Annotated in this window: 45 protein-coding genes (2 of these 45 running past the window's edge); 31 read left to right on the forward strand and 14 right to left on the reverse strand. The window is 75.2% G+C overall.

The window, feature by feature from the left end; translation table 11 throughout:
* Together R3E88_15240 and R3E88_15245 are read left to right on the forward strand one after the other, a co-directional pair.
* Positions 1–1136: the 3' portion of a sulfotransferase gene (locus R3E88_15240; GenBank protein ID MEZ4217838.1), read on the forward strand. It extends 169 nt beyond the left edge of the window; only the last 1136 of its 1305 coding nucleotides appear in the window; the start codon falls outside the window, past its left edge; the stop codon is at positions 1134–1136.
* Positions 1137–1138: 2 nt separating this feature from the next.
* Positions 1139–2461: a DUF1214 domain-containing protein gene (locus tag R3E88_15245; protein ID MEZ4217839.1), complete on the forward strand. Its 1323-nt coding sequence runs from the start codon at positions 1139–1141 to the stop codon at positions 2459–2461.
* On the opposite strand, the gene R3E88_15250 is transcribed toward R3E88_15245, so the two are convergent.
* Entirely contained in the window at positions 2458–2658 is a 201-nt protein-coding gene (locus R3E88_15250; GenBank protein MEZ4217840.1) for a hypothetical protein, read from the reverse strand. The genes R3E88_15245 and R3E88_15250 overlap by 4 nt on opposite strands.
* Positions 2659–2866: 208 nt before the next feature.
* On the opposite strand from R3E88_15250, the gene R3E88_15255 reads away from it, so the two are divergent.
* The 6 genes from R3E88_15255 to R3E88_15280 all read left to right on the forward strand — a co-directional run bounded on the left by R3E88_15255 (position 2867) and on the right by R3E88_15280 (position 10588).
* Positions 2867–3445, forward strand: coding sequence for a sigma-70 family RNA polymerase sigma factor (locus tag R3E88_15255; protein MEZ4217841.1), 579 nt, complete (start codon positions 2867–2869; stop codon positions 3443–3445).
* A gap of 346 nt (positions 3446–3791) precedes the next feature.
* Entirely contained in the window at positions 3792–4136 is a 345-nt protein-coding gene (locus R3E88_15260) for a hypothetical protein (GenBank protein ID MEZ4217842.1), read from the forward strand.
* A complete protein-coding gene (locus tag R3E88_15265; GenBank protein MEZ4217843.1) occupies positions 4133–5083 on the forward strand; it encodes a DUF4097 family beta strand repeat-containing protein in 951 nt (316 codons plus the stop codon). Before R3E88_15260 ends, R3E88_15265 begins: the two co-directional genes overlap by 4 nt.
* Positions 5084–5349: 266 nt before the next feature.
* Positions 5350–6039: a helix-turn-helix domain-containing protein gene (locus R3E88_15270; GenBank protein MEZ4217844.1), complete on the forward strand. Its 690-nt coding sequence runs from the start codon at positions 5350–5352 to the stop codon at positions 6037–6039.
* Positions 6036–7403 carry an efflux RND transporter periplasmic adaptor subunit gene (locus tag R3E88_15275; protein ID MEZ4217845.1) on the forward strand — a complete coding sequence of 456 codons (1368 nt, stop codon included), beginning with the start codon at positions 6036–6038 and terminating at the stop codon, positions 7401–7403. The genes R3E88_15270 and R3E88_15275 overlap by 4 nt, the downstream gene beginning before the upstream one ends.
* A gap of 5 nt (positions 7404–7408) precedes the next feature.
* Positions 7409–10588 (forward strand): efflux RND transporter permease subunit, encoded by a 3180-nt coding sequence (locus R3E88_15280; GenBank protein ID MEZ4217846.1) that lies wholly within the window; start codon positions 7409–7411, stop codon positions 10586–10588.
* A 15-nt stretch (positions 10589–10603) separates the two neighbouring features.
* On the opposite strand, the gene R3E88_15285 is transcribed toward R3E88_15280, so the two are convergent.
* Positions 10604–11461 (reverse strand): SDR family NAD(P)-dependent oxidoreductase, encoded by an 858-nt coding sequence (locus R3E88_15285; protein MEZ4217847.1) that lies wholly within the window; start codon positions 11459–11461, stop codon positions 10604–10606.
* Positions 11462–11563: 102 nt separating this feature from the next.
* On the opposite strand from R3E88_15285, the gene R3E88_15290 reads away from it, so the two are divergent.
* Positions 11564–12427: an LLM class flavin-dependent oxidoreductase gene (locus tag R3E88_15290; GenBank protein ID MEZ4217848.1), complete on the forward strand. Its 864-nt coding sequence runs from the start codon at positions 11564–11566 to the stop codon at positions 12425–12427.
* 11 nt (positions 12428–12438) lie between these two features.
* Here the strand turns inward: R3E88_15290 and R3E88_15295 are convergent, their stop codons facing one another.
* On the reverse strand, positions 12439–13224 hold the full coding sequence (locus tag R3E88_15295; protein MEZ4217849.1) for an SDR family NAD(P)-dependent oxidoreductase: 786 nt from the start codon (positions 13222–13224) through the stop codon (positions 12439–12441).
* Between the two features lie 11 nt (positions 13225–13235).
* Positions 13236–14036 carry an SDR family oxidoreductase gene (locus R3E88_15300; protein ID MEZ4217850.1) on the reverse strand — a complete coding sequence of 267 codons (801 nt, stop codon included), beginning with the start codon at positions 14034–14036 and terminating at the stop codon, positions 13236–13238.
* A gap of 84 nt (positions 14037–14120) precedes the next feature.
* On the opposite strand from R3E88_15300, the gene R3E88_15305 reads away from it, so the two are divergent.
* On the forward strand, positions 14121–14561 hold the full coding sequence (locus R3E88_15305) for a VOC family protein (GenBank protein ID MEZ4217851.1): 441 nt from the start codon (positions 14121–14123) through the stop codon (positions 14559–14561).
* 20 nt (positions 14562–14581) lie between these two features.
* On the opposite strand, the gene R3E88_15310 is transcribed toward R3E88_15305, so the two are convergent.
* Positions 14582–15412, reverse strand: coding sequence for an SDR family NAD(P)-dependent oxidoreductase (locus tag R3E88_15310; protein ID MEZ4217852.1), 831 nt, complete (start codon positions 15410–15412; stop codon positions 14582–14584).
* Positions 15413–15499: 87 nt separating this feature from the next.
* Here R3E88_15310 and R3E88_15315 point away from each other — a divergent pair, with 87 nt between their 5' ends.
* Both R3E88_15315 and R3E88_15320 read left to right on the forward strand, forming a co-directional pair.
* Positions 15500–16630 (forward strand): nitronate monooxygenase family protein, encoded by a 1131-nt coding sequence (locus R3E88_15315; GenBank protein MEZ4217853.1) that lies wholly within the window; start codon positions 15500–15502, stop codon positions 16628–16630.
* 185 nt (positions 16631–16815) lie between these two features.
* Positions 16816–17505 (forward strand): hypothetical protein, encoded by a 690-nt coding sequence (locus R3E88_15320; GenBank protein ID MEZ4217854.1) that lies wholly within the window; start codon positions 16816–16818, stop codon positions 17503–17505.
* Positions 17506–17529: 24 nt separating this feature from the next.
* Here the strand turns inward: R3E88_15320 and R3E88_15325 are convergent, their stop codons facing one another.
* Positions 17530–18834, reverse strand: a complete 1305-nt coding sequence (locus tag R3E88_15325; GenBank protein MEZ4217855.1) for an amidohydrolase family protein — start codon at positions 18832–18834, stop codon at positions 17530–17532.
* Positions 18835–19032: 198 nt separating this feature from the next.
* On the opposite strand from R3E88_15325, the gene R3E88_15330 reads away from it, so the two are divergent.
* The 3 genes from R3E88_15330 to R3E88_15340 all read left to right on the forward strand — a co-directional run bounded on the left by R3E88_15330 (position 19033) and on the right by R3E88_15340 (position 22323).
* On the forward strand, positions 19033–20493 hold the full coding sequence (locus R3E88_15330; GenBank protein MEZ4217856.1) for an FAD-dependent oxidoreductase: 1461 nt from the start codon (positions 19033–19035) through the stop codon (positions 20491–20493).
* Between the two features lie 82 nt (positions 20494–20575).
* Positions 20576–21277, forward strand: coding sequence for a glycosyltransferase family 39 protein (locus R3E88_15335; protein ID MEZ4217857.1), 702 nt, complete (start codon positions 20576–20578; stop codon positions 21275–21277).
* Positions 21274–22323, forward strand: a complete 1050-nt coding sequence (locus R3E88_15340) for a tetratricopeptide repeat protein (protein ID MEZ4217858.1) — start codon at positions 21274–21276, stop codon at positions 22321–22323. Before R3E88_15335 ends, R3E88_15340 begins: the two co-directional genes overlap by 4 nt.
* On the opposite strand, the gene R3E88_15345 is transcribed toward R3E88_15340, so the two are convergent.
* The gene (locus tag R3E88_15345) at positions 22310–23248 is read right to left on the reverse strand and encodes a VOC family protein (GenBank protein MEZ4217859.1); all 939 of its coding nucleotides are present in this window, start codon (positions 23246–23248) and stop codon (positions 22310–22312) included. The two genes, R3E88_15340 and R3E88_15345, sit on opposite strands and share 14 nt — an antisense overlap.
* A 202-nt stretch (positions 23249–23450) precedes the next feature.
* On the opposite strand from R3E88_15345, the gene R3E88_15350 reads away from it, so the two are divergent.
* Genes R3E88_15350 through R3E88_15365 form a run of 4 tightly spaced genes read left to right on the forward strand, consistent with a single transcriptional unit; the run spans position 23451 to position 29558 of the window.
* On the forward strand, positions 23451–25103 hold the full coding sequence (locus R3E88_15350) for a carboxyl transferase domain-containing protein (GenBank protein MEZ4217860.1): 1653 nt from the start codon (positions 23451–23453) through the stop codon (positions 25101–25103).
* A 27-nt stretch (positions 25104–25130) separates the two neighbouring features.
* Positions 25131–27254, forward strand: a complete 2124-nt coding sequence (locus R3E88_15355) for a biotin carboxylase N-terminal domain-containing protein (GenBank protein MEZ4217861.1) — start codon at positions 25131–25133, stop codon at positions 27252–27254.
* On the forward strand, positions 27251–28414 hold the full coding sequence (locus R3E88_15360; protein ID MEZ4217862.1) for an acyl-CoA dehydrogenase family protein: 1164 nt from the start codon (positions 27251–27253) through the stop codon (positions 28412–28414). Before R3E88_15355 ends, R3E88_15360 begins: the two co-directional genes overlap by 4 nt.
* Before the next feature lie 34 nt (positions 28415–28448).
* Positions 28449–29558: a phosphotransferase family protein gene (locus R3E88_15365; GenBank protein ID MEZ4217863.1), complete on the forward strand. Its 1110-nt coding sequence runs from the start codon at positions 28449–28451 to the stop codon at positions 29556–29558.
* Here R3E88_15365 and R3E88_15370 read toward each other — a convergent pair.
* A complete protein-coding gene (locus R3E88_15370; protein MEZ4217864.1) occupies positions 29532–31130 on the reverse strand; it encodes a wax ester/triacylglycerol synthase family O-acyltransferase in 1599 nt (532 codons plus the stop codon). The two genes, R3E88_15365 and R3E88_15370, sit on opposite strands and share 27 nt — an antisense overlap.
* A 284-nt stretch (positions 31131–31414) precedes the next feature.
* Here R3E88_15370 and R3E88_15375 point away from each other — a divergent pair, with 284 nt between their 5' ends.
* From R3E88_15375 to R3E88_15385, 3 genes are all read left to right on the forward strand, one after another.
* A complete protein-coding gene (locus R3E88_15375; protein MEZ4217865.1) occupies positions 31415–32617 on the forward strand; it encodes a serine hydrolase domain-containing protein in 1203 nt (400 codons plus the stop codon).
* A 140-nt stretch (positions 32618–32757) separates the two neighbouring features.
* Complete coding sequence (locus R3E88_15380; GenBank protein ID MEZ4217866.1) at positions 32758–35166, forward strand: CoA transferase; 2409 nt, start codon at positions 32758–32760, stop codon at positions 35164–35166.
* Between the two features lie 19 nt (positions 35167–35185).
* Entirely contained in the window at positions 35186–36046 is an 861-nt protein-coding gene (locus R3E88_15385; GenBank protein MEZ4217867.1) for a hypothetical protein, read from the forward strand.
* On the opposite strand, the gene R3E88_15390 is transcribed toward R3E88_15385, so the two are convergent.
* Positions 36043–38067, reverse strand: a complete 2025-nt coding sequence (locus tag R3E88_15390) for a DUF3604 domain-containing protein (protein MEZ4217868.1) — start codon at positions 38065–38067, stop codon at positions 36043–36045. The genes R3E88_15385 and R3E88_15390 overlap by 4 nt on opposite strands.
* On the reverse strand, positions 38064–39806 hold the full coding sequence (locus R3E88_15395; GenBank protein ID MEZ4217869.1) for an amidohydrolase family protein: 1743 nt from the start codon (positions 39804–39806) through the stop codon (positions 38064–38066). Before R3E88_15395 ends, R3E88_15390 begins: the two co-directional genes overlap by 4 nt.
* A gap of 105 nt (positions 39807–39911) precedes the next feature.
* Here R3E88_15395 and R3E88_15400 point away from each other — a divergent pair, with 105 nt between their 5' ends.
* The gene (locus tag R3E88_15400) at positions 39912–41375 is read left to right on the forward strand and encodes a sulfatase (protein MEZ4217870.1); all 1464 of its coding nucleotides are present in this window, start codon (positions 39912–39914) and stop codon (positions 41373–41375) included.
* A gap of 19 nt (positions 41376–41394) precedes the next feature.
* On the opposite strand, the gene R3E88_15405 is transcribed toward R3E88_15400, so the two are convergent.
* Entirely contained in the window at positions 41395–42699 is a 1305-nt protein-coding gene (locus R3E88_15405) for an MFS transporter (GenBank protein MEZ4217871.1), read from the reverse strand.
* 120 nt (positions 42700–42819) lie between these two features.
* On the opposite strand from R3E88_15405, the gene R3E88_15410 reads away from it, so the two are divergent.
* The 5 genes from R3E88_15410 to R3E88_15430 all read left to right on the forward strand — a co-directional run bounded on the left by R3E88_15410 (position 42820) and on the right by R3E88_15430 (position 51676).
* The gene (locus R3E88_15410) at positions 42820–43683 is read left to right on the forward strand and encodes an amidohydrolase family protein (protein MEZ4217872.1); all 864 of its coding nucleotides are present in this window, start codon (positions 42820–42822) and stop codon (positions 43681–43683) included.
* Between the two features lies 1 nt (position 43684).
* A complete protein-coding gene (locus R3E88_15415; GenBank protein ID MEZ4217873.1) occupies positions 43685–46342 on the forward strand; it encodes a fused MFS/spermidine synthase in 2658 nt (885 codons plus the stop codon).
* Positions 46343–46434: 92 nt separating this feature from the next.
* Positions 46435–50103 (forward strand): AAA family ATPase, encoded by a 3669-nt coding sequence (locus R3E88_15420; protein ID MEZ4217874.1) that lies wholly within the window; start codon positions 46435–46437, stop codon positions 50101–50103.
* 34 nt (positions 50104–50137) lie between these two features.
* Complete coding sequence (locus tag R3E88_15425) at positions 50138–51061, forward strand: mechanosensitive ion channel (GenBank protein MEZ4217875.1); 924 nt, start codon at positions 50138–50140, stop codon at positions 51059–51061.
* Between the two features lie 60 nt (positions 51062–51121).
* Complete coding sequence (locus tag R3E88_15430) at positions 51122–51676, forward strand: heme-binding beta-barrel domain-containing protein (protein ID MEZ4217876.1); 555 nt, start codon at positions 51122–51124, stop codon at positions 51674–51676.
* Between the two features lie 2 nt (positions 51677–51678).
* Here the strand turns inward: R3E88_15430 and R3E88_15435 are convergent, their stop codons facing one another.
* On the reverse strand, positions 51679–52185 hold the full coding sequence (locus R3E88_15435) for a hypothetical protein (GenBank protein MEZ4217877.1): 507 nt from the start codon (positions 52183–52185) through the stop codon (positions 51679–51681).
* 167 nt (positions 52186–52352) lie between these two features.
* On the opposite strand from R3E88_15435, the gene R3E88_15440 reads away from it, so the two are divergent.
* On the forward strand, positions 52353–53120 hold the full coding sequence (locus R3E88_15440) for an SDR family oxidoreductase (protein MEZ4217878.1): 768 nt from the start codon (positions 52353–52355) through the stop codon (positions 53118–53120).
* A gap of 16 nt (positions 53121–53136) precedes the next feature.
* Here R3E88_15440 and R3E88_15445 read toward each other — a convergent pair whose 3' ends face one another.
* Positions 53137–54051 (reverse strand): PEP-CTERM sorting domain-containing protein, encoded by a 915-nt coding sequence (locus tag R3E88_15445; GenBank protein MEZ4217879.1) that lies wholly within the window; start codon positions 54049–54051, stop codon positions 53137–53139.
* Between the two features lie 414 nt (positions 54052–54465).
* Positions 54466–55137 carry a PaaI family thioesterase gene (locus R3E88_15450; protein ID MEZ4217880.1) on the reverse strand — a complete coding sequence of 224 codons (672 nt, stop codon included), beginning with the start codon at positions 55135–55137 and terminating at the stop codon, positions 54466–54468.
* Positions 55138–55378: 241 nt separating this feature from the next.
* Between R3E88_15450 and R3E88_15455 the strand changes: the two genes are divergently transcribed.
* Both R3E88_15455 and R3E88_15460 read left to right on the forward strand, forming a co-directional pair.
* Positions 55379–56917, forward strand: a complete 1539-nt coding sequence (locus R3E88_15455) for an aldo/keto reductase (GenBank protein ID MEZ4217881.1) — start codon at positions 55379–55381, stop codon at positions 56915–56917.
* A gap of 82 nt (positions 56918–56999) precedes the next feature.
* Positions 57000–57671: the beginning of a PQQ-dependent sugar dehydrogenase gene (locus tag R3E88_15460; GenBank protein ID MEZ4217882.1), read on the forward strand. 2481 nt of this gene lie beyond the right edge of the window; the window shows 672 of its 3153 coding nt (coding positions 1–672); the start codon lies at positions 57000–57002; the stop codon falls past the right edge of the window.

Genomic DNA, 57671 nt, shown 5'->3' on the forward strand with positions numbered 1-57671 from the left:
TCGCCGAGGCGCGCGCGAACACGGGCCTCGACGACTTCGGCCCCGACGACGGCTGGCGCGAGGGGCTCGAGGTGCTCGCGCAGAGCCTCGACCGCGAAGCCAGGCTCACGCTCGTCGGGCGCCTGCTCGCGCGCGCCGATGTCGTCAACGCGCTCGAGACGCGTCTGCAGGTCGAGGACGCCTATCGTCGCGACCCCTCGATCGACGACGAGGAGGTCGCGGCGCCGCTCTTCATCGTCGGCCTCCCGCGCTCGGGGACGTCGATCCTGCACGAGCTGCTCGCGCAGGATCCGGCGCACCGCGTGCCGCTCTCGTGGGAGGCGCGCCACCCGTGCCCGCCGCCGGAGGAGGCCACCTACGACACCGACCCGCGCATCGAGCGCTGCGAGGCGTACGTCCAGTTCTGGAACGAGCTCGTGCCGGAGTACCGCACGATGCACGAGATGGGCGCGCGCATCCCGTGCGAGTGCATCTGGCTCACGATGCCGACCTTCGTGTGCGAGGAGTGGATCGGCCGCCAGCAGTGCCCGGGCTACGCCGCCTGGTACATGGGCGCCGACCTCCGGCCTGCCTACGCCTATCATCGCCGTCTGCTGAAGCTCCTCCAGCACCGCTTCCGGCGCGAGCGCTGGATGCTGAAGGCGCCGTCGCACATGGCGGCGCTCGACGTGCTGCTCGCCGAGTACCCCGACGCGCGCATCCTGATGACGCACCGCGACCCGCTGAAGAGCATGGGGTCGACCGCGAGCATCCTGTCGGCACTCGCGTGGATGCGCTCCGAAGACGCGGACATCGGCGCCATCCGCGCGGGCTTCGGCGGCGAGGGCATGGCCTACCGCCTCGACGTCGCGATGCGCGCGCGCGAGGCCGCCGACCCGTCGCGCTTCTTCGACGTCCGCTACCAGGACATGCTGTCGGACCCGTTCGGCACGATCGCGCGTGCCTACGCGCACTTCGGCATCCCGTACACGAAGGAGGCCGAGCGCCGGATGCGCGACTACCTCGCCGCGAAGCCGCAGGCGAAGCACGGCGCGCACGCGTACTCGTTCGACGACCTCGGCCTCGACGTCGCCACCGAGCGCGCGCGCTTCGCGGCCTACCAGGAGCGCTTCGGCGTTCCGTCCGAGGTCGCCTAGCCGTGGCGGGGGACGCGGGAGCCCCGGGCGACGAGGGCGGCCGGCGCGCGGGCGCCGCGCTCGGCGGCAAGGCGCTCTCGAAGCAGGTGATGGTCGACGGCGTGAAGCTGCGACCCGAGCGGCGCGGCGACGCCGAGGACGCGCGCCGGCTCGTCGCGGGCGACGCGTGGCGCGACCTGTGCCGCGCGCTCGAGCGCGCGGGCGACGCGCTGCTCGCGGCGGAGAATCCGGCCGACGAACGGACGCGCGCCGAGGGCTTCCGCTACCTGCTCGGCCTCGCGACGGTCGGCATCCGGCAGGGCTTCGAGCTCGCCGACCGCGAGCACCCCGTCTTCGTCCGCATCGAGGACCCGTGGGCGAAGTGGGGCGCGGAGAACGCCGACAACCACTACCTGCACGCGCACGTGCGCAGCGACCGCACCTACCGCATCCGCGGCGAGCGCGGGACGTGCCTCGACTTCCTGATCGAGGTCAAGGAGGGCTTCATGCACCTCGGCGACGTGCGCAACTTCGCGACGCTCGCCGCGCACGACCTCCGCATCGAGCCCGACGGGAGCTTCGAGATCGTCGCGAGCCGCGAGCGCACGGGCGCGGCCGAGGGCTGCGCCAACTGGCTGCCGCTGCACCCCGACGCCGCGCAGATCACGATCCGCGAGTACCTCTACGACTGGTCGCGCGAGGAGCCCGCGCGCTTCACGATCGAGTGCATCGAGGCCGCCGGGTGCGCGCCCGCGCCGCCCGACGCCGCCGCCACGGCGCGCGTGCTCGACGACGTCGGCCACTTCGTCGAGACGACGACGCGTTTCTGGGCCGAGTGGGTGCCCGAGCTGCGCGACGCGCACGTGCCGGGCCGGCTCGCGCCCGCGCGCATGTTCGTCGGCGGCGCCGACGACATCCGCTACGGCAACGACCTCTACCGGCTCGGCGAGGGCGAGGCGCTCGTGATCGAGACGGCCGTGCCGGACGCGCGCTACTGGCACTACCAGCTCTGCAACGAGTGGTTCGTCACGATGGACTACGCGAACCGCCAGACGAGCCTCAACGGCGCGCAGCTGCGCATCGACGGCGATGGGCTCGTGCGCATCGTCGTCGCCCACGAAGACCCGGGCGTGCCGAACTGGCTCGACACCGGCGGCGCGCGCGAGGGGATGATCCAGTACCGCTACGTGTGGACGAAGGACGCGCCGCAGCCGCGCATCGCGACCGTTCCTCTCGGCGAGCTGCGCGCGCACCTGCCCGCGGACACGCCGCACGTCCCGCCCGCCGAGCGACGCACGCGCATCGCGGAGCGCCAGCGCGCGATCGCGCGGCGCATGCGCGTCTAGCGAGCGAGGAGCTCCGGCGCGGGCGCGTGCAGCAGAGGGGCTTCGCAGGTGGCGACGCTCACGGAATCCGCAACGTCGCGCGCAGGGGAGTCGCCGCGGGCCTGCGTCGCGGCGACCGCCGCGAGCAGCGCGAGCCACAGGAGCGGCCCGACCCACACCCGCCCGATCCGTCCGAGCCCGCCGCGCGTCGTCGCCATGCCCGCCTCCTCGCCCCGCCGTCGCGCCCCCGCGCGCCCGCGTCGTCGTCCTCGCATCCGGCGGTTCGACGGGCCGGCGGGCGAGAGGGTTTAGTCGGGTCGATCGCCGCGCGCGGCGCGGCACCGCCCGCGCGGCCGGCTAAACCCTCCGTCGATCCCGCCCGTCCAAGCCGCAGCGAGGACGCGCAGTGAGGAGTGCCCGACCGCCTTGTCCACGGACGGCGAACGCGACGACGAAGGCGAGCTCGTGCGGCGCGCCGCGCGCGGCGACGTCGACGCCTACGAGGCGCTCTACCGCGCGCACGCGGGGCGCGTGTTCGCGCTGTGTCTGCGCATGGCGCGCGATCGCGGCGAGGCGGAGGGGCTCGTGCAGGACGTCTTCGTGCGGGTCTGGGAGCGGCTCGGCTCGTTCCGCGGCGACGCGGCCTTCGCGACCTGGGTGCACCGCGTGGCGGTGAACGTCGCGATCGAGCACCTGCGCGCGCAGGGACGGCTGCGCGACCGCATCGACGCCGAGGCCGACGTCGAGGCCGTCTTCGACGACTCGTTCTTCGCGCGCGCCGGGAGCGACGTCGACCTCGAGCGCGCGATCGCGAAGCTGCCGCCGCGCGCGCGGCTCGTGTTCGTGCTGCACGACGTGGAAGGGCACGGGCACCGCGAGATCGCGTCGCGCATGGGCGTCGCGGTGGGAACGTGCAAGGCGCACCTGCACCGCGCGCGAGGCCTCCTGCGCGCGGCGCTCGGGGGCGAGCCGGCGCCGGTCGCACCGGCGGAGGAGACGGGATGACGAGTCCGTGGAACCGGTGGTGGCACCGCCTGCGCGGCGACGCGGCGGACGCGGCGGACGGACGCGGCGGACGACGCGGCCGGCGCGGCGGACGACGCCCTCCGGGCGCGCGCGCGCGCCTGCCGCGCGCGCTCGAGCCCGAGCGCGATCTCTTCCCGGAGATCGCCGCGCGCCTCGAGGCGGCGCGGCGCGAAGCCGCGCGCGGCGACGGCGCGCGGGCCCGAAGCGCGCGCTTCGCGACGGCGCGCGCGGGGCGCCGCCCGCTCGCGCGACGCGCGCGGGCGGGCTCTCGCGCCCGCTCGTCGCCGCGGCCGCCGCGCTCGCGCTCGTCGTCGCGACCGCGGGCGTGACCGCCTGGGTGATGCGCCCGCCGTCGATGCCGAGCGCGCCCGACGAGATCGCCGCGCTCGCGGCGCGCGTGCGCGCGCGCGACGGCGTCGGCGACGTGCACGCGAGCCTCGTCGCCATCCTCGACGCGCGCCGCGATGCGCTTCCGCCCGACGTCGTCGCCGCGCTCGAGGAGAACCTGCGCAGCTTCGACCGCGCGGTGGCGGAGATCCACGTCGCGCTCGCGCGACACCCCGGCGAGGCGACGCTCGCCTTCCTGCTCGCGGAGACGTACCGGCGCGAGGCCGAGCTGCTCGAGCGCCTCGAGTGGTGGACGGGCGACGCCCGGGAGGAGAGGTCATGACGGCAGCGGTGCGGGTGCGCGTCGCGGCGGCGCTGCGCGTCGCGTGTGCGGTCGCGTGTGCGGTCGCGTGCGCGGCGGGCGCCGCGCGCGCGGACGACGACCGCGGCGAACGCCGCTTCGCGGCGCGGCCCGACGTGTCGGTCGACGTCAGCGCGATCTCGGGGAGCGTCGAGATCCGCGGCTGGGATCGCGACGAGGTGCGCGTGCGCGTGCGCGGCGCGGGCGCCGACGCGATCGAGATCGAGGCCGGCGGCGGCAGCGAGCCCGCCGACTGGGTGGCGGTGCGCGCGCCCGGGCGTCGGGGGCTGTGGCTCGGCGGCGGTGTCGACGTCGACGTGCGGCTCGACGTGCCGCGCGCGAGCGAGGTGCGCGCACGCATCGTGAACGGGCCGATCCGCGCGAAGGACGTCGCCGGCCGGCTCGCGCTGCACGCGGCGAACGGGCGGATCGAGGTCCGCGGCGAGCCGGCGGAGGCGACGCTCGAGACGATGAGCGCGGACATCGAGCTGCGCGGACGGGGAACGCGCGTCGACGCGCGCTCGGTGAGCGGCGCGGTCGAGCTGCGCGGCGTCGCCGACGAGGTGGTGGTGTCGACCGTGAGCGGCTCGATCCGCGTCGACGGCGAGGCGCTCGAGCGCGCCGACCTGCGCAGCATGTCGGGCTCGGTCGAGCTCGCGGGCTCGCTCGCGCCCGACGCGCGCGTCGACCTGCGCAGCTACAGCGGCAGCCTCACGGTCGAGCTCCCGGCGGACGCGTCGGCGCGCTTCGACGTCCAGAGCTTCAGCGGCAGCATCCGCAGCGAGCTCGGCGCGTCGTCGCGGCCGGACGGCGCGCCCGAGCTCGGCCGGCCCGGTGGCGGCCGGCGCGTCGAGCTCGTGGCGGGCGAGGGCGACGCGCGCGTCGCGATCGACACCTTCAGCGGGAGCGTCCGGATCGAGGCGCGCTAGCGCGGCCGCCGCTCGGCGGGCTCGGCGCCCGGCTGGGAGGCCCGCCTGCGGGCCCGCCCGGGGCCCGTCCGTCCGGGCGCGGGTGTCTCGGGGCCGCCGCCCCGTTCGCGCGCGCCGTCCCGCCCGCTTGACGGCGGCGCGAACGCAAAATAGGGTTCAAGCGTTTCGTTTGAAGCGCCCCATTTCGACGAGACGCGCCGCGGGCCTCGCCGTCCCCGGCGCGCGCGTCGTCGCGCGGCCACCCGGCGCGCGTCGCGAGCGAGCCCATGATCGATACGAAGGACCGCATTCTCGATGCGGCCGAGGCCCTCTTCGCGCGCCAGGGCGTCGCCGCGACGTCGCTGCGCAGCGTGACGGCCGAGGCCGGCGTCAATGGCGCCGCCATCCACTACCACTTCGGGTCGAAGACGGCGCTCGTGCAGGCGCTGATCGAGCGTCGCGTGGCGCCGATCAACGACGAGCGACTCGCGCGGCTCGCGGAGCTCGAGGCAGCGGCGGGCGCGGCGCCGGTCGCGGTCGAGGCGCTGCTGCGCGCATTCCTGTCGCCCATGGTGCGCCGCGGCAGCGAGGGCGGTCGGCCCGGCGAGCCGCGGCTCGCCGGCCTCTTCGCCTGGCTCCACGGCGACGACGACTCGCACGCCGCGGCGATCCGCGCGCGCTTCGACGCGGTGAAGCGCCGCTTCGCGAAGGCGCTCGCGCGCGCGACCGGTGGGAGCGACGCCGCGCTCGCGGGCGAGTGGCTCGACGCGGCGATGGGCGCGGCGCTGCCGCTCCTCGCAGCGGTTCGCGCGCAGCGCGCGCGCGACGTCGACGACCGCTTCGAGCGGCTCGTCGCCTTCCTGGTCGGCGCCGTCGAGGCGGCGAGCGCGCGCGAGCGCCGGCGGCGCGCACCCGCGCGCGGGCGCGCGTCCGGCGCCGCGCGGCGCGCGGCGCGCGGCGCGGGGGGGCGGGCATGAGCCGCGCGCCCACGCCGCGCCGCCCGCCCGGCCCGCACGATTCCCGCGACGAGCGCGCGCGCGGCGCAGGCGACGACGCGGCCGCCGCGGGTGCGAGCGCGACCGGCGAGGCCGTCTCGACGGGGCGCATGCTCGGCGGCGTCGCGATCGCGGTCGTCGCGACCGCGCTCGCCGTGTTCGCGCTCGTCTGGGCGCGCCGGAGCCCCGAGCGCGTCGAGCCGCCGGTCGTGCTGCCGCTCGTGCGCACGACGGTCGCCGAGCCCCAGACGCGCCGCATGTTCGTGACGGCCTACGGAAGCGTCGAGCCGCGCACCGAGAGCGACCTCGTCGCCGAGGTGCGCGGTCGCATCGTGCGCGTGTCGCCCTCGCTCGTCGCGGGCGGCTTCTTCGAGGCGGGCGAGGAGCTCCTCGCGCTCGACGCGCGCGAGGCGCGCATCGCCGTCGACCGCGCGCGCGCGCAGGTGAAGCTGCGCGCGAGCGAGTCGAAGCTCGCGGCGGCGGATGCCGAGCGGCGGCGCCAGCTCGCCGAGCGCGGCGCGGCGAGCGCGGCCGACCTCGAGCAGTTCGAGAGCCGTGCGCAGGTGGCGCGCGCGCAGCTCGAGGAGGCGCGCGCGCAGCTCGCGCAGGCGGAGCTCGACCTCGAGCGCACCGTGCTGCGCGCGCCCTTCGAGGGGCGCGTGCGCGAGCGCTTCGTCGACCTCGGACAGTTCGTGAATCCGGGCGCCCGGCTCGCGCGCATCTACGCCGTCGACTACGCGGAGGTGCGGCTCCCGATCTCGACCGACGAGCTCGTGCACCTCGACGTGCCGCTCGGGATCGCGCGCCGCGAGCGCGTCGGCGAGACGCTGCAGCCGGCCGCCGCGGACGCGCCGACCGACGCGGGCGAGAGCGGCGGCGTCGGCTCGCCGGTCGCGCTCCGCGCGCAGCTCGGCGGGCGCGACGTCGAGTGGGAGGCGCGGCTCGTCCGCACGGAGGGAGAGATCGACGCGCGCACGCGCACGCTCCACGTCGTCGCGCGCGTCGACGACCCGTACGGGCTCCACGGCGCGCCGACGCTCCCGCTCCCGGCGGGCCTCTTCGTCGAGGCGCGCATCCGCGGGCGCGAGCGCGAGGACGTGTACGTGCTGCCGACCGCCGCGCTGCGCGACGGCGATCGCGTGTACGTGGTCGAGCGGCGCGGCGAGGACGAGGTGCTGCGCATGCGCGACGTCGAGCTCGCGCGCCGCGGCGCGTCGGAGATCGTCGTCGCTTCCGGGCTCGCGCCGGGCGAGCGCGTCGTCGTGTCGCCGCTGCGCGCGGCGATCGACGGGATGCGGCTGCGCGTGAAGGACGACGCCGCGCCCGCGGAGGGGCCCGCGTCGTGAACGCGATGATCGCGTGGTTCGCGCGCAACCGCGTCGCCGCCAACCTCCTGATGTGGGCGATCCTGATCGCGGGCTGGGTCGCGCTGCCGACCATCAAGCAGACGATCTTCCCCGACTTCCCGGTCAACCTCGTCTCGGTGACGGTCGTGTACCCGGGCGCCTCGCCCGAGGACATGGAGCGGTCCGTCACGCTGCGCATCGAGGAGGAGCTCGAGGGCCTCGAGGGCGTGAAGGAGATGACCTCGTCGGCGAACGAGGGCGCGACGAACGTGCTGATCGAGCTCGAGACCGGCGCGGACATCGCGAAGGCGCTCGACGAGATCCAGACGCGCGTGGACTCGATCGACACGTTCCCGGAAGAGGCCGAGAAGCCGATCGTCCAGGAGATCCTGTTCCGCACGCAGGTCCTCGACATCGCCGTCCACGGCGACGTCGCCGAGCGCAGCCTGAAGGAGCTCGGCCAGCAGGTGCGCGACGAGATCGCCGCGCTGCCCGGCGTCTCGCAGGTCGACCTCGTGGGCACGCGTCCGTACGAGGTGTCGATCGACGTCAGCGAGGCGGCGCTGCAGCGCTACGGCCTGCGCTTCGAGGACGTCGCGCTGGCGGTGCGCCGCTCGTCGCTCGACGTGCCGGGCGGCTCCGTCAAGACGAAGGGCGGCGAGATCCTGCTGCGCACCGACGGCCAGGCCTACTGGGGCGACGAGTTCGCCAGGCTCCCGGTGGTGACGCGCGACGACGGCGCGCGCGTGCTCGTCGGCGACGTCGCGGCCGTGCGCGACGACTTCGAGGAGTCGAGCAAGTACGCGACGCTCGACGGCGAGCGCGCGGTCTTCGTGCAGGTCTACCGCGTGGGCGACCAGCACGCGCTCGACGTGGCGCGCGCGGTGAAGGGCTACCTGGCGACGCTCGAGACGCGCCTGCCCGACGGCGTCTCGGTCACGATCTGGGACGACGACTCGAAGTACCTGTCCGACCGCATCGGGATGATGCTGCGCAACGCGCGCAGCGGCTTCGTGCTCGTGGTCGTCCTGCTCGCGATGTTCCTCAAGCTCCGCGTGGCACTCTGGGTCGCCGTCGGCGTCCCCGTCTCGGTCGCGGGCGGCGTGGCGCTGATGCCGGCGCTCGGCATCGACATCAACATCCTGTCCGTCTTCGCGTTCATCATGGCGCTCGGCATCCTCGTCGACGACGCGATCGTGACGGGCGAGAACATCTACTCGCACATGGAGCGCGAGCCCGGCGACCCGATGGGGGCGGCCATCCGCGGCACCCAGGAGGTCGCGGTGCCCGTCGTGTTCGGCGTGCTCACGACGATCGCGGCCTTCGCGCCGTTCGCGCTCGTCGAGGGGCACTCGAAGATCATGGCCGTCTCGATCGGCGGCGTGATGATGGCGTCGCTCGTGTTCTCGCTGATCGAGTCGAAGTTCGTGCTGCCCGCGCACCTCGGCCACAGCCGCAACCTCGACCGGCCGCCGCGCAACCCCGTCTCGATCCGCTGGGCGGCGTTCCAGCGCGCCGTCGCGCGCGGGCTCGCGTGGTTCGTCGAGGACGTGTACGGCCCCGCGGTGCGTCGCTGCATCGCCTGGCGCTACGTCACCGTCGCCGCGTCGTTCGGCGTCTTCGCGTTCGCCATCGCGCTGGTCGCCACCGGGGCGGTGAAGTCCGTGATGATGCCGACGATGGAGCGCGACAGCGTGTCGGCGCGGCTGCGCATGCCGCTCGGCACGCCGATCGCCGAGACCGAGAGCGCGATGGCGCAGATCGAGGCGGCCGCGCGCGTGCTCGTCGACGAGCTCGACGCGGGGCGGCCCGACGACGAGCCGCCGCGCTTCGAGCACAGCGTGACGATGATCGGCACGCAGCGGTCGTTCGGCGCGGACGAGCGCCGCTCGGCGACCGGCCAGTCGCACCTCGCGGAGATGACGCTGCGCCTGTCGCCGAGCGAGTCGCGGAGCGTGCGCTCGCCCGAGATCGCCGACCGCTGGCGCGATCTCACCGGCGCGATCCCGGGCGTCGAGGAGCTCGTCTTCACCGGCCGCTTCAAGCACTTCGGCGAGCCGATCGACGTCGAGCTGCGTTCGGAGGACACGGACGTGCTGCGCGCGGCGAGCGCGGAGCTGCAGGAGCGGCTCGCGCACTACCCGGGCATCACGGACATCCGCGACTCGTACGTCGAGGGCAAGCAGGAGCTCGTGCTCGCGATCCGTCCGGCGGCCGAGGCGCTCGGGCTCACGCTCGAGGACCTCGGCCGGCAGGTGCGCCAGGCGTTCTACGGCGCCGAGGCGCAGCGCATCCAGCGCGGCCGCGACGAGGTCAAGGTGATGGTGCGGTATCCGGAGGAGGGGCGTCGCTCGCTCGCCGACGTGGAGCGCATGCGCATCCGGCTCCCGGACGGCACCGCGGTCCCGTTCGCGTCGGTCGCGCGCGCCGAGCTGCGCCGCGGGCCGGCCTCGATCTTCCGCGTCGACCGGCAGCGCCGCATCCGCGTGACGGCCGACGTCGACGAGACGCTCGCCAACGCGCAGGAGATGGCGACCGAGATCGAGACGAAGCTCGTGCCGCCGCTGCTCGCCGAGTTCCCGGGCGTCTCGTGGTCGTTCCGCGGCGAGCAGGAGGAGAGCCGCGAGGCGAACTCGGGGCTCGCGCGCGGCTTCGTCGTCGGCCTCACCGCGATCTTCATCCTGCTCGCGACGCCGCTGCGTTCCTACACGCAGGGGCTCGTGATCATGCTCGCGATCCCGTTCGGCTACGTCGGCGCGGTCGTCGGCCACCTCGTCTTCCAGCAGGAGATGAGCTTCCTGTCGATGACGGGCGTGCTCGCGTGCGCGGGCGTCGTCGTGAACGACAGCCTCGTGCTGATCACGTTCATGAACCGGCTGCGCGAGGAGGGCATGACGGCGCTCGAGGCCGCGGCGCGGGCGGGGCAGTCGCGCTTCCGCGCCATCCTGCTCACCTCGCTCACGACCTTCGCGGGCCTGATCCCGATCATGGCCGATCGCACGTCGCAAGCGCAGTTCGTGAAGCCGATGGCGCTGTCGCTCGGCTTCGGCGTGCTCGTCGCCACCGTGTTCACGCTGCTGATGATCCCGGCGGCGGTGATGATCGTCGAGGACGTGACGGCGCTCGCGTCGCGCGGGCGCGAGGCGCTCGCGCGCCGCCGACGCGTCGCGCTCGGCGAACGCTAGGCGGCGCGGACGCGGTCAGGCGCGCGCGCGCAGCGCGTCGAGGTCGGCGAGCAGCGCCGCGCCGCGCGCCTCGATCGCCGGGCCGACGTTCCGGTCCGTGAAGATCCACGCGCGGTTGGCGCGGATGCCGTCGAGTACGATCGGCCCGACCTGCTCGGGTTGCAGCGCGGTGGCGCGCAGCGCCTCGGGCACCTCGCCCGCCGGCGGCGCGCTCGGGCCGCCGAAGCGCGCCGGGCGGTTGCGCGCCGACGTCGCCGACAGCTCCGTCAGGACGAAGCCCGGGCACAGCGACGACACGCCGATGCCCTCGGCGGCGAGCTCGCCGCGCAGGATCTCCGTGTAGCCGGCGCAGGCCATCTTCGACGCCGTGTAGATGCCGACCTGCAGGCCGGGGAAGGCGAGGAGCCCCGCCATCGAGGACGTGTTCACGACGTGCGCGGGCTCGCCGCGCCCGCGCGCCGCGCGCAGCGCGGGCAGGAAGGCGCGCACGCTCGCGACGATGCCGAACACGTTCACCTCGAAGACGTAGCGCCAGTCGTCCTCGGAGCGCGCGTCCATCGGGCTCTGCGGCAGCACGACGCCCGCATTCGTCGAGAGCACGTGGACGGCGCCGAAGGCGTCGAGCACCGCGTCCCGTGCGGCGTCGAGCGAGGCGGCGCTCGTCACGTCGCACGCGAGCCCGATCGCGCGCGCGCCCGCGCGCGCCTCGGCCCCGAGCGCCTTCGCCGCGCTCGCGGCCGCCTCGGCCTGCACGTCGAGCACCGCGACGTGGGCGCCCGCGCGCGCGAACGCGAGCGCGATGCCGCGCCCGATGCCGTTGCCGCCGCCGGTGACGACGGCGGTGAGCCCCTCGAACGACGCGATCGACGTCATGGCGCCTCCCCGTGTCCGCGCTTTCGCTTGCCGCGCGCGCGCGAGCCGTTCACGATACCCGAGCCCCGGCGACCGAGGGCGTTCGAAGCGAGGGTCCGCGCCATGTACTTCACGTTCAACGACTCGATGTGCGACCTCTCGCACTACGTCCCGCTCGCGAAGGCGGCCGACGCGCTCGGCTATCGCACGTTCTCGATCGGCGACAGCATCTGCTATCCGGAGGTCGCCGAAGGCGAGTACCCGTACCTCGAGAGCGGCGACCGCAGCTTCCTCGACGGCGCTCCGTTCCCCGACCCGTTCCAGCTCGCCGCGCACCTCGCGGCGGTGACCGAGCGCCTGATCTTCCGGACGGGCGTGCTGAAGCTCCCGATCCGCGAGCCCGTGCTCGTCGCGAAGCAGGCGACCTCGCTCGCGTGCCTCACGAACGGCCGCTTCGAGCTCGGCGTCGGGCTGTCGCCGTGGATCGAGGACTTCCGCGTCACCCACACGGACTGGAAGAGTCGCGCCACGCGGATGGAGGAGATGATCGCGATCCTCCGCGGGCTCGCGACCGGCGACTACTTCGAGTTCCACAGCGCGCACTACGACATCCCGCGCATCAAGCTCTGCCCCGTGCCCGGGCGCCTCCCCATCTTCTACGGCGGCCACAGCGAGCCCGCCTGGCGCCGCGCCGCGCAGCTGTGCGACGGCTTCACGTTCGCCGGCGGCACGAAGGCCTACACCATCGAGATCACGAAGAAGCTGCGCGCCTACCGCAGGGAGGCGGGCAAGGAGCGCGAGCCCTTCTTCGTCCACGCCGGCGTCACCGACCTCGCCGGCCTCGACGACATCAAGGAGCTCGAGGACGCGGGCGTCGACGAGCTCTCGTTCGGGCCGCGCAACCCGTACGAGAAGGACACGATGACGATCGAGCAGAAGCTCGCCGCCGCCGAGACCTTCGCGAACCAGGTGATGGCGAAGCTGTAGGGCCCGCCCGCCTAACCGAGCCCGAGCGCGCGGCGCAGATTGGGCTGGCCCGTGCAGGCGGTGAGGCCGCCGTCGACGACGAGCGCGTGGCCGGTCACGTAGGTGGCATCGTCGCTCGCGAGGAACGCGATCGCCGATGCCACCTCGTCGGCCGTGCCGAAGCGCGCCATCGGGATCGCCTTCGCGTACTCGTCCATCACCGCGTCGATCGCCTTCGCCACGTCCGTCATCGGCGTGTCGATCGGGCCCGGGCACACGCAGTTCACGCGGATGCCCTGGTCGGCGTGCTCGATCGCGAGCGCGCGCGTGAGGTTCACGACGCCGGCCTTCGCGGCGTTGTAGGCGGGGAGCGCGTAGTCGCCGCCGATGCCCGAGATCGACGCCGTGTTCACGATCGCGCCGCCGCCCGCCGCGCGCAGGTGGGGGAGGGCGGCGCGGCAGCCGTAGAAGACCGAGTCGAGGTCGATCGCGATCACGCGGTGCCAGGTGTCGGCGTCGAGGTCGGGCAGCGTGCCCGCGCCCATGATGCCCGCGTTGTTGACGAGCACGTCGAGCCGGCCGTGCGCATCGACGGCGGCCTCGACGAGGCGTGCGACCTGCGCCTCGTCCGTCACGTCGGTGCGCCGGAAGCGCGCGCCCGTCTCGGCCGCGACGCGCTCGCCGCCGCCGACCTCGACGTCGCCGAGCACGAGCTTCGCGCCCTCGCGCGCGAGGCGGCGCGCCGTCGCCGCGCCGATGCCCGAGCTCGCCCCCGTCACCACCACCACCTTGTCCGCGAAGCGCTGCGCCGTCTGCATGGCGGCGCACGCTAGCGCGCGGGCGGGGCCATCGGCGACGGCGTCGCGAGCGTCGAGTGGACGGCGCCGTCGACGCACAGGAGCGCGCCGCTCACATAGCGAGCTTCGTCGGACGCGAGGAAGACCGCGGCGTCGGCGATCTCCTCGGGCGTGCCGAGGCGCCCGAGCGGGACCTGCGCGGCGAAGCCCGCGAGCCCGGACGGGAGGCGGTCGAGCGCGGCGGCGAGCTGCGGCGTCGCGATCGGGCCCGGCGAGATCGCGTTGGCGCGCACGCCGTCGCGGCCGAACTCGAGCGCGAGGCTGCGCACGAGCGCGACGACGCCCGCCTTCGCCGCGCCGTACGCCGCGAGCCCGGGCACCGCGCCGAGGCCCGCGCCCGACGACGTCGCGACGATGGCGCCGCCGCCCGTCGCGCGCATCGCGCGCACCGCGGCCTGCGCGCCGAACCAGACGCTGTCGAGGTTGAGCGCGAGGATGCGCCGCCACGCCGTCTCGTCGGTGTCGAGCGTCGGCTGCGGCGCCGCGCCGCCGGCGACGAAGTCGGCGACGTCGAGCCGCCCGTGGCGCTCGACCGCGAGCGCGACGAGCGCGTCGTTCGTCGCGCGCGCGGAGGCGTCGCCGGCGAGCGTCGCGACCTCGGCGCCCGCGTCGCGCGCCTCGGCCGCGACCGCCTCGAGGCGCTCGGCGTCGACGTCGTTCAGCGCGAGGCGCGCGCCCTCGCGCGCGAACGCGAGCGCGGTGGCGCGGCCGATGCCGCTCCCCGCCGCCGTCACGATCGCGCTCCGCCCCTCGAGTCGCCGCCCGTCCGTCATGCGCGTCGCCGCCTCCGTCTCCCCGCCGCGCGCGCGGCGTGGGACACTGCGCGCGTTCTACCACGCCGCTCGGGAGGGCCCGCCATGTCCACGTCGCCGTCGCCGCCCGCCGCCGCGCCGCTCCCCGCGCGCAAGCTCCAGCTCGGCATCCTCGTCGCGAGCCTCGATGCGACGATCGCATCGCTCGAGCGCGTGCTCGGCCTCGGGCCGTTCCGCTTCCTCGACGTGCCCGAGGCGGGCGTGCGCGCGGCGTTCGCCGACTGGGCGGGCGTCGAGATCGAGCTGCTCGAGGCGGCGAACGACGAGGTCGCGCAGGCGCACGCGGCGTTCCTGAAGGGGAGGCCGGCCCGCCTGCAGCACGTGGGCGCCTACGTGCCCGACGTCGACGCGGCCGTCGGACGCCTGCGCGGCGAGCGCGTGCGCATGCTGATCGACGACCTCGCCGCCGAGACGGGACGCGCCGCGCTCGCCGACCTGCGCAGCGAGGCCGGCTTCCTGCTCGAGCTGGTCGAGGCGGCTCGTTAGGCGCGGCGCCGGTCGCGCGCTCAGGCCATCACGCCGCCGCCGTCGACGGCGATCGCCTGGCCGTTCACCCAGCGCGCGTCGTCCGAGCACAGCCACACCGCGGCGGCCGCGACCTCCTCGGGCGTGCCGAGCCGCCCGCCCGGGACGAAGCGCGCCATCTGGTCGAGCGGCATGGGCGCGTTCGCGCGCAGCATGGGCGTGTCCGTCGCGCCCGGAAGGATGGCGTTGCAGCGGATGCCCTGGCCGCCGAACTCGCTCGCGACCTGGCGGTTGAGGCCGAGCAGCGCGTGCTTGGCGGCCGTGTAGTGGGGCTGGCCGGGCGCCGGGATGCGCCCCGCGCCCGACGACGTGATGCAGAGCGCGCCGCGCAGGCCGTGCTCGGGGCGCGGCTCCTGTGCCGTCATGACACGCAGCTCGTGCTGCAGGCACAGGAACGCGCCCGTCAGGTTCACGGCGATCATGCGGTTCCACGCGTCGAGCGGGAGGTCGAGGAAGGCGCGCGGCGGGTCGGACATGCCGGCGTTGTTGAACGCGGCGTCGAGGCGGCCGAAGCGCGCGACGGCCGCGGCGACCATCGCGCCGACCGAGGCATCGTTGCTCACGTCGACCTCGACGGGGAGCGCCTCGGCGCCGAGGCGCTCGATCTCACTCGCCACCGCGCGCGCGCCGCTCGCGGCGAGGTCGGCGACGACGACGCGCGCGCCGCCGCGCGCGAACTGCAGCGCGGCGGCGCGGCCGATGCCGCTCGCCGCACCGGTCACGAGCGCGACCCGTCCGTCGAAGCGCGCGTCGCCCGGGCCCGCCTCGCTCCGACCCGCCTCGCCCCGACTCCGATCGGATCGCTCCGCCATGCGCGCGCCTCGCGTGACCCGTCGTGCGCTATCGCCGCGGGGGGCGCTTCTTATACCATGCGCGCGCACACGAACCCCGGAGGCCCCATGCACACCGAGCTCTGCGACCGACTCGGCATCGAGTTCCCGATCTTCGCCTTCACGCACTGCCGCGACGTCGTGGCCGCGGTGTCGCAGGCCGGCGGCTTCGGCGTGCTCGGCGTCGTCGGCTTCTCGCCCGAGCAGATCGAGCAGGAGCTCAAGTGGATCGACGAGCACGTCGGCGACCATCCCTACGGCGTCGACCTCGTGATCCCGTCGAAGTACGAAGGCCAGGCGATGGGCAAGGTCGATCCGGCCGAGCTCGAGGCGCAGCTCAAGAAGCTCGTTCCGCAGGAGCACCGCGACTTCGCGAAGAGGCTGCTCGCGGACGCCGGCGTGCCCGAGCTGCCGGCGGGCCAGGGACGCCAGAGCGAGCTCATGGGATGGACGGCCGCGACGGCGGCGCCGCAGCTCGAGGTCGCGCTCGCGCACGACAAGGTGAAGCTGATCGCGAACGCGCTCGGCACGCCGCCGCGCGACGTGATCGACACCGTGCACGCGAGCGGACGCCTGATGGCGGCGCTGTGCGGGAAGGTCCACCAGGCCGTGCGCAACAAGGAGGCCGGCGTCGACATCATCATCGTGCAGGGGCACGAGGGCGGCGGCCACACGGGCGAGATCGGGTCGATGGTGCTGTGGCCGCAGGCGATCGCGGCCGTCGCGCCGACGCCCGTGCTCGCGGCCGGCGGCATCGCGAGCGGCGCGCAGGTCGCGGCCGCGCTCGCGATGGGCGCGCAGGGCGTGTGGACGGGGTCGCTGTGGCTCACGGTCGCCGAGTCGGCGAGCGAGCCCGCGCAGATGGAGAGCTACCTCAAGGCCACGAGCGGCGACACCGTGCGCTCGCGCAGCTACACGGGCAAGCCGTGCCGCATGCTGCGCAACGACTGGACCGACGCCTGGGAGGCGCCCGAGAACCCGAAGCCGCTCGGCATGCCGCTCCAGGGCATGGTGACGGTCGACGCCATCCAGCGCACCAGTCGTTATGCGGACAAGGCGCAGCGCGTCGCGTTCAACCCCGTCGGCCAGGTCGTCGGCATGCTCAACGAGGTGCAGACGAGCCGCGAGGTCATCCAGCGCATGGTCGAGGAGTACGTCGACGCGTGCGAGCGGCTCACCGCGGTGAACGCGCGCGCCTGAGCGCCGATCGACCGGGTCGGCGACCCCGGGCGGCGCGCCGTTCGAGACTTCGTTGCCACATGCGCTCGCGTGCGCCCACTCTCACTGGAGCGGAGGGCGGCTCGATGCGGTTCGTTCGGAGCGCGCGCTCGATCCTTTTCGCGACCGCCGCGGTGCTCGCCTTCGCGTCCCCGGGCGACGGCGCGGTGAAGGTCTATTCGGCGACTCCTCCCGGCGGCACGCCCGGCGACGAGATCCTGTTCACCACCTCGCTGTCGACGCCCGCGCAGCCCTCGCCGGGCCGGGTGGAAGGTCACTACCGGCTCGAGGACACGGGCGGCAGCGCGGTGGCGATCCGTGCGTGGGAGCAGGTCCGCACGCTGCGCGTCGATCTCGGCCCGGCCGACCTCGTGCCGCTCTTCGGGCCCGGTGCCTTTGCGTTCGTGTCCGGCGACGCGACGTTCGCGCCGACGCTCGGGCAGACGGGTGTCGGGAGCGTCGCCCCGGGCGGAGGGGTCGCCTGGGGAGTGCTCGGCGGGTGGACGCGCACGGGGTCGGTCTTCTGCGTGGCGAGCCCCGCTGTGTTCTGCACGAGCGGCGTCGCCGTGCCGAACGGCGTGACGACGGCGTGGGCGCCGGCGCCGTCGTCGACCTACGACCTCGGTACCTGGAGCTTCGACGCGAACGGCGACTTCGAGGCGGTGACGGGATACATCTACCGGACCGCCTTCGGCGGCCTGTCCAACGAGCAGTTCCTGCTGCGCGGCACGCTCGTCGGCGATGGTGTCCCGGCACTCCCCGGCGTCGCGCTCCTCTCGCTCGTCGCGGGCCTGCTCGCGGCGGGCGCGCGCCGCGTCGTGCGGCGGCGCGATGGGGCGGCCGGGCTCGATCGTTAGGCGACCCTGCAGGCCGAGCGGGAGCTAGCCCGCCATCCGGTCGCGGACGACCTTGCCGTCCTTCATCACGAGGCGGATGCCCGTGCGAAGCACGCCGATGTCCTTCGACGGGTCGCCGTCGACGACGAGGAGGTCGGCGAGCCGGCCGGCGCGGACGGTGCCGAGCTCGTCGCCCATGCCCATCGCCTCGGCACCGTTCTTCGTCGCCCACCGCAGCACGGAGAGCGCCGGGATGCCGAGCTGCTGCGTGTAGACCTCGTACTCCGACACGTAGTCGCCGTGCGGCATCATCGGATAGCCGAAGTCGTCGCCGACGAGCAGGCGGACGCCCGCCTTCTCCATCAGCGGCACCATCTTGCACGTGTACTCGAAGTCGCGCCGCACGCCGGCGAGGCGCTCGAGCACGCGGTCGAGCGGCTCCGGGAAGCCCTCGCCGATCGGGAACGTGGCCTGCGAGTGGTCCCAGCTCTCGGCGAACTGCAGGAAGCGCACGCTCCACAGCATGCTCGGCGTCACCGCGGCGTCGGCGCGCAGCACGGCCTCGATGCCCTCGTCGTCGATCTTGTCCGCGTGGTCGATGATGCGCAGGCCCGCCTTCGCGCACATCTTGATTCCCTTGGCGGACGCGCAGTGCGCGCGCACGATGGCGCCGAGCTCGGCCGCCGTCGAGACGGCGACGTCGAGCTCGGGCTGCGTGTAGTACGAGATCTCGCGCGCGGGCGCCGAGCCGTGGCCGGGCGAGACCGAGAGCTTCACGACGCCGCAGCCGCGGCCGACCTCCTCGCGCACCGCCGCGCGCATCTCCTCGACGCCGTTGACGCGGCGGATGAGCCCCTGCGCGCCGACCTCCATGTACCACGAGCGGTTCGTGCCGTCGGCCATGTCGCCGCTCGCCATGAACTCGTGCGTGCACGCGAGGATGCGCGGGCCCTCGACGATGCCGATCGTCATCGCGTCCTTGAGGCACACGTCGAGGTGGCCCGGGTTGCTCGAGCCGATCACCGACGTGACGCCCGCGTCGAGCGCGATGCCGGCGTTGCGCGCCGCGATCATGCCCATGTAGGGCAGCGGCGCGTCGAGGCCGAGGATGGGCGGCTGCGTGAGCGAGGGCGCGGGGCCGAAGCCCGAGTGGAAGTGCGCGTTCACCATGCCCGGCATGAGCGACTTCCCGCCGAGGTCGATCACGCGATCGTCGGCGCCCGTGGCGACGGGGCCCGTCCCGACGCTCGCGATGCGCTTGCCGTCGACGACGACCGTCGAGCCCGGAACGGCGGCGTTCTCGCCGTCGAGCAGGTTGGCGTTGCGGAAGACGATGCGGCCCTCGCCCATGGTGCGCTGTGCCTCCGGTGGTGACGCGTCCGGCGGCTCGGCGGGCCGTCGGGCCGCGCGCGAGCGGCGCGTAGACTACTCGCTCCCCGTCGCCCCGTGCCAGAATGGCGCGCCGTGCCAGGAAGCGCGGGCTTCGCTACTCACGCGCCGCCCGCGCCGCGGGCGCCGTCTTCCCACGAGCCGAGGAGAGCCGTCCCGATGAGCGAGTCGAGCAAGGTCGTGTACGAGGTGATCGACGCGAAGGGCGTCCCGAAGTGGGACGACGAGGTCGACCTCGTCGTGTGCGGGCTCGGCGCGTCGGGCTCGGCGACGGCGTGCGAGGCCGCGCTCCAGGGCGGCGCGGTGCTCGTGCTCGAGCGCGCGAGCGGCTTCGGCGGCATCACGGCGAACGCCGCGGGCCACGTCTACGCGGGCGGTGGCACGCGCGTGCAGAAGGCCGTCGGCGTCGACGACTCCGTCGAGGCGATGAAGACGTACCTGATGGAGATGACGCCCGAGCCCGACGAGGAGAAGATCGACCTCTTCTGCAACGACTCGGTCTCGCACTTCGACTGGCTCTCCGACAACGGCGTCCCGTTCAACAACACGATGTACAAGGGCAAGCACGTCCTGCAGCCGACGGACGAGTGCCTGATCTCGTCGGGCAACGAGGAGGTGTACCCCTACCGCGAGCACGCGAAGCCCGCCTACCGCGGCCACAAGGTCGCCGTCCACGGCGAGCACGGCGGCATCAAGCTCGTCGAGTGCCTGGTCGAGCGCGCGAAGTCGCTCGGCGTCGAGGTCCGCTACGAGTGCTACGTGCAGAAGCTCGTCCGCGACGGCGATCGCATCGTCGGCGTCCTCTACCGCACGCTCGACGGCGAGACGAGGCACGCGCGCGCGCGCAAGGGCGTCGTGCTCTGCATGGGCCACTTCAGCGGCAACGTCGAGATGATGAAGAAGTACACGCCGCTGCTCGCGGACAAGCGCGTGTACAAGCAGGCGACGCCGGCGTGCGACGGCGCGGGCATCCAGCTCGGCCTCGCCGCCGGCGGCGAGGCCCTGCACATGGACGGCGCGCTCGTGACGTGCCCGTTCTATCCGCCGGAGAGCCTGATCAAGGGCATCCTCGTCAACAAGCACGGCAAGCGCTTCGTCGCCGAGGACTCGTACCACTCGCGCACGAGCATCTTCATCACCAAGCAGCCCGACGGCGTCGCCTACCTGATCGCCGACGACGAGATCTTCGGCCGGCCCGAGTTCGGCGGCTACGAGGTGATCGACGCGTACGAGACGTTCGAGGAGATGGAGGAGGGGCTCGGCATCCCGGGCCTCGCCGCCGAGCTCCGCCGCTACAACGAGAACGCCGAGAAGGGCGAGGACCCCGACTTCCACAAGGGCAAGAAGTGGCTGCGCCCGCTGACGAAGGCGCCGTTCGCCGCGATGCAGGCCTCGTTCGGCAAGAACTTCTTCGTGGGCTTCACGCTCGGCGGGCTGCGCGTGTCGAAGGACGCCGAGGTGCTGCGCGCGGACGGCTCGCCGATCGCCGGGCTCTACGCGGCGGGCGCGTGCGCGTCGAACATCGCGCAGGACGGCACCGGCTACTCGAGCGGCACGTGCATCGCGGAGTCCACCTACTTCGGACGCCGCGGCGCGCGGCATGCCCTCGGCAAGGCCTAGCGAGCCCGGAGGCGGAAGCTTCGCGCGCGCGCGCCGGCGCGCGCACGCGCTCGCACGGGCCGGGCGGCTCGACGCGTGGGCCGTGTTCGCCGCCGCACTCGCGCTGCGGCTCGCGCACGGCGCGGAGATCCGCGCGCACGACCCGTTCTTCGCGTCGCCCTCCGTCGACGGGCGCGTGTACGACGCGTGGGCGCGCGCGATCGCGGGCGGCGACCTCGTCGGCGACGGCGTCTTCTTCCTCGGCCCGCTCTACGCCTACCTGCTCGGCGCGGTCTACGCGCTCGTGCACGCCGTCGCCGGCGACGGGGCCGACCCGAGCGCGCGCTTCGCGGTCGCCCGGACGCTCCAGCTCGCGGGCGGCGCGGCCGCGGCGGCGGGCCTGTGCGCGCTCGGCCGCCGCCTGTTCGATCGCCGCGTCGGGCTCGTCGCCGGGCTCGGCCTCGCGCTCTACCCGATGGCGATCTTCTACGAGGGCACGGGCCTCGTCGCCTCCGTCCAGATGCCGATCGCGGTCGGCGTGCTCCTCGCCGCGGTGCGCGCGGGCGAGCGCCCGGGCGCGGGGCGCGGCGCCGTGCTCGGGCTCGCGATCGGCATCGCCGCACTCGCGCGCCCGAACGCGCTGCTCTTCGCGCCGCTCCTCGGCGCCGGCCTCGCGGCCGCGCCGCGCGGCGAGGCGCGCCGCCGGCGGCGCGCGCGCTCGGCGGTCTCGCCGCCGGGCTCGCGCTCGCGCTCGCCCCGTCGCTCGCGCACAACCGCGTCGCGGGCGGCGAGTGGGTGCTCGTGACGGCGACGGGCGGCATGAACCTCTACGTCGGCCACCACGCGCGCGCCGACGGCACGTTCTTCACCGTGCCGTCCGACTTCGCCGCGTCGGAGTTCGATTCGCCCGAGGAGCAGCGCGACACGAGCCGCCGCGTCGCCGAGGAGCGCACGGGTCGGGCGCTGTCGGCGGGAGAGGTCTCGAGCTACTGGCGAGGCGAGGCGCTGCGCGCGATCGCCGCCGGGCCCGCGCGCTGGCTGCGGCTCGAGCTGCGCAAGCTCGCGCTCTTCGCGAATGCCGGCGAGGTCTGGAACGACCGCGCGCCGCAGCTCGAGCGCGAGTTCTCGTGGGTGATGCGGCTCCCGCTGCCGGGCTTCGGCGTCGTCGCGCCGCTCGCCTTCGTCGGGATGGCGCTCTGCGCGCGCCGCGCGCCGCCGCCGTGGCGCGCGGCGAGTCCGTGGCCGCGGCGCGCGCTGTGGCCGCTCTACGCGAGTGTCCTCGTCGCGCTCGCGACCGCGCTCGCGTTCTTCGTGCTCGCGCGGTACCGCTTCCCGGTCGTGCCGGCGCTGCTGCTCTTCGCGGCGGCGGCGCTCGTCGACACGGCCGACGCGCTGCGCGCGCGCCACGTGCGCCGCGTCGCCGCCCGCGCGCTCGCGCTCGCCGCGCTGCTCGTCGTCGCGCACCTCCCGATCGCGCCGAGCCACCTGCACGTCGCGCACTTCAACCTCGCGAACCGCTACCGCGCGCGCGGCGACCTCGAGCGCGCCGTCGCGCACTACGAGGCCGCGCTGCGCATCGCGGCGCGCCACCTCGCTTCGATCGACGCGCTCGCGCGCACGCTCGAGGAGCTCGGCCGGCGCGACCGCGCCATCGCGGGCTTCCGCTACCTGCGCGACGTCGCGCGCGAGCGCGGCGCGGCCGCCTGGGAGGCGCACGCGAACGAGCGGCTGCGCGCCCTCGGCGCCGACGCCGCGGGCGGCGTCGATCGGGCGACCGAAGCTGCGAGCGGCGCCGGCGATGCCGATCGCGGCGGGAGTGGGCGCGGGGCGCGCGGCGTCAGCCGCGAATGATGGGCGCCTCGATCAGCTCGAGGCACGTGCCGTCGGGATCGGGGAAGAACACCGCCCACACGCCCTCGACCGGGATCTCGGGCCCCATGTCGAGGAACACGGGCTCCGAGCACGCGACGCCCATCCTCCGCAGCTCGTCCGCGCCCGCGCGCGCGTCCTCGACGAGGAACGCCATGCGGTAGATGCCGAGGTGGTTCGCGCTCGCGTACGGCCGGCCGACGGGCGCGGGGCGCTTCCACTCGAGCAGGTCGATCGCGAACGGCGTGCCCTTCGCGAACAGGAAGGCGGCCTCGTAGTCGCAGTCGCCCTCGAAGCCGAACGGCGCGCCGGGAATCGGGCCGGGGGCGCTCGTGCCGCGCACCTCGAGGCCGAGCACGTTCTCGTACCACGCGCGCGAGCGCGCGAGGTCGCTGCAGTTCACGTTGACGTGCAGCAGGCGGACGCCCGCGCTGCCGGGCTGCTCGATGAACTCGACGAGCGTGCCGTCGGGGTCGCGCGTGAAGAGCGCGCGCACCGAGGCGGCGTGCTGGCTCTGGATGGCGACGTCGGCGGGCGGCGACAGGCAGGGCACGCCGAGCGAGAGAGCGCGCGCGTGCACGGCCTCGATGTCCGGAGTCGCGAAGCAGATGCGGAACATGCCGAGGTGGTTCGCGGGCTCGTACGGGCGGCCGACGGGCCCCGGCCGCTTCCACTCGAGCAGGTCGATCGCGGGCGAGCCGTCCTCTCCGCCGCCGCGGCCGTCGTGCATCATCCACGCGTCCCACTGCACGTCGCCGGACATGCCGAAGCCGCCCCCGTCCTGGAGCGGCGGATGCGTGTGGAACAGGGCGTCGAGCCCGACGAAGTCGCGGTAGAAGGCGACCGAGCGGGCGAGGTCCGAGCAGTTCACGTTGCAGTGCTGGATGCGCAGGATGTCGAGGGCCATGGGCCGATCCTACGCGGTCGCCGCGCGCGCGCGCCACGCGATGTGACCCTTCTTGCGTCATGCGCGGCGCGCGAGCTGCCGCGAGCCGCGGCATGGCGGCGCGCGCGCGGCGCCCCGGCGGCCCGGCGGGCGCCGCCGAATGGGGCGTGGCACTCTCGCGCGCCGCCGGCTCGCGCGCGCGGGCCCGCCCGGGAAGGCGCCGATGCCCCGATCCGACACCCCGCTCGCCGCCGCGGTGGCGCCGCGGCCCTCCGCTCCTCCGCTCGCGACGCGGCTCGACCTGCGCAGTGACGCGTTCGCGCGCAACGCGGCCGCCTCGGCCGCGCTCGTCGACGAGCTGCGCGCGCGTCAGCGTCACGCGGTCGACGGCGGCCGCGCGCGCCAGATCGAGCGCCACCGGGGCCGCGGCAAGCTCCTGCCGCGCGAGCGCATCGACCTGTGCGTCGACCCGGGCACGCCCTTCCTCGAGCTCTCGACGCTCGCCGGCTACGGGCAGTACGACGACGAGGCGCCCGGTGCGGCGCTCGTCACCGGCATCGGCGTCGTGTGCGGGACGCCGTGCATGTTCATCGCGAACGACGCGACGGTGAAGGGCGGGACGCTCCTCCCGGCGTCGATCCGGAAGCACGCGCGCGCGCAGGACATCGCGCTCGAGAACCGGCTTCCCACGATCTACCTCGTCGACTCGGGCGGCGCGTTCCTGCCGCTGCAGGACGAGGTCTTCCCCGACCAGGACCACTTCGGCGGCACGTTCTACCGCCAGGTGCGCATGTCGAACGCCGGGCTCCCGCAGCTGTCCGTCGTGCTCGGCGGCTGCACGGCCGGCGGCGCCTACGTGCCCGCGCTCTCCGACGAGGTGATCATCGTGCGCGGCATCGGCCGCATCTTCCTCGGCGGGCCGCCGATCGTGAAGGCCGCGCTCGGCGAGATCGTCGAGCCCGACGCGCTCGGCGGCGCCGACCTGCACGTCGCCGAGTCGGGCGTCGCCGACCACGTCGCGGCGGACGAGCGCGAGGCCTACGCGAAGCTGCGCGAGCTCGTCGCCGCGATGGAGCAGCCGGGCTTCGCGGCGCCGCCCGCGCGCCCCGAGCCGCCGCTGCAGGACCCGGCCGAGCTCGGCGGCGTCGTGTCGCACGACGCGCGCATCCCGTTCGACGTGCGCGAGATCGTCGCGCGCCTCGTCGACGGCTCGCGCTTCTCGGAGTTCAAGCCGCGCTTCGGCGAGACGCTCGTGACCGGCACGGCGCACGTGCACGGCCACCCCGTCGGCATCGTCGGCAACAACGGCATCATCTTCGCCGAGGCCGCGCTGAAGGCGACGCACTTCATCGAGATGTGCGGGCAGCGCGGCATCCCGCTGCTCTTCCTGCAGAACACGTCGGGCTACATGGTCGGGCGCGAGGCCGAGCGCGGCGGCATCGCGAAGCACGGCGCGAAGATGGTGGCGGCGGTCGCGAGCGCGACCGTGCCGAAGCTCACGGTGCTCGTCGGCGGCTCGTACGGCGCGGGCAACTACGGGATGTGCGGGCGCGGCTTCCGGCCGCGCTTCCTGTTCGCCTGGCCCAACAGCCGCATCGCCACGATGAGCGCCGAGACCGCGCAGACGGTGCTCGTCGACGTGCGCCGCGGCGGGCTCGACGGCGACGCGGCCTCGGAGGCCGAGCTCGAGCGGCTGCGCGCCGAGGTCGCCGCGCAGTACGAGCGGCAGAGCAGCCCCTATCATGCGACGTCGCGCCTGTGGGACGACGGCCTGATCGAGCCCGCGCAGACGCGCGACGTCGTCGGCCTGTGTCTCGCGCTCGCGGCGCGCGCGCCGGGCGACGAGCGGGAGCGCTTCCGCGTGTTCCGGATGTAGGCGAGCGAAGGGTCGGGGGAGGAGCGCGTGTTCCGCAGCGTCCTGATCGCGAACCGCGGCGAGATCGCCGTGCGCGTCGCGCGCGCGTGCCGGCGCCTCGGCATCGAGAGCGTGGCCGTCTTCTCGGACGCGGACCGCGACGCGCTGCACGTCGAGGTCGCCGACCGCGCCGTCCACATCGGTCCGGCGCGCGCGACCGAGAGCTACCTCGTCGGCGAGCGCCTGCTCGACGCCGCGAAGCGCGCGGGCGCCGACGCCGTGCACCCGGGCTACGGCTTCCTGTCCGAGAACGCCGACTTCGCGGACGCCTGCGCGGCGTCCGGCCTCGTCTTCGTCGGCCCGCACGCCGAGGCGATCCGCCAGATGGGCTCGAAGGCGCTCGCGCGACGCATCGCTCGCGAGCACGGCGTCGCGTGCGTGCCGGGCTACGACGGCGACGACGCGTCGCCCGAGCGCCTGCGCGCGGCGGCGCGCGAGGTCGGCTTCCCGGTGATGATCAAGGCGAGCGCGGGCGGCGGTGGCCGCGGCATCCGCATCGTCGAGAGCGAGGCCGACTTCGACAAGGCGCTCGAGGCGGCGAAGCGCGAGGCCGCGGGCGCGTTCGGCGACGACCGGCTCATCGTCGAGCGCTACGTGCGCGCGCCGCGCCACCTCGAGGTGCAGGTCGTCGGCGATCGCCACGGCCACGTCGTCCACCTCCACGACCGCGAGTGCTCGGTGCAGCGGCGCCACCAGAAGCTCGTCGAGGAGGCGCCGGCCCCGCGACTCGGCGACGCGCAGCGCCAGCACCTGCACGAGAGCGCGCTGCGGCTCGCGCGCGCCATCGGCTACGACAACGCGGGCACGGTCGAGTTCGTGTTCGACGACGAGGCGGGCGAGGCCTACTTCCTCGAGATGAACACGCGCCTGCAGGTCGAGCACCCGGTGACGGAGATGGTGACGGGCCTCGACCTCGTCGAGCTGCAGCTCCGCAGCGCGGCGGGCGAGCCGCTCCCGATCGCGCAGCGCGACGTCGCGGTGGAGGGCGCGGCGATCGAGGTGCGCGTCAATGCCGAGGACCCGGAGAAGAAGTTCCTGCCGCGCACGGGGCGCATCGATCACATCGCGTTCCCGCCGGCCGTCGACGCCGCGGGTGCGCCGTCGGGCGTGCGCGTCGAGACGGGCGTGCGCAGCGGCTCGGAGATCTCGCCGTACTACGACTCGCTGATCGCGAAGGTCGTCGCGCACGGCGCGTCGCGCGACGAGGCCGTCGCGCGGCTCGTGCGCGCGCTCGACGAGACGGTGTGCTTCGGCCCGGCGAACAACCTGGGCTTCCTGCGGCAGGTGGTCGACAGCGCGCCCTTCCGCGCGGCGGCGCTGACGACGCACTTCCTCGAGCAGCACTTTCCGAAGGGCCCGGCGAAGGGCGCGGGCGGCGCGCTCGGCCTGCCGGCCGCCGCGATCGCCGCGCTCGCGCTCGCGGCCGAGGCGGAGCGCGGCGACCCGGCCCGCGACGCGGGCGGCGACGCCGCGCGCGACGCGGCCTCGCCCTGGCAGCGGCTCGGCGGCTGGCGCCTGCTCGCGAACGCGGGCGCGCCCGCCGTCGCGCACTGGTTCCTGCGCGATGCGCGCGACGCGCGCGCGCAGGCGCCACTCGCCGTCGTGCGCACGTGCGGCGACGGCACCGTCGACTGGGGCGAGGGCGCGCGCGCGGCCTCGCTGCGCGCGGCCGGCGAGCCGCACCGCTTCGAGCTCGCGAGCGGCGGCGAGGCGCGCGCCGTGCGCATCGCGCAGTTCGGCGACCGCGTCGCGATCGTCGCGGGCGGCGAGCGCTTCGAGCTCGTCGCCGTGCCGCGCGAGGTCGCGTGGCGCTCGGCCGACCGCGCGGCCGCGGGCGGCGCGCGCGCCGTCGCGGCGCCGTTCCCCGCGCAGGTGGCCGAGGTGCGCGTCGCGCCCGGCGCGCGCGTGCGCGACGGCGAGGTCGTCGTCGTGCTCGAGGCGATGAAGATGCTGCACGAGCTCGCGGCCGCCGGCGCGGGCGTCGTCGAGGAAGTGTGCTGCGCGGCGGGCGACGCCGTCGCGGCCGGCCAGCTGCTCGTGCGCTTCGCCGCCGCGTCGGATGCGCCGACCGCGCCCGCCGCGCCGGCCGGCGCGAAGGAGGAGCCCGCATGAGCGCGCCGCGCGCATCCGTCTACCTCGACGACGATCTCGTCGCCCTGCAGCGCCAGACCGAGCAGTTCGTCGCGAACGAGGTGCGCCCGCACGCCGACGCGTGGGAGGAGGCGGGACGCGTGCCGCGCGACGTGCTGCGCAAGCTCGGCGAGCTCGGCTTCCTCGGGCTGCGGCACCCCGAGGCGTACGGCGGGCTCGCGCGGGGCGCGCTCTCGTCGGCCGTCTTCGCCGAGGCGCTCGGCGCCTCGACCTTCGGCGGCTTCGAGGTCACCGTGCTCGTGCACACGGACATGGCCTCGCCGCACCTCGTGCACTCGGGCAACGACGACCAGCTCGGGCGCTACATGGCGCGCATCGTGACGGGCGAGTGCCTGACGGCGATCGCGGTGACGGAGCCCGTCGCGGGCTCGGACGTCGCCGGCATCCGCACGCGCGCGCGCCGCGACGGCGGCCCGGGCGGCGACTGGATCCTCGACGGCTCGAAGATCTTCATCACGAACGGCGCCTCGGCCGACCTGCTGATCGTCGCCGCCCGCACCGACCCCGGGAATCCGCGCGGGCTCTCGATGTTCCTCGTCGAGGCGGGCACGCCGGGGCTGCGCGTGTCGCGCGAGCTCGACAAGACGGGCTGGCGCTCGTCGGACACGGCCGAGCTCGCCTTCGACGGCTGCCGCGTGCCCGCGCGCAACCTCCTCGGCACCGAGCACCGCGGCTTCTACGAGGTGATGAAGAACTTCCAGAACGAGCGGCTCGTGCTCTCGGGCATGTGCGTCGGCGCCGCGCAGAAGGGGCTCGACCTCACCTACGCCTGGACGAAGGAGCGCAAGGCCTTCGGCGCGCCGCTCTTCGACAAGCAGGCGATCCGCCAGCGCCTCGCCATGCAGCAGGCGCGCACCGACGCCGCGCGGCAGCTCCTCTACCACTGCGCCTGGCGCATGGAGCAGGGCGCCGACGCGACGCGCGAGGTGTCGGAGCTGAAGGCGCTCGCCGGCGAGCTCGTGAACCGCGTGCTCTACGACTGCGTGCAGTTCCACGGCGGCCAGGGCTACATGCGCGAGACGGCCGTCGAGCGGATGGCCCGCGACGCGCGCGTCATGCCGATCGGCGGCGGCGCCACCGAGGTGATGCTCGAGGAGGTCGCCAAGCGCGTCGGGTCTTGAGCGCGCGCGCGCGGCCGTCGTAGTCTCCGCGTCCATGGCCACCGAAGCCCCGACCAAGGCGGTTCGCGACCCCGAGAGCTTCCGCGGCGCGCTCGACGCGTGGATGCGCCGCGTGCACCCCGACCGCGCGGGCCTGCGCGTCCACGACGTCGACATGCCGCGCTCGACCGGGTTCTCGAACGAGACGGTCTTCTTCCGCGCGACCTGGCGCGAGGGTGCGGGCGAGCGCACCGAGCGCTTCGTCGCGCGCATCGAGCCGCGCGACGGCGGCCTCTTCCCCGAGCAGACGCCCGCGTGCGCCGTCTCGGTCGGCGTGCAGCACCGCATCATGAGCGCGATCGCCGCGAGCGGCGTCGTCCCGATGCCGCCGATGGGCGCGTACGAGCCGGACGCGTCCGTGCTCGGCAGCCCCTTCTTCGCGATGGGCTTCGTCGAGGGGCGCGTGCCGGCCGACTGGCCGCGCTACTCGGTCGAGGGCTTCCTCGTCGACGAGGCGACGCCCGCCGAGCGCGAGCGCATGGTGACGAGCGGCCTCGACGCGATGGCGGCGCTCCACCGCCTCGACCCGGCGACGCTCGACCTCGGCTGGCTCGACCCGTCGGGCCGCGGGCGGCCGACGTTCGCCATGCAGCTCGACCTGTACCGCGACTACTGCGCGCGCGAGCTCGCGGGCCGCCCGCACCCGGTGATGACGCGCGCGCTCGACTGGCTCGAGACGTACGAGCCGAAGGGCGCGCCGATGGGGCTCTCGTGGGGCGACGCGCGCCTCGGCAACATGATCTGGCAGGACTACCGCTGCGCGGCCGTCTGCGACTGGGAGGCGTGCGCGCTCTCGCCGCCCGACGCCGACATCGGCTGGTGGGTGATGTTCGACCGGATGTCGTTCGACGACCTCGGCGCGCCGCGGCTCGCGGGCTTCCCGACGCGCGAGCAGATGGTCGCGCGCTGGGAGGAGGGCGTCGGGCGCAAGGTCGCCGGCGACATCCTCTACTGGGAGATCTTCGGGGCGATGCGCTTCTGCGCGATCATGATCAAGCTGTCGGATCGCTTCCTGCGCGCGGGCATGCAGACGCCCGAGACGAGCACCGCGGTCGACAATCCCGTGACGCAGGCGCTGTCACGCCTGCTCGACGCGGCCGACTGAGGCGCGCGGCTCGACGGGCGGCGGCTCCTCCTTCTCCTCCTCCTCGACGCGGTCGGCGGCCGCGGCCGGCGGGGCCGCGAGCGCGACGGCCGCGTCGGTGCGCGGCGACACGACGCTCCCGGTGTCGTACGCGGCATCGGTGGCCTGCGCCGCGTGCGCGGCGCGCGAGCGCGCGAGCGCGGCGGCGAAGAGCCGCTCGAACGACTCCTCGACGAGCAGCGCGAAGTCGTCGAGGTCGGGAACGAGCGCGTCGTCGGCCGCGAGCCCCCACGTGAGCCGGCCGTCGTAGCTGAAGAGCGCGATGCCGAGGCCCGAGCCCGGCAGCAGCGGCACGAACGGCACCATCTCCTCGAGCTTCGCGCCGAGCAGGTAGAGCGGGAAGGGCGGCCCCGGCACGTTCGTCACGATCATGTTCGTCGGCCCGGCGACCGCGCGCGCGGCGACCGAGAACAGGCTCTGCGGGAGGATCTCGAAGCCCTTCATCAGGACCTCGACGCCGAGCTCCTGGCGCGACTCCTTGATCGAGCTCGTCGTCTCGTGGATGCGCGCGAGCTGCATCGCGGGGTCGGGCTCGTCGAGCGGGAGCGGCACGACCCACGAGGACACGTGGTTGCCGAGCCGTCCGCGCTCGCTCGCGTCGCGCATGTTCACGGGCGCCGACACGCGGAACTCGATGCCGTCGGGGTCGACGCGGCGCAGCTTCAGGTACTCGCGGACCGCGCCCGTCACGATCGCGAGCACGACGTCGTTCACCGTGCAGCCGAAGGCGCGCCGCACCTGCTTCACGCGCTCGAGCGGCATCGACAGCCAGTCGACGTTGCGGTGCGGGCCGATGGCGCCGTTGAGCGGCGTCTCCGAGCTCGGCGACAGCGCGAGCGAGGCGAGGTCGGCGAGCGCGCGCGCGCGCGCCGACAGCTCCGCGCGCCAGTCGACGCCCGCGTCGAACAGGCGCAGCGCCCCGCGCACCGCGCGCAGCGGCGCGCCGAGGCGGTCCTGCACGTCGTCGGCGAGCAGCTCGAAGGCACTCGGCGACGGACGCGGGAAGAAGCGCGGCGGGTCGCCCGGCGCGGCCTCGCGGCTCGGCGACATCAGGATCTGCGAGATGTCGGCGCCGGCGGCGCCGTCGATCATGCAGTGGTGGATCTTGCTCACGGCCGCGAAGCGGTCGCCCTCGAGCCCCTCGATGATCCAGATCTCCCAGAGCGGGCGCGCGCGGTCGAGCTTGCGCGTGAGGATGCGCGCCGTGAGGCGCCGCAGCTCCTCGATCCCGCCCGGCTTCGGCAGTGCGGAGTGGCGGATGTGGTAGTCGATGTGGAAGTGCGGGTCGTCGACCCAGACGGGCCGGTTCTGGAACGGGATCCACTTGAGGCGCTGGCGGTAGCGCGGGATGCGGTGGAGCACGGCCTCGATCGCGCGCTTGTAGCGCGCGACGTCGATGCCGCCGTCCGGCTTGCGCAGGTCGCCCGCCTCGATGATCTGGATGGCGGCGACGTGCATGAGGTGGTTCGCGTCCTCGGCGACGAGGAACGAGTTGTCCTGGGCCGAGAGCCGTTCGTACGCGTAGCGCGGCATGGCACCTCTCCTCTCGATCGAGCCGGGGACAGCGCAAGGTTCGTGCCATCCCGCGGCGCGCAGCGGGGCGGCCGTCGTCCCGTCGCACCGCGCCGCACTGCCCGCCCGGTGTGCAGCGCGCGCCGCGGGCTGCCCGGCGCGCGAGCACGCGACGCGCGCGATCGGCCGCCGCGGCGTCGGCTACCGTCGGCGATCCGATGTCGCGATCGTCGCCCCTCGATCGGCTGCTTCGCGCGCCTTCGACACTGCTCGGCCTGTGCGAAGTTCCGCGCGATCTCGCGACCGTGACCGCGCGCGGCGACGAGGCGGACGCGGCGCGCGCGGGCGTCGCGCCGCGCGCCGTCGAATCCGTGTGGGAGCGCGTCGAGGCGCTCTACCGCTCGGGCGCGCACCCGGCGATCCAGCTCTCGGTGCGCTTCCGCGGCGCCGAGGTGCTCCACCGCGCCATCGGCCACGCGCGCGGCAACGCGCCCGCCGACCGCGAGGCGGGCATCCCGCTCGCGCCGATCGGCGTCGAGACGCCGGTGAACCTGTTCTCGGCGGCGAAGGCCGTGACGGCGATGATCGTGCACAGGCTGCACGACGAGCGGGTGCTCGACGTCGACGCGCCGGTCGCGAGCTACATCCGCGACTTCGGGCGCTGCGGCAAGGAGCGCATCACGCTCCGCCACGTGCTGACGCACCGCGCGGGCATCCCGGCGCCGCCGCCCGGGAGCCTCGACCTCGACCTGCTCGGCGAGCCCGAGGAGCTGCTCGAGCTGCTCTGCGACACCGAGCCCGAGCACGACCCCGACCGCTACTCGGCGTACCACGCGATCACGGGCGGGTTCATCGTGGCCGAGGTGCTGCGGCGCACGACCGGGAAGACGCTGCGCGCGCTCGCGCACGAGCTCGTGAAGGCGCCGCTCGGGCTCGCGTGGCTCGAGTACGGCGTCGCGCCCGAGCACGTCGGGCTCGTCGCGCGCAACGCGACGACCGGCCCGCGGCTCGCCGCACCGCTGCGCCGCGTCGTGGCGCACATGATCGGCGCGCCGCTCGAGGCCGTGATCGAGTGGTCGAACGACCCGCGCTTCCTGACCGCGATCGTGCCGTCGGCGAACCTGGTCACGACGGCGCACGACATCGGTGTCTTCTACCAGTGCCTGCTCGACGACGGCGTCGCGGGGGGGCGCGAGGTGTTCGGCCCGGCGGCGATCGCGCGCTCGCGGCGCATCGAGAGCCGCGGCCAGCTCGACCGGCGGCTGCTGATCCCGATGGCCTACAGCCCGGGCTTCATGTGCGGCACGAGCGGCCTCAGCCTCTACGGCTGGAACCACCCGCGCGCGTTCGGCCACCTCGGCCTCTCGAACATCTTCACGTGGGCCGACCCGGACCGCGCGCTCGTGATCGCGCTCGTGACGACGGGCAAGCCCATCCTCACGCCGCACGTCGTGCCGCTGCTGCAGCTGCTCGCCGGCATCCACGAGGCGTTCCCGCCGGTCGACTGAGCCGCCCGCCGGGGTGTAGTCTCGCCCGGCCGCGCGGCGGGCGGCGCGCGCCGCTCGACGCTGCGCCGCGCGCGCGCCGGGCGGCGCGCCGCACCCGCACGCCACGCGTCGCACCCGCACGCCGCTCCCGAGGAGGACCGATGCCCGCCGCCGATGCCCACGCCGCGTCCGATCGCCCGCTCGCCGGGGTGCGCGTCCTCGACCTCGCCGACGAGAAGGGCGAGCTCGCCGGGCGCATCCTCGCCGACTTCGGCGCCGAGGTCGTGCGCGTCGAGCCGCCGGAGGGCGCGCGGTCGCGCGCGATCCCGCCGGTCGCGGGCGGTGAGAGCGTCTACTTCGCCTGGCGCAACGCGAACAAGCTCGGTGCCGTCGTCGACCTCGAGAGCGAGGCGGGCCGCGCGCGCCTCGACGCGCTGTGCGCGAAGGCCGACGTGCTGATCGAGAGCGAGCGCCCCGGCCGGCTCGCCGCGCTCGGCCTCGCCCCGGCCGCGCTCTGCGAGCGCCACCCGCACCTCGTCGCGCTCTCGATCAGCGACTTCGGGCAGACGGGCCCGTACCGCGACTGGGTCGCGACCGACGCCACGCTGTGCGCGATCGGCGGGATGCAGTTCAAGGCGGGGACGCCGGACAAGGAGCCGCTGCTGTTCCCCGGCGCGATCGCCTACGACGTGGCGGGCGTGATGGGTGCGTTCGCGTCGCTCGTCGCGCTCGTGCAGCGCGCGCGCACGGGCTTCGGGCAGCACATCGACCTCTCGGTGCTCGAGGCGCTCGCGCAGACGACGGACTGGAGCTTCTCGAACGCCAGCATGACGCGCGCGAAGGGCAACTACGCCGGCGAGATGCGCTTCGGCTCGGGGCCGATGTACACGGTCTACGCCTGCAAGACGGGCTACGTGCGGCTCGTGATCCTGTCGCCGCGGCAGTGGCGCGCGATGCGCGAGTGGATGGGCGACCCCGAGTTCCTGCGCGACCCGCTCTACGACTCCTTCCTCGGGCGCATGTCGATCGCGGACGCGCTCATGGTCATGATCGGCGACCACTTCGCCACGATGACGCACGAGGAGTGCGCGTTCGAGGCGCAGCGGCGCGGCATCGTCTGCACGCCCGTGCTGACGCCCTCCGAGGTGCTCGCGAACGAGCACTTCGCGTCGCGCGGCACGTTCGTGCGCGACGCCGAGTGGGCGCCCGGGCGGCGCGGCCCGGTCGCGTCGGGCTTCTGGGAGATCGACGGAGCGCGCCAGGGCTACCGCCACCGCGCGCCGACGAAGGGCGAGCACGACGCGCGCGTCGACGCACTCTGGCCCGACGCGCGGCCGCGCCCGGGCGGTGCGCGCCCCGCGCCGTCGGCGCCGCTCGCCGGCCTGCGCGTGCTCGACTTCGGCATCGGCGGCGTCGGCGTCGAGGCCGGGCGGCTCTTCGCCGAGTACGGCGCCGAGGTCGTCAAGATCGAGAGCCGCACGTATCCCGACTTCATGCGCGTCGTGATGTCGACGGAGATGAGCGCGTCGTTCGCGTCGTCGAGCCGCTCGAAGAAGGGCTTCGGCGTCAACGTGAAGCACGAGCGCGGGCTCGAGCTCGTGCGCGAGCTCGCGACGCAGTCGGACGTCGTGATCGAGAACAACTCGACGGGCACGATGGACGACATGGGCGTCGGCTACGAGACGCTCGCCGGGCTGAACCCCGGCATCGTGATGACGAGCAGCCAGCTGCTCGGCTCGAAGGGCGTGTGGGCGGACTGGATCGGCTACGGGCCGAGCACGCAGCCGATCGGCGGGCTCGTGCACCTGTGGAACTACCGCGGCCAGGACTTTCCGGCCGGGTCGGGCGCGATCTTCCCCGACCACCTCGCGGGGCGCCTCGCCGCCGTCGCCGCGCTCGCCGCGCTCGTGCGGCGCGAGCGCACCGGCCGCGGCGGCCACTGCGAGACCGCGCAGGCCGAGGCCGTCGTCGGCGTGCTCGGCGACCTGCTGCTGAAGGAGGGCGTCGAGCCGGGCAGCGTCGTGCCGCTCGGCAACCGCAGCCTGCGCGGCGCGCCGTGGGGCACGTTCCGCTGCAAGGGCGACGAGCAGTGGGTCACGATCACGTGCCGCGACGACGACGACTGGGGGCGCCTGCGCCTCGCGCTCGGCGACCCGGACTGGGCGAAGCGCGACGAGCTGCGCCGCGCCGCGGGCCGCTTCGCCGCGCAGGACGAGCTCGAGGCGAAGCTCGCCGAGTGGACGGCGAAGCAGACGCGCCTCGAGGTCGTCGCGGCGTGCCAGATGTTCGGCGTGCCCGCGGCGCCCATGTACACGGGCACCGACCAGGCGTCGGATGCGCACTACCAGGCGCGCGGCTACCTGCGCTGGCGCGACCAGCAGGATCTCGGCTGGATGTGCTTCGAGGGCCCCTGCTTCCGCGCGAGCGGCATGACCGACGTCGACGTGCACCAGGCGCCGCTCCTCGGCGAGCACACGCGCGCGCTCGCGCGCGAGCGGCTCGCGCTCGGCGACGAGGAGATCGAGAAGCTCGTCGCCGCCGGCACGCTCGAGGTGCCGCGCACGGGATGAGCGCGGGGGTGGAGCGCGCGTGACGACCTGGATCACCGAGGCGCTCGTCCCGGCCGCGATGTTCGCGCTGATGGTCGGCATGGGGCTCACGCTCGCGCCGGCCGACTTCCGGCGCATCGCGGCCTATCCGCGGCCGACCGTCGTCGGCACGCTCCTCCAGCTCGTGGCCATGCCGCTCGCGGGCATCGCGCTCGCGCACCTGTTCGCGCTCCCGCCGCTGCTGGCCGTCGGGCTCGTGATCGTCGCCGCGTGCCCGGGCGGCACGATGTCGAACCTGGTCGCGCACCTCGGGCGCGCGGACGCCGCGCTCTCGGTCACGCTCACCGCCACCGCGACGGCGGCGACGCTGTTCACGCTGCCGCTCTGGGTGCGCGCCGTGCACGATGCGGGCGGTGCGCCGCTCGACATGCCCGTGCTCGAGACCGCGGCGCGGCTCGGCGCGTTCACCGTCCTGCCCGTCGCGCTCGGGATGCTCCTGCGCGCCGTCCGGCCGGCGCTCGCGCGCTTCGAGCGCGCGCTCTCCGTCGGGAGCGCCGTCGTGATCGTCGCGGGGCTCGCGTGGGAGTCGTCGTCGGCGGGCGACCTGCCGATCGCCGAGAGCCTCGCGCCCGCGGCGTGGCTCTGCGCGCTCGCCTTCGCGATGGGCTGGATCGTTCCGCTCGCGACGGGGGCGAGTGCGCGCGAGGCCGCGACCGTCGCGATCGAGCTCTGCGTCAAGAACACCGTGCTCGGGCTCGTGCTCGCGACGTCGTCGTTCGACGCGATCGACCCCGCCGTCCCGATCGCGGCGTTCATGACCTTCCAGATGCTCGGCGCCTTCGCCTCGATCGGCCTCCTGTGGGGCTGGGCGCGCTTCGCGGTGCGACCGGCCGGCGCCTAGCCTCGCGGCGCGACCCAGACGGGCGACGTCCACGCGCGCTCCTGGATCGTGCGCACGCGGCCCGGCTCCGCGCACGAGGCGGGAGCCGCGTCGCCGGCCTCGAGGCACTGCCACTGGTCGTAGCGGCAGGAGGGGTTCTCGACGACGCGCGCGTAGTACACGGCGGGCAGCGCGGGGTCGAAGTCGGGGTCGGTCCAGACGGTGCAGAGCGCGTCGTGTCCGGGCCCGCGCGGCGCGCAGGTGGCGAGGTCGACGTCCGCGGCGCCGTCCGGTGTGCCGGCGACGTCGACGACGCGCTCGTGCAGGGCGCCGTCGGAGTCGACCCATCCCTTCACGATCTGGATGCGCTGCAGCAGCCCGCCGGGCGCGCCCGGGTCGCGGTGCGCGAGCGCGAACAGACGCAGCGCGCGGCCTTCGGCGGCCGGCGCGGCGCCGGCCTCGAGCACGCCGCCCATCGGCACGCCGCTCGCGTAGGCCTTCGCGATCGCGCCCGGGTCGTCGCACAGGTCGGGGTCGAGGTCGAAGCCCGCGAACAGGCGCGGCGCGATGCGCGGGCCGCTCGTGCCGAACACCTCGCGGCGCACGAACGCGTCGAAGATCGCGTCGCGCGCGTTCTCGGTGGCCCACGCGCCGACGAGCCCGCCCGGGTTGTTGTGCGCGTTGCCGTAGGTGCCGGTCGAGAGCGTCGCGCGCACGGCGAGGTCGGCGTCCGCGATGCCGAGGTGCCCGGGGAAGGTCCGCTCGGCGACGCCGCCGGCGAGCGCGTTGTGCGTGTCCGTGCTCGCCATCAGGCCGAAGCGGAACGGGTTGACGCCGAGGCGCTGCTCCTCGCGCAGGCCGACCGTGAGCGCGTAGCGCGCGTAGCTGCCGGGCGAGAGGCACTTCGGGCCGAGCCGCGGGATGGCGTCGGCGAGCGGCCCGTCCCAGCACTCGCCCGGGTCGTCGCCGAGGATCGGCAGCTCGTACTTCTCGAAGTCGCAGAGCTCGTCGGCGTCGCCGAGGATGCCGCCGGGCGCGTTCGGCAGGCACTCGGAGTCGCCCTTGTGCTGCATCACCTCGACCATCGGCTCGGAGAGCGCGCGCAGGCGCGCGCGCTCGGCCTGCGCGGCGCTGCTCCACGCGCCCGGGTAGTCGACCGCGAACATCCGCCCGTTGCTGATGTTCGAGTTGTGCGGGATGGCGATCGAGTCGCAGCCGGTGCCCGTGGCGTCGCACGTCTCCTGGAGGCGCGCCCACAGCTCCCACTCGCGCTGGACCTCGAGGTAGGAGATCGGGCGCGGCGGCACGGTGGCGTTGCGGAAGATCACGTTGCGGTGGAGGTTCGAGCCGAGGCGGTGCGAGCTGTACTCGTAGCCGATGAACGTCGTGCGCGCGCAGCGCGAGCTCGGGTCGTTCCAGGCCTCCGCCGCGTCGACGATCGCGCGCCACGCGACGGCGGTGCGCGCGAGGCAGCGCGCGTTGTCCGCGCCGCACACGTCGTCGTGGCGCCACGGGAACGGCAGCATGATGAACTTGCCGAGCGGGCTGTCGATCGGCGTGCGCGCGGCGCGGATCGCCCGGCAGCTCTCGCTCTCGTAGACCTCGCTCGAGGCGTCCGCGCACAGCAGCGTCTCGCCCAGGAACTCCGAGTGGTCGGTCACGGCGGCGAAGTCGAGCGGGCGGTCGATGCGGACCGTGCGCGTCGGCGCTCCGGACGCGTCGAGCGGCGGGAGGCCGACGGGCTCGCCGAACGCGTAGCGATAGGCGTCGGCCGGCTCGAGCGCGAGGTCGTACTGGCGCGCGTCGCTCGAGAACGAGGTGTGGACGTGCAGGTCGCCGAAGTACGGCCGGCGCAGCTCGTCGTGCTCCTCGCACGGCGCGCGCTGCGCGGCGGCGAGCGCCGAGAGCGCGCCCGTCATCGCGTCGCCGCGCACGCGGTAGTCGTCGAAGTCGACGTCCTCGGTGCACGCGAGCGCGGCGAGGAGACCGAGGCCGCCGAGCGCGGCGCGGACGGCGCCGCGCCGCGCCGCGCGCGTCGTCACGCCGCGCCGCGCGCGCCGCGCACGAGGCGGCCGGGCAGCGCGCCCGTGGGCTCGCCGTCGCGGAACGTCACCCGACCCGACAGGATCGTCGCGTCGTAGCCGCGCGCGCGCTGGAGCAGCCGTCCGGCACCCGCCGGCAGGTCGTGCGCGAGCACGGGGATCTCGAGCGCGAGGCGGTCGAAGTCGATCACGTTCGCGTCGCCCTTCATGCCGACGCGCAGCACGCCGCGGTCGCCGAGCCCGTAGAGCGCCGCCGTGTCGCGCGTCATCTTGCGCACGGCGAACTCGAGCGGGAGCTTCGGTCCGCGCGTGCGGTCGCGCGTCCAGTGCGCGACGAGCGACGTCGTCGCGCTCGCGTCGCAGATGGCGCCGCAGTGCGCGCCGCCGTCGCCGAGGCCGAACGCGCTGCGCGGGTGCAGCAGCATCTCGCGCACCGGGTCGAGGCTCCACTCGCTGTAGTTGAGCAGCGTCAGCATCAGGAGCTGCCGGCCGTCCATCTCGAGCAGCCAGTCGTAGAGCAGCGCGAACGGGTCGACGCCCTGTCGCTCCGCCTGCTTGCGGCAGCTCTGCTCGATCGGCGGCTCGTAGTCCGGCGGGTCGCCGAGGCGGAACACCTTGTCGAGGCCGTTCTCGATCATGTCCATCACGACCCGCAGCTGCGGGATCGGGTAGCTCGACGCCTCCGACAGGATGCGCTGGCGCACCGCCGGGTCGCGCAGCTTCGCCACGCGCTCGGGGAGCGGGAGCGCGGCGAGCCCTTGATAGGTGGGGCGGAAGCTGAAGGGATGGAACGTCTGGTGGCCGATCAGGAGCGTCGCGGGGCGCGACGACACCTGCGGTCGCAGGTCGGCGCCGTGCTCGGCGCCCGCGCGGTCGCACAGCTCGAGCAGCCGCCGCCAGTGGTCGGGCGCGACGTCGTGCTGCACGAGCGCGAACGAGACGGGCCGGCCGATCTCGCCCGAGAGCCGCCCCATCCAGTCGACCTCCTTCTCGGGGGCGGCCATGTCCTCGCCCTGCACGCCGGCCGGCGCGAGCTCGACGATGCCCTGGCCGAGCGCGCCGAGCGCGCGCGCGATGCCGAAGATCTCGTCCTCGGCCGCGTGCGTGCCGGGCACGACCTCGCCGTCGAGCGCGCGGTGCACGATCGTGCGCGACATCGAGAAGCCGAGCGCGCCGGCGCGGATGCCCTCGCCGACGAGCTTCGCCATCGCCGCGATGTCGTCGCGCGTCGCGGGCTCGTTCTTCGCGCCGCGCTCTCCCATCACGTACGTGCGCACCGCGCCGTGCGGCACCTGCGTGCCGATGTCGACCGCGCGCTCGCGCCGCTCGAGCGCGTCGAGGTACTCGGGGAAGCTCTCCCACGCCCACTCGATGCCCTCGTGCAGCGCGGTGCCGGGGATGTCCTCGACGCCCTCCATCAGCTCGATCAGGTACTGGTGCTTGTCGGGCGCGACCGGCGCGAAGCCGACGCCGCAGTTGCCCATGACGAGCGTCGTCACGCCGTGCCACGAGGTCGGCGTGAGCAGCGAGTCCCAGGTCGCCTGGCCGTCGTAGTGCGTGTGGATGTCGACGAAGCCCGGCGTCACGACCTTGCCCTTCGCGTCGACCTCCTCGCGGCCGCGCTCGGCGACGCGCCCGATCGCCGCGACGACGCCGCCGTCGATCGCGACGTCGCCCTCGAACGGCGCGGCGCCGCTCCCGTCGACGATCGTTCCGCCCCGGATCACGAGATCGTGCATGGTGTCCCTCCTGGTGCGGCCCGCGCGGCGCGCCCGTGCGACGCGCATCCTAGCCGCGTCGCGCGCGCGCGGGGGAGGCGGTCGCCGCACCCCGCCTCCCTATCTATGCTGCGCCCCGCATGTCGGCCCCTCCTCCTCCCTGCGGCCCCGCGCGCGGCGCGCGCCGGCCGCGTCGCGGTCGCGCTGGCCGCCGCGTCCGCGGCGCTCGCGGGCTGCGGCGACCCCGGGCCCGCCGCGCCGCCGAACGTCCTGCTGGTCGTCGTCGACACGCTGCGCGCCGATCACACCTCGCTCCACGGCTACCCGCGCGACACGACGCCGAACCTCGCGGCCTTCGCCGAGGGCGGCCTCGTCTTCGAGCGCGCGCGCGCGTCGTCGTCGTGGACGAAGCCGTCGACGGCCAGCCTGATGACGGGCCTGTCCGCGGCCCAGCACGGCGTCGAGCAGGAGGACGGCCGTCTGCCCGACGCGGCCGCGACGCTCGCCGAGGTGCTGTGGGCGAGCGGCTATCGCACGGGCCTCTTCTCGGACAACCCGTTCGTGTCGCGCGGCTTCGGCTTCGCGCAGGGCTTCGAGCACGTCTACGACTACGCGAGCCGCGAGATCGCGCGGCCGTCCGGCGAGACGTACGACCTGTCCGACGCAGGCGCCGTGCGCAAGGACGAGCTCGCCGACTGGAAGCACCGCGCGGGCGCGCCGGCGATCGATCGCGAGCTGCTCGCGTGGCTCGCGTCGATTCCCGAGAGCGAGCCCTGGTTCGCGCACGTCCAGTACATGGAGCCGCACTGGCCCTACGCGCCGCCGCCGCCGTTCGACGCGAAGTTCACCGACGCGCCGATCCGGCGCTCCGAGCTGCCCAACCTCTGGGGCGTCGCGACGGGCTTCGCGGGCGCGGAGCGCGGCACCGAGGTGGGCGAGGCCGAGCGACAGCGGCTCGTCGACGCCTACGACGCGATGGTCGCCTACTGGGACGACTGCTTCGGTCGGCTCGTCGCGCAGCTCGAATCGTGGGGGAGGCTGCGCAACACGATCGTCGTCGTCACGTCCGACCACGGCGAGGGCTTCTTCGAGCACGGCGTGTGGGCGCACCAGAACAGCCTGTACGAGGAGCTCGTGCGCGTCCCGCTCGTGATCCGCGGGCCCGGCATCGCGAGCGGGCGCATCGCGCGCGACGTCGCGTCGATGCGCGTGGTCGGCACGCTGCTCGCGCTCACCGGTCACGACGCGCGCGATCTCGGCGCCGGCGGGACGCTCCTCGACGAGGACGCGCCCGCCTGGCAGGCGCGTCTCGAGCGCGACGGCCGCACGCTCGTCGCGACGCTCGACCGCGGGCGCAAGTGGATCTTCCACCGCTGGGAGGACGGCGCGCGCGTCGAGGCGTTCGACCTCGCGCGCGACCCCGACGAGCGGCTCGACCGCGCGCCGGCGCTGTCCGATCACGGCGAGCGCCTGCGCGCGCGCGTCGAGCGCGAGCTCGCGCTCGAGCGCGAGAGCGGGCTCGCGCGGGCGGCGGCGCGCATCGGCGACGACACGCGCGAGGCGCTGCGCGCGCTCGGCTACGCCGAGTGAGGAGGGCCGCCCGGCGCGCTCACGCCTCGCGCGGCCCGACCGGCGCCGTCGGTGCGTCGGCGAGCGCGCCCGCGCCCTTCGCGGCGCCCTGCGGCACGCGCAGGAACGCGAACATCAGCGCCGCCACCGCGAGCGCCGCGAGCTCGGCCGCGAAGACGGGCGAATAGCTTCCGGCCGCATCGCGCAGCACGCCGGCGAGCCAGGTCGCGGGCGCGATGATCGGGAGCGCGACGAGCCCGGCGAGGCCCATCACCTCCGCGAACGCGCGCCGTCCGAAGCAGGCGCCGATCAGCACGGCCTGGAGCGGCGCGGCCGCGCCGATGCCGAGGCCGAAGAGCGCGCCCGCGGCGACGAGCACCTCGAGCGAGGGGCGCGTCGCGAGCAGCGCCCAGCCCGCGGCGAGCAGCGCGGCGTTCGCCCACAGCGCGACGCGCGGCGCGACCGCGCTCGCGAGCGCGCCGAACGCGAGCTTCCCGACGAGCGAGCCCGCGGCGAACGCCGCGAACACGCCGCCGAGCTCGGTCGACGCGATGCCGAGCTCCTTCTCCGCGAACGGCGGCAGGTGCATCGTGCTCACGAGCGGCGACGCGAACACGAGGCCGAGCCCGAGCGCGATCAGGTAGAAGTCGAGCCGGCGCAGGACGTGGCCGGCGACCGACCCCTCCGCGGGCACGTCGGCCTCGGGCGGCGCGTGGGCGTCGCCGTCGGCGTGCTGGCCCACCTCCTCGGGGCTCTTCACGACGAGCAGCGCGAAGGCCGGGAGCGCGAGGGCGAGCGCCGCGAGCGCCATCGCGCGCAGCGCCGTGCGCCAGCCGAGCGCGTCGATCGCGAGCGCCGCGAGCGGCGGGCCGACCGCGCTCGCGAGCGTCGCGCCCGCGACCGCGACGCCGACGGCGAGCCCGCGCCGCCGCACGAACCAGCGGCTCACGAGCGCGATCGACGGCATCGGCCCGAACGCCGCGATGCCGAGCGCCGCGAAGAGGCAGATGCCGAGCGCGAGCGCGGGCAGCGTCGTCGCGTGCGACGCGATCCACAGGCCGGCGCCGAGCAGCGCGACGCCGCCCATCATGATCAGCTTCTGCGGCCCGGCGTCGAGCCAGCGGCCGAGGAAGGGCGAGACGAGCGCCATCAGCAGGATGCACAGCGTCGGGCCGGCGGAGATGACGGCCGTCGTCGTCTCGAACTCGCGCTCGAGCGTCGTGACGAAGACGCCCGCGGACGCGAGCCCGGCGGCGTTCGCGACGAGCTGCGCGACGAAGGCCGCGGCGGTGACGCGCCAGCCGAAGAAGGCGGGCGGAGCGGTGGCGGGTGCGGGGGAGGGCATCCGCGCAGCTTCGCCAGCGGATGCGTGCCGCGTCAAGCGCGGGCGCGCCTCGGGGCGCGCGGCCCGGGCTCGCGCGCGCGGCCTCGGATGGTGTAGGAAGGGGCGCGAAGGAGACGCTCCATGCCCATGCCCAGCGGCATCGGGATCATCGACACGATGATCTCGTTCCCGACCTCCGACTTCTCGCAGTACGACTTCATCCGCAAGCAGCTCAAGGACGCGCAGTCGCGCGACTCGTACGACTTCCCCGTCGAGTACATGTTCAAGAACGTGCCGAAGGAGCTGTACGGCGCGTCCAACCCGATCGACATCACGCTCCACGAGATGGACCGCTACGGCATCGAGATGGGACTGATCGGCGTCGAGAGCGAGGTGTCGCAGCGCGCGCTCAAGGACCACCCCGACCGCTTCCTCGCGCAGGGCAACGTCGACCCGAACACCGGGATGGAAGGCGTCCGCAAGATGGTGCGCCAGTACGAGGAGTTCGGCGTGCGCTCGTTCTCGGCGTTCCCGGCGGGCTTCATGCCGCAGGTGCCGATCAACGACGCGAAGTTCTACCCGATCTACGCCAAGTGCGTGGAGCTCGGCGTGCCGATCTTCGTGTGCGCCGGCGTGCCCGGCCCGCGCTTCCCGATGGCGTGCCAGAAGGTCGAGCTGATCGACCAGGTCATGTACGACTTCCCCGAGCTCGTCTTCGTGACGCGCCACGGCTGCGAGCCGTGGGAGAAGCTCGCCATGAAGCTCATGCTCAAGTGGCCGAACCTCTACTACTCGACGTCCGCGTTCGCGCCCAAGCACTACCCCGAAGAGATCGTCAAGTACGCGAACTCGCGCGGCGCCGACCGCATCATCTACGGCGGCTACTTCCCGATGGGGCTCTCGCTCGAGCGCATCATGACGGACATGCCGCACGTGCCGTTCAAGGACCACGTCTGGCCGAAGTTCCTGCGCGAGAACGCGATGAAGGTGCTCAAGCTCGCCTAGCGTGGGCGCGCCTCCCGCCGCGGCGCCGGTCGCGAGCGCGAGCGCCGCCGCGAAGCGGGCGCTCGCGCTCGCCGCCGTCTTCGTGCTGCCGTCGGGCGCGGCGGCGCTCGTCAACCAGGTCGTGTGGGTGCGCCTGCTCGGCCTGTCGTTCGGCGCGGCGAGCGCGTCGGTCGCGACGGTCGTCGGCGCGTTCTTCCTCGGGCTCGCCGTCGGCTCCGCGCTCGCGCCGCGCTGGCTCGCGCGCACGCGCGACCCGCTGCGCCTCTATCTCGCGCTCGAGGCCGCGATCGGCGTCTTCGCGCTGCTGCTGCTCCCCGTCCTGCTGCACCTCGACGCGCTCGTCGCCGCGTTCCCGCTCGCGAGCGAGCTGGGCGCGCTGCGGTTCGCCGCCGCGTTCGCGCTGCTCGCGCCGCCGACCGTGTGCATGGGCGCGACCTATCCCGTCGTGGTCGCGTGGGCGGTGCGCAGCGACGAGGCCGTCGGGCCCGGGCTCGCGCTCGTCTATGCGGCGAACACGGCGGGCGCCGTGCTCGGCGCGTGGGGCGCGGGCTTCGTGCTCGTGCCGCGCTTCGGCCTCGACGGCGCCGTCGTCGTCGCGGCGGGGCTCAACTTCGCGATCGTCGCGCTCGGGCTCGCCGCGCGCCGCGCCTTCGCGCTGCGCGACGACGCCGCGCGCGATGCCGGTGTGCGCGCTTCGGTCGCGAGCGAGGAGGTCGCCGGCGCACTCGACGCCCGTGCGCCGCTCGACGGCGCGGCGCCCGGCGCGCCGCCGGCCGCGGAGGACGCCGCGCATGCCGCGGCCGCGCGACGCCGCCGCGCGGCCGCGCTCGTCGTGCTCGCGGGCACGGGCTTCGGCACGGTCGCGAACGAGGTCGCGTGGACGCACGTGCTCTCGATCCTCACGGGCGCCACGATCTACGGCTTCGCGGCGATCCTCTCGGGCGTGCTCGTCGGCATCGCGGCCGGGTCGTACGCGATGCGCGCGGCGAGCGCGCGCGTGCGCGAGCCGGTGCGCGCGCTCGCGCGCGGTCTCGTCGCGCTCGCGCTCGCGCTCGTCGCGACGCGCGCGGCGCTCGCGTGGCTCCCGCCGCTCTTCCGCGCCGCCTTCGCGGAGGGCGACGCGGGCGTCGGCCGCCCCGCGCTCCGCTACGCGCTCGCCGCCGCGCTCGTGCTGCCGCCCACGCTGCTCTACGGCGCGCTCTTCCCGCTGAGCCTCCAGCTCTACTGCCGCACGCGCGACGAGGTGCGCGCGGGGCTCGGGCGCGCCTACGCCGTGAACACGGTCGCCGGCATCGCCGGCTCGCTCTTCGCCGCGTTCGTCGCCATCCCGTTCCTGGGCAGCGACCGCCTGCTCTCGGCGATCGCGCTCGGCACGCTCGCGCTGCCGCTCGCGCTCCCCGGCGCGCGGGCGCGGCTCCGCTCGCCGCGCGCGCTCGCGGCCGCGGGCGCCGTCGCGCTCGCCGTCGTGCTGGCGCCGCACCTCGACTGGACGCGCCTCATCGACTCGGTGCGCTACGACGAGGACGCGCGCGCGGGCCGCACGCCGACGTACCTGTTCCTCGAGGAGGGGCACAGCGGCGTCGTCAGCGTCGTCACCTTCGACGGCCACCACGCGAAGCTGATGAACGACGGGCTCAACGAGTCGTTCGTGTGTCTCGAGGACGCCGACCACGAGATCGCGACCGAGACGCTGCTCGGAATCGTGCCGTGGATGCTGCACGCCGCGCCGCGCGACGCGTTCGCGATCGGCCTCGGCGGCGGCGTCACGGCGCGCGCCCTCGCGCGCACGGACCTCGAACGCATCCGCGTCGTCGAGCTCGAGCCCGAGGTCGTGAACGCGCTCGGGGCGCTCGGCGAGGCCGGTGCGCGCGTGCGCCTCGACGCGCGCATCGAGCTCGTCGTCGACGACGCGCGCCACGCGCTGCTCGTCGACGATTCGCGCTACGACCTCGTCGTGTCGCAGCCCTCGCACCCGTGGAAGTCCGGCGCGTCGAGCCTGTTCACGCACGAGTTCTTCGAGCTCGTGCAGAGCCGGCTCCGGCCGGGCGGCGTCTTCGGGCAGTGGATCAACCTGTTCGGGATGGACGCCGACACGCTCGCGTCGCTGCTCGCGACCTTCTTCGACGTCTTCGATCACGGCTTCGCGCTGATCGTCTCCGAGTCGGGCGACCTGCTCGTCTTCGGCTCGGATCGGCCGCTCGCGCTGGCCGGCGACACGCCGCGCGCGCGGCTCGCGCGCCCCGCCGTCGCGCGCGTGCTCGAGCGCCACGACGTGCGCGACCCGCTCGACATCCTGCGCTGGCTCGCGCTCTCGCGCGACGAGGCGCTGCGCGCTTCGGGCGGCGCGCCGTTCGTCACGGACCGCAACGTGTTGCCCGAGGTGCGCCTCGCGTCGGTGCGAGGCTGGGCGGCGGGCGACGCGAACCCGGAGCGCTTCGTCGCGATGCACCGCGGCTTCGACGTCGGCGAGCTGCTCGGCGGCACGCCGGACGCCGACGCACTCGACGCGCTCGCGCGCCGCATGCTCGACGCGGGCGAGCCCGCCGCGGCGCGGCGCCTCGCCGCGCGGCTCGCGGCGCTCGCACCCCAGCGCGCGGCCCGGCTCGCGCGCGCGATCGACGTCGCCTATCCCCCGACGCCGCGGAGCGAGCTGAGATAGGCTCGGGCGCACGCCGCCGACCCGTTCGCCCGCGCGCGGCGAGGGCGACGAAACCGGGGTCGGCCGCAGCGGCGACTCCGCGCGAGATGTCCGTGAACCCGACCTCGCCCGACGCACCTCGCACGACCGGCCGCTGCGCGGGCCGCCCCGTTGCCGCGCCCGTCGGCGCGCGCGCCGCGCTCGCGGCGTTCGCCCTGCTCGCGCTGCTCGTCGGGCTCGTCCCTCCGAGCGCCGCGCGCGCGCAGGGCGACGAAGACGGGCCGCCCGCGATCGACCCCGCGCTGCTCGCCACCCGCGACGGGCTCGCCGCGTTCGCGCGCGACCCCGAACGCGGCGGCGGGCGGATCGAGAGCCTGTTCGCCGTGCGCCTCGACGACCCGAAGGCCGTGCGCGAGCGCGCCGACGAGCTTCGCCGCGAGGTCGGACGACTCGACGCGAGCATCGCGTCGCTCGACGATCGGCTGCGCGAGCTCGCGAGCGAATCGGCGGCGCCACCCGCGGCCGGCCCGCCGGCCGGTTCCGACGACGTCGATCGCGCGAGGCGCACGGACCCGGCCGGCGCCGCGCCCGTCGAAGCGACCCGCGGCGCGTCCGGCGATGCCGGCAGCGACACGGGCACCGATGCGTCGGTGCTCGCGCGCGGCGACTCCGATGCGCCCGCGCGCGCCGACGCGGATGCGTCGGCGGATGCACCTGCGGATGCGATTGCGGATGCGCCCGCGCCCGCGGATGCGCCCGCGGATGCGGACGCAGACGCGGAGGCGCAGCGCCGCGCGGCTGCGGCGCGCGCGGAGGCCGAGCGGCGCGCGGCCGAGGAGGCGGCGCGCGCGGAGGCCGTGCAGCGCGAGGCCGCGGCCGAGGCCGACCGGCGCGCGGCGCGCGAAGCGGAGCGCGCGGCGCTGCAGGAACGCCGCGCGGTGCTCGCGCTCGAGCGCGACGTCGCGCACGCGCGGGCCGAGCGGCTCGCGCGCCTCGACGCGCGGCTCGCGCGGATGTCCGATGCGGGGCGGCGCGTGCTCGCGCACGTCGCCGAGCCGCGGGCCGGGCTGCGCGCGCGCGCCGACGAGCTCTCGCGTCTCGCGACCGCGCTCGAAGGGCTCGCGACGCGCATCGCCGCGCTCGCGGAGCGGGCCGCCTCGGGGTCGCTCGTGGGCTTCGTGCCCGAGGAGCGCGCGGTGCGCGCCGACCTCGCGGCGTCGGCGCGCGCCTTCGAGCAGCGCGCCGCGCGCGCGCGGGCGATCGGGACGACGCTCGCCGCGCTCGCGAACGAGCTCGAGTCCGAGGGCGCCGCGCTGCGCGAGCGGTTCCTGCGGAGCGCGCTCGCCGCGCGCGCGCCGGGCGCTCCGGAGGACGCCTCTCCGGACGCGTCGGCGGACGGCGGAGCGGCCGCCGCGGCCGACGACTTCGACGCGCTCTTCCTCGATCACCGCGCGCGCCAGCGGCGCCTGCGCAAGGCCGCGGCGCTCGCGCCTCCGTCGCCCTCGCTCGAGGAGCTGCGCGCGCTCGCCGCGCGCACCGCGACGGCGCTCGCGCGCCCCTTCGGCGTCGGCACGGTCGCCGACGCGCGCGCGTTCCTCGACGCCGACGTCGCCCTCGAGCAGGACGTCGACGCGGCGCTCGCGATCGAGGCGGGCGGTGCGGACGCGTGGCGGCTCGCGCACGAGAACGAGGTCGTCGCGCTGCTCGCCGACCAGGTCTCCGACGCGGCGCGCGCGCAGGCGTACGGCTTCTCGCGCGAGCTCGTCGACGACGTGCGCTCCGAGGTCGCGATCGCCGTCGACCGCGCGCGCGCCGGTCTCGAGCGGCTGCGCACCGACATCCCCGACACCGCATCGCTCGTCGCGACGGAGCGCGGCCAGGGCGTGCTCGCGCGGCTCGCCGGCCTTCTCGCGGTGGCGGGCGGCGCGCTCGTCGCGCGGCGTCGCGCGCCGCACGTCTCGGTCGCGCTCGTGAAGGCGCTCGCGCGCGTTCCCGAGCTGCGCGCGCACGTCGGCCTGCTCGTCCGCATCGCCGGGCTCGTGCAGCAGGTGCTCCCGGTCGCGATCGCGATCGCCGCGCTCGCCGCCGCGATCGCGATCCTCGGCAGCGATCTCTGGCTCGCGCGGCTGCTCGGCGCCGTCGGCTGGCCGGTGCTCGTCTACGTGCTCGGCCGGCAGGTGCTGCTCGGGCTCACGCAGCGCGTGACGCGCGGGCGCCCCGCGCTCGTCGAGCTGCGCGCCGCCGATCGCGAGCGGCTCGTGCGCACGTACGCGTCGCTCGGACTGTTCGTGGCGGGCGCGCTGCTGCTCGACCGCATGGTGCGGATGCTCGTCGGTGGCGGGCGGCTCGTCGGGCTCGTCGACGGGGCCGTGCTCGCGTGGGTCGCGGCGTGGGCGGTCTTCGAGATGTTCCGGTGGCGGGCGCCGCTCGCCGAGCGCTGGGGCGCGCTGGCGGCCGGCACGACGTTCGAGCTGCGCGTCGCGGAGTCCATGGCGGGGTCGCCGCTCGGCGCCGTGCTCTCGCCGGTCGCGCTCGTGCGCGTCGTCGCGACGCCGGCCTGGCGCGCGCTCGCCGCGTTCGCGACCGAGACCGACCTCGCGCAGGCGCTGCGCGCGCGCCTGCTGCGGCGCCGCTCGCGGCACGCGCAGGCGGAGGCCGGCGAGACGAAGCCGGCCGCGATTCCCGACGAGTACCTGGCCGCCTTCCCGCTGCACCCGATCCTCGGCGAGGAGGAGCAGGTGCTCGTCCCGCGCGAGGAGCTCGTGCGCGAGGTGCTCGACCAGATCGCGCGGTGGAGGGAGACGCAGGTCGACGGCTCGCTCGCGATCGTGGGCGAGAAGGGGCTCGGGAAGACGACGCTCGCCGCGATGATCGCGCGCCGCGCGAACGGCGTGGAGGTGGTCGCGCACACGCTGCGCGGCAAGCCGACGACGGAGCGCGATCTCCTGCGCGAGCTCGCGCCGGCCTTCGAGGGCGCGCACGCGCCGGAGTCGGTCGCGAAGCTCGCCGAGGCGCTGTGCGCGGGGCCCGAGCGCATCGTGCTGCTCGACGAGGCGCACAACGTCTTCCTCCGCATGGTCGACGGCTACGAGGCGTACGACGCGCTCGTCGAGCTCGTCAACTCGACGAGCGAGCGCGTGTTCTGGGTGCCCGTGTTCAACAGCTTCACGTGGCGCTTCCTCAACGAGAGCCGCGGACGCGTGCACTACTTCCGCCGCATCCTCGACCTGCCGCGCTGGACGGCGGACGAGATCCAGGAGCTCGTGCGGCTGCGCAACGAGAAGGCGGGCTTCGCGCTCGAGTTCGACGAGGTGCTGCTCTCGGAGGAGGACGCGGTGCGCGAGCGCGCCCTCGCGCACGGCGCGCGCGATGGCTTCGAGCTCGTCGAGAGTGCGGACGGCTACTTCCGCCTGCTCTGGGAGTCGAGCGGCGGCAACCCGCGCATCGCGACGCAGCTGTGGCTCGCGTCGCTCTCGCCCGCCGCCGAGCGGAGGCTGCGCGTGGGGCTCTTCCGCGAGCCCGAGTCGAAGGCGTTCGAGGCGCTCAACGACGAGCTGTGGTTCGCGCTCGCCGCGGTCTGCCAGCACGAGAACCTGTCGGCCGACGAGCTCGCGCGCGCGATCAACGCGACGCCCGGCTTCGCGCGCTTCGCGGTGCAGTTCCTCGCCGAGGCGGGCTTCGTCACCGCGAAGGACGAGCGGTGGGAGCGCGTGACGCTCTCCGCCGCCTACTACCGGCAGGTGCTGCGCGGGCTGCGCTCGAAGCACCTGCTGTACGACTGAGGCGCGCGCGCGGCGCGCGACGCGAGGAGGACGCATGGCGAACGAGACGAGCGCACCGGCGGCGGCCGCAGCGCCGCAGGCCGCGGCCGCGCCGGCGGCGCAGACCGGGATTCCCGGCGTCCCGGCCCTCCCGGGCGTCGAGCAGATCGCGGCCGCCGCGTCGCCGGAGGGCGAGGGCGCGCTCGCCTTCTTCGACCCGACCGCGGTGCCCTTCGCGCTGCTCGTCGTCGTCGGCACCGCCGTCTGTGTGCGTCTGCTCCAGCGCGCGGCGAACCGGCTCGCGGAGCGCGCGGTGCGCCAGCGCCTGCTCATCAAGCAGGCCGTCACGCTCGTCGGCTTCCTCGTGTACGGCGTCGCGGGCGTGGTCGCCGTGTCGAGCCTGTTCGAGCTCTCCGCGCAGGCGATCTTCGCGCTGTCGGGGACGCTCGCCGTCGCGGGCGGCTTCCTGCTGAAGGACGTCGCCGAGGCGACCGTCGCGGGCGTCTCGATCCTCGTGAGCCGCCCGTTCCAGGTCGGCGACCGCATCTCGTTCGGCGGCTACTACGGCGAGGTGCGCGACATCGGCCTGCGCTCGGTGCGGCTCGTGACGCTCGACGACAACCTCGTCTCGATCCCGTCGAGCCGCTTCCTGAGCGAGCCCGTCGCGAGCGCGAACGCGGGCGCGCTCGACTGCATGGTGGTGATCCCGTTCTACGTGGCGCCGACCGCCGACCACGAGCTCGCGCGCCGCATCGTGCGCGAGGCAGTGCTGAGCTCGCGCTACCTCTACCTCGGCAAGCCCGCGACCGTGCTGCTGTCGATGCAGCTCGCGAACGAGGTCGGCGCGGTGATCGTCGTGACGGCGAAGGCGTACGTGTTCGATGCGCGTCACGAGAAGAACTTCTCGAGCGACGTCACCGACCGCGTGCTGCGCGCGTTCCGCCGCCACGGCGTCGAGCTGCCCGCGCGCGCGGCCTGAGGCGCCGGGCCGATCCACACCCCGCGCGCCGCGCGCGCGCATCGCGAGGAGAGGGAACGCATGATCGATCCGAGCCTGCTCGGTCCGCTGGCCGCGCTCGCGGGCACCTGGGAGGGCGACGAGGGAGAGGACGTCGCCTACGACCACGACAGCGGCGCGAGCGCGACGAGCCGCTTCCGCGAGCGCATGACGTTCGAGCCGTTCGGGCCGGTCGACAACGGCCGCCAGCTGCTCTTCGGGCTCGACTACCGCACCGTCGCGACGCGGCTCGGAGAGGCGGACCCGTTCCACATGGAGGTCGGCTACTGGCTGTGGGACGCGGCCGCGGGCAGCGTCATGCGCTGCTTCATGGTGCCGCGCGGCGCGACCGTGCTCGCCGGCGGGCCGGCCGCCGCCGACGCGCGCGCGTTCCGCATGCGCGCCGAACGCGGCAGCACGACCTTCGGCATCCTGGCGAACCCGTACCTCGACGAGCGCGCGCGCGTGCTGCGCTACGAGCTCGAGGTTGCGGTCGAGGGCGGCGCGCTCGCGTACCGCGAGGACACGGTGCTCGCGCTCGCCGAGATGCCCGGCGAGTACCACCACACCGATCGCAACCGGCTGCGCCGCGCCTAGCGTCAGCGCGCGCGCGACTCGACGCGGAAGAGCCAGACGCCTCCGTCCGTCGGCGGGAGGTTCTCGTACTTCTCGTGGGCGACGAGCTCGAGGCGCCGCCGCGTCGGGCGGAAGTCCTCGCGCACGAGCGTCACGGGATAGCGGCGGCCGTCGATGCGCAGCACGGCGCGGCCGTCGGCCGCCGCGCGCTCGTGCCAGCGCTTGAACGGCGGGAACGAGAGGCTGCACGGGATCCACGCCTGTCCGCCGTCGACGAGGATCCACGTCGTGCGCGAGCTGCGCTCGCCCTCGAGCGCGAGCTCGACCTCCGCAACGTCCTTCGCGAACGACCAGTCGGCGACGGGCGCGTCGACCCACTCGCCGGAGCGGAGCGCGCCGCCGGGCAGGAAGCCGACCGGGCCGTCGGAGAGCCGCGCGCCGAGCACGACGAGGACCGCGAGCGCGATCGCGCCGAGCCCGACGAGCACGGCGCGGCGCGCCTTCGCTGCGGCAGTCGTCGCGTTCGTCACGGGTGTCCCTCCGTCGCGGCGCGGGCGTTAGGCGCGCGGCGCGCCAGCATGTCGGGCGCGCTCGCGGGCGTCAACCCGCGCGCAGCGCGGGCCGGCGCGGTGCTAGCGTGCGCGTCCGCGAACGCGGCGTGTGCGAACGCGGCGTCCACGCGAGGGGAGGCCGGGCCATGGCGCGCGATCGCTTCGATCTGACGGGGAAGGTGGCGCTCGTGACCGGCGGGAGCCGCGGGCTCGGCCGCGCGATGGTGCGCGCCTTCGCCGAGCGCGGCGCCGACGTCGTCGTCGCGAGTCGCAAGCTCGACGCGTGCGAGGCGCTCGCCGAGCTCGTGCGCGACGAGACGGGCCGCGAGGCGCTCGCCGTCGCGTGCCACGTCGGGCGCTGGAGCGACTGCGACGCGCTCGTCGAGCGCGCCTACGAGCGCTTCGGGCGCGTCGACGTGCTCGTCAACAACGCCGGCATGTCGCCGCTCTATCCGTCGCTCACGGCGATCACCGAGGACCTCTACGACAAGGTGATGAACGTGAACCTGCGCGGGCCGTTCCGGCTCTCGACGCTCGTCGGCGAGCGCATGGCGGCCGGCGGCGGCGGCTCGATCGTGAACGTGTCGAGCGGCGCGGCCGTGATGCCGACGGCCGGCGAGGTTCCCTACGCGGCCGCGAAGGCCGGTCTCAACAACCTGACGGTCGCCCTCGCGCGCGCCTACGCGCCGAAGGTCCGCGTCAACTGCATCATGCCCGGGCCGTTCCTGACGGACATCTCGAACGCGTGGACGCCGGAGATGATCGCGGGCCTCGGCAGCCTCATCCCGCTCGGGCGCGGCGGCGAGGCCGACGAGATCGTCGGCGCCGCGCTCTACTTCGCGAGCGACGCCTCGAGCTTCACGACGGGAGCCGTGCTCAAGATCGACGGCGGCCTCGCGTTCGCGCCGGCCTGAGCGCGCTCCGCCCCGACTAGCGTCCGATGCGGGCGAGCCAGGCCTCGCGGCGGCCGTCGGGCGCGACCGCATCGCCCGCGATCGCGCGGCCGTCGTCGGAGATCGCCGTCGCGCGCAGCAGGTGGAGCCCGCCGAGGTCGACCCCGTGCTCGCGCTCGAGCCACGCGGCGACGTCGACGGCGCGCTCCCGCGCGCTGCCGACGTCGAGCCAGACGACCGCCGCGGTGGAGCGCGCCACGCCGGCGCTCGCGCGTGCCTCCGCGCCGCTCTCGTCCGCGCCGCTCTCCTCCGCGTCGCTCTCTTCCGCGCCGGCGCTCGCGCGCGCGGCGCGCTCGCCGACGGCGATGCGGCCGTCGCCCGACACCGCGCGTGCGCGCGACGCGTCGCCCTCCGCCCCCGCGAGGCGCGCGAGCGCGCGCAGGCCGCGCTCGCGCGTCCATGCGAAGGCGCGTTCTCCGCGCGCGTCGGTCGCGACGCCGACGATCGTGCGCCCGTCGGCCGAGATCGCGAGCGCGCCGCTCGCGAACGCGCCGCCGGGCAGGTCGCCGAGGCCCTCCATGCCGCTCTCCGCGGTGAAGCGGAAGGCCTCGGGGCCGCGCGCCGACGCGCTCTGGCCGACGACGATCGCGCCGTCCGCCGAGACCGCGCGCGCCTCGCCGCCGGGGAGCCCGCCCGGGAGCTCGCCGAGATCCTGCATGCCGCCGTCGCGCGTCCAGCGCCACGGTCGCGACCACGCGCGCGCGCCGCGCAGCGTCTGACCGGCGCCGACCACGACGCTTCCGTCGGCCGACACGTCGCGCGCGCCGTTCGCGAACAGGCCGGACGCGAGATCGCCGAGCCCGTCCATGCCGTCCTCGCGCGTCCAGCGGAAGGCCTCGGTGCCGGCGCCCGACTGCCCGGTTCCCACGACGACGTCGCCGCGCGCGGACACGGCCGCGGCGCGGCTGCGGAGCGCGCCGCCGCGGAGGTCGCCGAGCGCCTCGAGCCCGCGCTCGCGCGCGAAGCGGAACGCCGCGGTGCGTCCTTCGTCGTCGACGACGGACGCGCCGACGACGACGTCGCCGTCCGCCGAGAGGCCCGTCGCCTCGCTCGCGAACGCGCCGCCGGGCAGGTCGCCGAGCGTCGCGAACGCAGCCGTCGGCGCGCGAGCGTCGCGCGCGGCCGCGGGCTCGCCCGCCGGCGCGCGTGCGCCGGCGGCGGCCGCGGGCTCGGCGGCCGTCGCGTTCGCGCCGAGCGCGAGCCCGGCCGCGCCGAGCGCCAGGGCGGCCGCGATGCCGCTGGCGCGCGCGGCGCCGCGGGCGCGCCGCGCGCGGCGCGTGCGCGCGCGCGAGCGCGCGCGGGCCGCCTAACGAGCACGGCCGCGCTCTTCGACCTCGCGGAAGTCGACGCGGATGAAGAGCGCGTTCGCCTCGGCGGTGAGGGTGTCGCCCGCGTGGCACGTGGCGCGCGCGCGCACGTGGCGCGCGCCGTCGTCGACGATCCAGGCGCGCAGCACGAGGTCGGTCTCGACCGGCGTGATGTTGCGGTAGACGACGTCGAGCTTCGCGGTGACGCCGATCGGGGGCGCGAGCATCTGCGCGCCGCCGAGGAGATCGTCGAAGAGCCCGGCGACGACGCCGCCGTGCACGCCGTGCGGCGGGCCTTCGTAGCGGCGCGCGACGCGCACGCGGCCGACGAGCTGCGCGCCGTCCTCCGACAGCGCGACGCGCATCGGGGGTGCGAGCGGATTGAGGCGCCCTCGGAAGGGGCTCATCTGCTCGTAGTGGAGCTTCGCGCCCGCGCGCTCGGGCGCCTCGGCGTCGACGTCGTACCAGCGCTCGCGCACGGGCCCGTCGAGCAGGCTCGCGAGCTCGCTCGCGAGCGCGTGGGCGCGCGCGAGCGTCGCGTCGTCGACGGCGCGGCTCGTCGCGCGCTCGAGCACCTCGCGGAGCGCGTCGGCGAGCGCGCGCTCGCGCGCGTCGGCGTCGTCGGCTTCGGGCGAGGGGAGCGGCGCGCGCTCGTCGGGCCGCGGGCTCACGTGCGCTGCACTCCTCGGGGCTCCTCGCTCGGTCGCGCCGTCGCGTGCGGATGCGTCGGGCCGCGCGTGCGAGCGCGGGTGGCTCGCGTGCGCGCTCCCTCGCGGGCTCGTTCGCGCTCGGCGGCGCGCCGCTCGCGCGGGAGGTCGCATGGTACGATGCGCGCTCGCGGGTTTCGTGCGCGCCGAGCGCGCCGAGCGCGTCGCGGCGAGCGCGCCGCGCACCTGCCGGCGGAGGCGACCGATGACCGACGACTCCTCGCCGCGTTCCCCTTCCGAGCCGACTCCCGCGCCGCCCCCGACGGCCGGCCGGCGCGTTCCGGGCGCACTCGTCGCGCTCGCGTGGGCCGCGTGCGTGGCGGCCGCCTGGGCGGGCCCGGGCGAGTACTGGGCCGCGCGCTTCGAGGGCATCGACCCGGCGCGCATTCCGTACGGAGGCATCTTCGGGTTCGCGGGCGCGCTGCTCGTCGCGCTCGCCATCACGCCGCTGTGGGTTCGCGATCGGGTCGCGGCGGACGGTGCGCCGGCCTCGCCGCGCCGGCGCCTCTTCGTCTTCGCGGGCGGCGTCGCGGCGGGCCTCGTCGCCTCGGCGCTCGGCGCGTTCGCGCGCGTCTTCGGCTGGTGGACGGTGAGCCGGCCCGTGACCGAGGGCGTGCCCGTGCGGCGCACCGCGAAGGAGCGCCTGCCCGAGTGGCGCGACGCGCACATCGCCGCCCATCGACCGCTCGGCCGCACGGGCTTCGCCGTCTCCGACATCGCGCTCGGCTCGGGCGCGCTCGCGTACTCGCCCGTCGGCGCCGCGATCGCCCGCGCGGCGATCGAGCGCGGCGTCAACTACTTCGACACGGCGCCCGACTACGCGGCGACCGGGACGGAGACGCTGCTCGGCCAGGCGATCGCCGGCCGCCGCGACCGCATGTTCCTCGCGACCAAGTTCTGCACGGGGCAGGGCCACCTGCCGGCGGGCTCGAGCGTCGCCGACTACGTGCGCGTCGTGGAGGAGAGCCTCGGCCGGCTGCGCACCGACTACGTCGACCTCGTGCACGTGCACGCCTGCGACAGCATCGAGCGCCTCATGGACCCGAACGCGCACGAGGCGTTCGACCGGCTGCGCGAGCAGGGCAAGGCGCGCTTCCTCGGCTTCTCGAGCCACACGCCGAACCTCGTGGCCGTCGCGAACCGCGCGATCGAGAGCGGCCGCTTCGCCGTCATGATGCTCGCCTATCACTTCGGCGGCTGGAGCGAGCTCGGCTCGGTGATCGACCGCGCGCACGCGGCGGGCATGGGCGTCGTCGCGATGAAGACGCTCAAGGGCGCGAAGCACCGCGGGATGGAGGAGTTCGTCGGTCGCCGCGGCGCGTACTCGCAGGCGGCCTTCCGGTGGGTGCTCTCGAACCCGAGCGTGAGCTGCCTCGTCGCCTCCTTCTACGACCCGCAGCACGTCGACGAATACATCCACGCGTCGGGCAAGCCGCTGCGCGACGACGACGTCGCCCTGCTCGAGGAGTACGACCGCGCGATCGCGGGGACGCACTGCCTCGCGCACTGCGGCGCGTGCCTCGACCGCTGCCCGGAGGGCCTGCGCATCGACGACGTGCTGCGCCACCGCATGTACTTCGAGGACTACGGCACGCAGAAGCGCGCGATGCAGGACTACGCGCGCCTCGAGAAGCGGGCCGACGTGTGCATCGGCTGCAGCGCGCCGTGCGCGGGCGCGTGCCCGTTCGGCATCGCCATCCAGGAGCGCGCGATCGAGGCGCACCGGCTGCTGACGCTCGCGTAGAGCAGCCCGGGGCGCGATCGCAGCGCGGGCGTGGCGTCCGCGCGCGCTTGCCGCGCGCGCGCGCCGGCGCGATCGTTCGCGCATGCGCGCGCGCCCGCCTGCCGCCGTTCCCGTCCCCGCGCGCGCGGTGCGCGCCGCCCTCCTGTGCGCAGTCGCCTCGCTGCTGCTCGTCGCCGCCGCCGGCTGCGCGCCCGAGCGCGACGACGCGCCGGCGCCCGCTCCGACGAGCGGCGACGCCGCGCTCGCGACGCCCGCGCGCGAGCGCGTGCTCGTCTTCGCCGGCGGCGACGGCACCGTGCACGGCGCGACGCGCGCCGTCGCCGACGAGGTCGCCGCGGTCGCGTCCGAGGCGGGGCTGCGCGCGGAGGTCGCGACGGACGCCGACGCGCTCGCGGGCGACGCGCTCGCCGACGCGCGCCTGCTCGCGCTCGTGCACACGTCGGGCGCGAGCTGGGACGCGGCGCTGCGCACGGACGTCCGGCGCTTCGTCCAGGCCGGCGGCGGCGTCGTGCTCGTGCACCCGACGCTCGCCTACCGCAACGACTGGGGGTGGATGCGTCGCCTCGCGGGCACGACGCGCGCGATGCACGGGCCCGAGCGCGTGCGCGACGTGGGCACGCGGGCCGTCGACTCGGGCTGGCACGCGGTCGGCCCGCTGCTCGCCGGGAGCGCGGTCGAGGTCGTCGACCGCGCCGGCGCGCCGCTCGCGTGGCGCCGCACGGTCGAGGGCGCGCGCGTCTTCGCGACCGACTTC

This window comes from Myxococcota bacterium (assembly GCA_041389495.1).
Taxonomy (GTDB): Bacteria; Myxococcota_A; UBA9160; order UBA9160; family UBA4427; genus JAWKRT01.

What these genes read in the sequence shown, in the direction of transcription:
- R3E88_15250 (MEZ4217840.1), bottom strand. Translation starts at nt 2,658, where the DNA reads ATGGCGACGACGCGCGGCGGGCTCGGACGGATCGGGCGGGTGTGGGTC.
- R3E88_15265 (MEZ4217843.1), top strand. Translation starts at nt 4,133, where the DNA reads ATGACGGCAGCGGTGCGGGTGCGCGTCGCGGCGGCGCTGCGCGTCGCG.
- R3E88_15270 (MEZ4217844.1), top strand. Translation starts at nt 5,350, where the DNA reads ATGATCGATACGAAGGACCGCATTCTCGATGCGGCCGAGGCCCTCTTC.
- R3E88_15275 (MEZ4217845.1), top strand. Translation starts at nt 6,036, where the DNA reads ATGAGCCGCGCGCCCACGCCGCGCCGCCCGCCCGGCCCGCACGATTCC.
- R3E88_15280 (MEZ4217846.1), top strand. Translation starts at nt 7,409, where the DNA reads ATGATCGCGTGGTTCGCGCGCAACCGCGTCGCCGCCAACCTCCTGATG.
- R3E88_15285 (MEZ4217847.1), bottom strand. Translation starts at nt 11,461, where the DNA reads ATGACGTCGATCGCGTCGTTCGAGGGGCTCACCGCCGTCGTCACCGGC.
- R3E88_15290 (MEZ4217848.1), top strand. Translation starts at nt 11,564, where the DNA reads ATGTACTTCACGTTCAACGACTCGATGTGCGACCTCTCGCACTACGTC.
- R3E88_15295 (MEZ4217849.1), bottom strand. Translation starts at nt 13,224, where the DNA reads ATGCAGACGGCGCAGCGCTTCGCGGACAAGGTGGTGGTGGTGACGGGG.
- R3E88_15300 (MEZ4217850.1), bottom strand. Translation starts at nt 14,036, where the DNA reads ATGACGGACGGGCGGCGACTCGAGGGGCGGAGCGCGATCGTGACGGCG.
- R3E88_15305 (MEZ4217851.1), top strand. Translation starts at nt 14,121, where the DNA reads ATGTCCACGTCGCCGTCGCCGCCCGCCGCCGCGCCGCTCCCCGCGCGC.
- R3E88_15310 (MEZ4217852.1), bottom strand. Translation starts at nt 15,412, where the DNA reads ATGGCGGAGCGATCCGATCGGAGTCGGGGCGAGGCGGGTCGGAGCGAG.
- R3E88_15315 (MEZ4217853.1), top strand. Translation starts at nt 15,500, where the DNA reads ATGCACACCGAGCTCTGCGACCGACTCGGCATCGAGTTCCCGATCTTC.
- R3E88_15325 (MEZ4217855.1), bottom strand. Translation starts at nt 18,834, where the DNA reads ATGGGCGAGGGCCGCATCGTCTTCCGCAACGCCAACCTGCTCGACGGC.
- R3E88_15330 (MEZ4217856.1), top strand. Translation starts at nt 19,033, where the DNA reads ATGAGCGAGTCGAGCAAGGTCGTGTACGAGGTGATCGACGCGAAGGGC.
- R3E88_15345 (MEZ4217859.1), bottom strand. Translation starts at nt 23,248, where the DNA reads ATGGCCCTCGACATCCTGCGCATCCAGCACTGCAACGTGAACTGCTCG.
- R3E88_15350 (MEZ4217860.1), top strand. Translation starts at nt 23,451, where the DNA reads ATGCCCCGATCCGACACCCCGCTCGCCGCCGCGGTGGCGCCGCGGCCC.
- R3E88_15360 (MEZ4217862.1), top strand. Translation starts at nt 27,251, where the DNA reads ATGAGCGCGCCGCGCGCATCCGTCTACCTCGACGACGATCTCGTCGCC.
- R3E88_15365 (MEZ4217863.1), top strand. Translation starts at nt 28,449, where the DNA reads ATGGCCACCGAAGCCCCGACCAAGGCGGTTCGCGACCCCGAGAGCTTC.
- R3E88_15370 (MEZ4217864.1), bottom strand. Translation starts at nt 31,130, where the DNA reads ATGCCGCGCTACGCGTACGAACGGCTCTCGGCCCAGGACAACTCGTTC.
- R3E88_15380 (MEZ4217866.1), top strand. Translation starts at nt 32,758, where the DNA reads ATGCCCGCCGCCGATGCCCACGCCGCGTCCGATCGCCCGCTCGCCGGG.
- R3E88_15395 (MEZ4217869.1), bottom strand. Translation starts at nt 39,806, where the DNA reads ATGCACGATCTCGTGATCCGGGGCGGAACGATCGTCGACGGGAGCGGC.
- R3E88_15400 (MEZ4217870.1), top strand. Translation starts at nt 39,912, where the DNA reads ATGCTGCGCCCCGCATGTCGGCCCCTCCTCCTCCCTGCGGCCCCGCGC.
- R3E88_15405 (MEZ4217871.1), bottom strand. Translation starts at nt 42,699, where the DNA reads ATGCCCTCCCCCGCACCCGCCACCGCTCCGCCCGCCTTCTTCGGCTGG.
- R3E88_15410 (MEZ4217872.1), top strand. Translation starts at nt 42,820, where the DNA reads ATGCCCATGCCCAGCGGCATCGGGATCATCGACACGATGATCTCGTTC.
- R3E88_15425 (MEZ4217875.1), top strand. Translation starts at nt 50,138, where the DNA reads ATGGCGAACGAGACGAGCGCACCGGCGGCGGCCGCAGCGCCGCAGGCC.
- R3E88_15430 (MEZ4217876.1), top strand. Translation starts at nt 51,122, where the DNA reads ATGATCGATCCGAGCCTGCTCGGTCCGCTGGCCGCGCTCGCGGGCACC.
- R3E88_15440 (MEZ4217878.1), top strand. Translation starts at nt 52,353, where the DNA reads ATGGCGCGCGATCGCTTCGATCTGACGGGGAAGGTGGCGCTCGTGACC.
- R3E88_15455 (MEZ4217881.1), top strand. Translation starts at nt 55,379, where the DNA reads ATGACCGACGACTCCTCGCCGCGTTCCCCTTCCGAGCCGACTCCCGCG.